Genomic DNA, 57,671 nt, shown 5'->3' on the forward strand with positions numbered 1-57,671 from the left:
AATAATGACACGTCAATCACTCCACATTCTCCTGCGCAGACTCAGCAGGAATTAGGTTAGATTATGTGGATCAGTTTTCAGTGCAAATCAGGGGGTGAAGTGGATCAGTTTTGGATGCAATTTAACAATGGTAGAGAATGGATTGTCTTCTGGTGTGGTTTTAGATGTATCAACTTCTGCATTCTTCCTGCTGTTTTTGGGTTGGTTCATAGAAACTCCTTTATTTCATTGAGCTATAAATAAGAAAGCCCCTACCGGACTAATCCAGTAAGGGCTCTTACAATTCAATAATATAAATTCGTTTTGCTGCTTGTTACGCCTAGGGATTTTTTCCTGTCTTTTCCGGTACCGTTCCTGTCTTTCCAACACAGTTTTCTACATTTCCTCGTCGGCGTCGTCGTACTAATCACACTCAATAATTCCCGTCGTCGGCGTCAGTAAAATCATGCGGGTAATCAGGTGATATGATTTTTCTGGTGGATTTAGGGCAGGGTTTCTATGTTGATGGTGCAGTGAGATTGCGTCAGACCTTCGCTCATAATCGATTGGTCCCCAGTTCAAGTCTGGGAGGGGCCACCATATTCTAGAAGGTTAGTAAGCGTAGTGTTTACTAACTTTTTTTGTACCTAACGATTTTGGGTCGGGTAATGGGTCAGGTAAGCCCCGATCACGCACTCTTCTCTGTCTTCTTTCAATACTAATCCGAATACTACGCTGTTGCCAAATATGCCATTCTGGCTGATAAATATCTCTCATAGAGAACAAAGAGAGGTATTGAACTCGCAAACCAACCATAAGTAACTTAAATTGCACTTATAGATGAGTTCTTATACAGTTACTACAAAAGTGAGTTATAGTGAACTTATATGTCAAGACGAACCCAATAGTGACAAAAGTACATTAAAAGGCACTTATGAAAAAAGGTAAGATGGTAAAGGCACAACCTATGCCTGATTTAAATACCGAGTTCAGTATGGAAACGCTGGGGAGCGCCATTCGCTCAAAGCGCACCGATAGAGGCTGGCGTATTGATGATCTCGCTTCAAAAGCCAATTTATCTCGTAGAACAGTCATGAAGGTAGAAAAAGGCGATACCAGTGTCACCTTTGCCAATGTACTCGTCCTCATGGATATCTTAGGGCTGTCGTTACGCCTTATCGACTTAAACCTATTTGTTCGTCCACATAGCCAAATAACCTCCAAAGCTGAAAACAGCGTGAGAAGCAGTGAGGACGGTTGGTATGAGTAAGTTACAACAGTTAGACGTGTTTATCGGTACGAATACCAAAATTGGTCGTTTGATTCTTCCTGTCGGAACAGAGACAGAATTCTCATTCATCTATGAAGATGAATGGAAACACACTGGTTTCCCAATTTCGCCACACATCCCTTTCGATGATCAGGCTTCGCCACGTAGTATTGAGAACTACCTCAGAAATCTCCTTCCTGAAGGAGAAGCCTTTGAGGAGATGATACAAAACACCACTATCTCCAAAAGCAACACGTTCGGGCTGATTCGTAAGCTTGGTGCGGAAACATCTGGCGCATTGTCTTTTCGAGTTCCAGACTCAGAACCTGGGGAAACCAGTTTTAGATCTGTACCTGATGATGAACTAATAGAACGACTAGAGCGAAATCTAGCGCCATTAGTGTATTGGGACGGTAAGGTTCGCCTTTCGGTTGCTGGTGTTCAAAACAAGTTAAACTTACTTAAGCGCGGTGATGAATGGGGGTTTGGTGAAGGCAAATTAAGTTCGAACTACATTCTGAAGTTTGAAAGCGGTAAAGCACCATGTATTGCTGTTAATGAGTTCTTTTGTATGACATTAGCCAAGTTAGTAGGTGTGGACGTCGCAAATGTTGAGTTAACTCGCATTGGGAAGACTAGGACACTGATAATAGAGCGGTTCGATCGTGCCTATATTGATGCTCGTGATGTCGTTCAACGAAAACATGTGATTGATGGCTGTCAGGCGACTGACTTACCCCCAGGTTACAAATACGAGCGTCAGAATGGGGATGAAGGCGATGGCGTATATATGCGTGATGGCGTTTCTTTCCCACGCCTACTGAGTGTCAAAACCATAGACACGGTAATCACCAACCTAAAGCTTACCCAATGGATGCTCTTTAATCTAGCAACGCTAAACTACGATGCCCACGGTAAAAATATTAGCTTCTTCGTCACCCCTAAAGGCCTGGAACTGACCCCTTTTTATGATTTAGTAAACATAGAAGCTATCGCTCAAGAGGGAGCAAAACGCAACTCACGAAGCGGTAAATTGTCTGCTGATGAGGGGCGTGCCGCCAGTATCCCTCAATATTTTGCGATGTCGATTGGAGATTGGGAAAGCGAAGACTTTCAAAATCCGCCGAAAGGTAACTTCAAACGCCCGATCACCAGCTATGATTTAGCTGAATTCGGCGCTCAGCTCGGCTATTCAGGCACCAAAATGGCTTCCATAATGATAGAAACCGTTGGTGCTATAAAAAATGCCCTGAAGGAAGCGATTGAACTTACCGAAGCTCAAGGAATCGACGATGGGGAACGTGAACACATAGAGCTATGTGTGTCACTCATCCAAACAGAATGTGAATACTTGCTAGCGCAAGCCGACAGTGTGCCAGAAATGAGCGAGCTTCTTTAATGGCAAATGCAGGGGCTATAGTAAACAATTTATAAATTATTTTTGGACATAAACGTTCCTTTTTCTCGATGTTTGCCCAAGAGTTTTGGCTAAAGTTGTTAGCAACTTTATCTTCATGCCTGTGGTAATTACCAGGAGGCTCAACGGAAGAAATTTCCAATATTAGCTCATTAAGCTCTTTCGCTGAGGAGTTTTCCTCCTCAATATACTTTAACTCTGAATCGTCCCAATAAAGATCCCAGTTAGACCTGATATGCTCTAATGGCTCAAGAACCAGCTCGCGTAATTGAGATATAGACTCAAAGCCATGCACTATTCATTGAGAAGGTTCAAAGCTGCATTTGGAATCAACCTGGCTTGAGCTAACATAGATGATGAAGATTGTTGAAGAATTTTAGCTCGAGTCATTTCAGTTGTTTCTTTTGCGAAATCTGTATCGATACGGCTTCCTTTTGACGCACTGATATTTTCATGCATGTTAGTTAAATTAGAGAGCATACGATCAAATCGATTTTGAAGTGCTCCCAAATCGGCTTGATGTCCATCCACATAACTCAATGCAGAATCAATGACAGCGACAGCTTCCTGGGCTCCTCCCATATTTGTCACATCAATGTTTTCAACAATCGCCTTACGGCCGTTGTCGAAATCAAATTCTCTAGCTAGGCACCCAGAAAAACAAACCTCGTCTTCTGCAACAGCAGAACCAACAAACATTTGTAGTTCACCACTACCGGATACCGATGCTGTAACAAACTCTTGCTGGCCGTTGATATAAGTTGCAAGTTCTTCAATATCATCTCCAATCTTAGCTTCGATATTGATGCTCACATCGTTCCCAGTGCTATCGATGAAATCAATACAGAGCTCGTGGCTATCTTCCTCGACAACCCAGTCAGCATCTTTGCCTTCTTGTGCAATAAATATCTTTCCACCCATAGATGAAGAGCAGGCACGCATATCCTTTAGTTCCAGCAGGATCGTTTCATTATTGGAACCAACTTGAAGTGCTTTCTTACCAAATGTGCCATCGAGCAAGTTAGTGCCCGCAAAGTTAGCTGAGCTAGCGATGCTATGAAGCTCATCCTTTAAAGCCTGGACATTTTTTTGAATAGCTTGCCTATCAGCTATTGAGTTTGCCCCATTAGCCGCTTGTAGTGAATGGTCTCTCATATCTTGTAGAATACAAGACATTTCTTTCATAGACCCCTCCGCAGTCTGAACTATGGCCACTCCGTCATTGACATTCTTAGCTGCGATATCTAACCCTCGAGTTTGTACATGTAATCGATTCGCTATTTGTAAACCAGCAGCATCATCTTTAGCACTATTTATCTTTTTTCCCGAAGAAAGTTTAAGTATTGAAGAATTAAAATCATCAGAAGCATTAGCAACGTGACGTCGTGTTGCTAAAGCAGCGGTGTTGTTGTGTAGGCTCAATGTCACACATGGCCCTCCTTTCCATTATTACTGCCAAAAATTATGGAACTAAAGTCTCATTTTGTATATCGACCAAAACCACCGCCACTTTAGGGACTTTATGCATAATTTATTGAATAAATTACCTTTATTATATTTACCAGTTGAATACCCCATCCTCTTTAAAAACTGAAACCCTGCAGGTAAAGGAGATGGGCGTTATCAGCAACAAAATCCAGAAGCTGAAATCTTACTGCCGAATACATTAGAAGATGACCGAGCGATCAAACATTGACGGCTTTTATATCTGTGTTAGATTAGCCATATAGACGTCTAAAATTATAAATGGAGTTATTATGGAAAGTTTTCGCCGAATTAAGCAGTTACCTTTTATTCTCATAGCAATATTCAGCTTAACGGCCTGTGGGCAAAAAGAAGACTCAGTTATTAAGGTCGGTGCAACCGTTGGCCCTCACGCACAAGTTGTAGAGGCGGTTGCCAAGGAGGCAGAAAAACAAGGACTTAAAGTCGAGGTGGTCGAGTTTTCCGATTACGTAACACCAAATGCAGCATTGAGTGATGGCAGTATCGACATCAACAGCTATCAGCACCAGCCGTTTCTAGATAACTTCAACAACAGTCATAACTCTCACTTAATCTCTATCGGCCAATCTATTCTGATGCGTATGGGAGTGTACTCGAACAAGTTCCGATCTCTTGAAGACCTACCGAAGAGTGCGCGCATCGCGATCCCTAATGATCCAACCAACGGTGGCCGCGGTCTGCTCCTGCTTGCTGACGCGGGTTTGATTACGTTAAGAGCTGGTGTCGGTCATAAAGCGGCATTGACAGACATTACAGAGAATCCAAAAGAATTTCAGTTTGTTGAAGTCGATGCAGCTCAACTGCCTAGAACATTACACGATGTCGATGCAGCAGCCATCACTATGAACTATGTGATGTCGTCAGGGCTTGATCCCAAAAAACAAGGGATCTACTTAGAATCAAAAGAAGCACCTCTGGCTGTTATGGTTATCGCAACGCGCGAAGCAGATAAAAATAAAGAGGAGTACAAGAAGTTCGTTTCAATCTACCAGTCTCAGGAGATTCGTGACTTTTTGGATAAAACCTTTAAGGGCACGATTGAGCCAGCGTTTTAAACTTTATAAGTAGCGCAGCTCTTTATAGTACTGTGCCATCATTTTCGCCTATTACTTTATGGCAATATTGAAAAAGGCTCGTGGAAACATCCATGAGCCTTTGTGCTTTTGAGATACTGATCTGAGGTCAATGGCAAAACAAGCTTAAAGATGATCAGCGTATTGACGACGCTCTGCTTCAAGCTTCATCGCCAAGTAACTTTGCCTAGCTACGACTAAATCTGGGCGATTGATACGTTTCCAGAGAAAATACGGCGGGATGAAGAAAATAACAAAATATAACGACTCATGGAAAAAAACATGAGCAATGGAATCTTGATGCTCAAAATACGCTGTTAGAGCAAAAAGCTCCAGCAGTACACCTAACACTCCGAAAACAACACAGACCACAATGGCTAAACCCAATATCTCTCGAAAAAAATATTTGTATATCATGGCACTACTTCCTTTTAGCAGTATGTCATACCAACATACTCCTCTAACCGAGCCGTTAGCTTGATTAGAGTCAATTTAGTCTTAATTTAGATCAGTAACTAATCACAAAAAAATTCATCTTAAATAATTAGAAGTGTCAGTAATAATGATAGAGGTGTGTTTCAGCACATTCCCTTCCACACTGATTAACAGACGGGAAGTTGAACTTTTTTAACGAAATTAAAAAACTCATTAGTCATAGCGCTTTGATCGTGGTGAATGGTTTTGCAATAATTATAAAGTGGTATTTTTGAGGTTTACTAGGTGACCTTTGGTCTAAATAAACCTCCATAGTATTATGAAATCAATATGCTTAAAATTAATAAACCAGACAAAGTTTATCGCCTACGATTGTTATTTATTCATTGCTAGTATCTTTCGGAATTGCCTGGGACTAAACCCATGGGCTTCTTTAAACTTTTTACAAAAATAAGAAGTGCTATTAAACCCAGATTCCTTAGAAACCTCATCCACACTCAAACTAGTATTAGTTATAAGCACCGTCGCATACTCTAATCGAGAATTTGAAATTATTTGCCCCATACTTGTTTGGCTGTTTTTAAGTTTTCTAGTGAGGGTTGATTTAGAGGTGTATGTGAGACTACAGATATCTTCTAGTGACCATTTCCTTTTAAGATCTTTGTTTATAATTTCATTAATCTTTTTTTCTAAAGGGTCATAGTTACATAAAACTTTATTATTCTTTATTTTCTCTAGCTCTAAATTTATCAATCCAATTAGTGTATCTTTATTATTTAAATCTAATATATTGATCTCAATATAGGCATTAATTAAATTAATTGTCTTTTCTTGCCTACAAGATAAATTCATACCAGCGACATGATAAGTAGTTAAAATTAGATCATTCTTAGATATAGACTTTAATGAAAATCTCACCAATACATTAGGTGGAATAAAAATGGCCACATTAGGCTGTACTTTTTTTATCCCTCCATTATAAAAGATTATCCCCTCACCATTGATGCTTATCATATGGCTATTGCGAGTAAATATAGAGCCTTCAATTTTAGGACTAAGATTTATAACTCTTTTCCTAATCATTTTCATTCCTGTATATCTTTAATTTATTCTTATAAAAATTATCTGCAGCTAAAGAATAGACAAAAAAATGTGATAAAAAGGGCTGTAATTCATTAGCATACAGTAAATTAGAGTTTACATACATTCGTGTGATTAAACAATACTAACACACGAATACTCTTAGTATGAGATCGGTTGCGTGAGGGTATTACCTAGATGTTAAGTGTCTAATCTATCCAGATTACACACGTTCTAAAATGTCAATGATAAGTATTTTCTTTTGATCCTGTATTTATTAACTCTGACTCTTGAAGATTATCTCTTTCTTTGGTCACCTTTCTTGGCCTCGCGTAGAAATAACCTTGAGCTAAAATATTATATTTTTTAAGGTATTCATTCTGGAAGTAGGTCTCGACCCCTTCAATTATCAAACCGTGTTTACAATAAGGCCTCAATACAAAAATAAGAGATTTTAAACAATCATCATTACCAGAGTTGTATAATAAAAATGACCTATCTATTTTAATATAATCCCACTCAATCAGCCCTAAAGATAAGTGAGCCGCTATATTTTCTTCATAGTAGTCATCAAGAATGATAAAAACACCTAACTTTTGAAGTCGTCTTATATTTTTTAGAACTTTACTATACTTAATAGAAGTGTTTATTTCATTTATTTCTATATGAAATTTATTATAAATGTTTTTATTTATAACCTTATCTACAAAGTCATCATCTTCTAATGAAGATAGAGTTAAGTTTAAAAAAATACCTTTAGATGTTCTTATATTACTAAAATATTCCATCTGTAGTAGAAAAACAGTCTTAATGAATTCATCATCAATATTATCGAAGAAAGATTCGCTATTTAATGTCTCCCCAGATTCATTAATTACTCTTGAGAGGCATTCGTAATAGATAGTTTCTCTAGATTTAGGGAGGCATATTGGCTGCAATAAAAACTCTAGGGTTACATAGCTAGTTTTGTTGCTTATTGTAACGCCACCACACGTTGAATATTCAACAGTAAACATACGCACTCCTAATTTTACACAGTCTGTAAATATAGTTGAGTTTTTGTTGCAATCCTATAGTTGCGTAATAAATTTAAAAAATATGAGTTTTTTCTTTTATTTAAATTTAATCCGTCAAAAAAATAACATTGTAATGGGAGGAGTCTAGCTGTCTAGCTATGGTGATTGAGCTCAGGCTAGTTAATAATGTTCAAAAAAAAAGAAAATTATAACTTAATATTTCAGAGAGAGGGAAGACTCAAGACCCAATATAAATCCTATAACTCGCCTTTGTAATGATATTGATAATTTACCCTCTTATCACCCTATGATGACATTCTTTCTCGTTTTTAAGACTAAACTTTACATTTATCAGCAATGTGAACGAAAGAGGAAATATGAAAAAATACACCTACCCTATCCTCGCGATTTCAGGTGGTCTTTTACTGACTGGCTGTAATGGCGGTGACTCTTCATCCGATACAGAAGCAGCAACTTTTTCTCTTGCGGTTTCCGATGCTCCTGTCGATGATGCCAATAAAGTCGTTTTAGCATTTGAAGATGTGGTTTTAATCCCGTTTGATCCTGAAACAGGTGTTAAAACTGGCGACGCTATTATTATGAACGTCAGTGAAGACGGTGCATTACGTCAAGTAGACCTAATGCAGTATCAAGGCAGTAACGCTGAAACCATCATCAGTGAGCAAACCATTGCACCGGGTGACTACGCAATGTGTGTGTACGCAAAAGATGGCAAACAGATGAACGACACGACGCTTTCTTACGTCGAAAAAACAGATGGCTCGGTGAAAGGCCTTGTAGTGAACAGCCGTGGTAGCTGTTATGGCGCTAAGCCAGACACCAGCGATCAGGGCCGCCTGAAGTTCTCGCAGAAAGGTCAATACGTAACAGTACATACAGGTCATAACAGCTACGTGGTTGAGTTTGATTTGCGTAAAGGTCTGGCAGACCCAACCGGTCAGGATCACATGAACATGAACTCGAATGCAGTGAGCTTAGTGAACGCATCTGAGGCTGGTCATATTGGTGGAACAGTCAGTTCTGTACAATACAACGCATGTGTGTCAGATAGCGTAGATTGGAACGCAATTAACGATGTTCCAGCTGTACACTCTGTTTATCTCTATGCTGGTGAGATGGATCGCAGCACAATGGGCGATCTAGGCGCACCTGCACCATTTAATACTCCAGTAGCCATTGCTGACGTCAACGAAACAGAAGATGAACTTGGTAATGTAACGTACGATTACGAGTTTGGTTTTATTGGCCCAGGAACTTACACGATTGGCTACACATGTACTGCGTACATTGACAGTCCGGATAGCCATGAAACTTCTGACGACGGTTTCTTAATGTACCAGCACTATACGCCTGTTGAAGTAGTAGAGGGTGAACATACAGAACAAGACATCAACCCGATTCTGTAAATCTCCTCAATAGAATAGAGAAAGCCGCTCACCCCAGTGTGAGCGGCTTTTATTTTTGCTCAGTCGAATATTAATTTGTTGAAAGATCTGCCAACCTCTTCGCCGCTCGGCTAAGGCAAGTCATCAAATCTTGTATATCCACACCAAGGCCGCCTCTTTCTTAATCTCACCTTGCCATTCAATAAACCGTCACCCTTTTGTCACTAAAGACTCACTGTTTTGCCGCTGAACTGTCATCTGCAATTCCTACTATCCAGTTAGCAACTTGCACGCTGAGGTAAATATGGATAGCACTACCCCTTTTCGTCTCCCTCGTAAAACGCCTTTTGGCATTGGTGAAAACGTCGCTGAATGGGCAACGGGATTAAGCCAACTCGATAAGTTCTATGCGCAAAGACCCGTTAATGCAGACATTCAAACCTTCTTACGCTTCACACTCTCGATTTTAGGTATCGATTACCGAATTGCTCATGGCTCACTCGATGCCGTTCCAAAACAAGGCCCCACCGTCATTGTTGCCAACCACCCTCTCGGCTGCGTCGAAGGCGTCATACTGGCTGAATTACTGCTGATGGTTCGAGATGACATCCAAATCCTCGCGAATCAATACCTTAAAACCGTCCCGGAACTCGACCAGTTGTTTATTGGTGTGGATGTGTTTGAAGGCAAAGACGCGGTCAAGTCCAACATGAAAGCACTACGCGCGGCGAACAGACACCTAGCTAACGGCGGATTGCTGTTAGTTTTCCCAGCGGGTGAGGTTTCCCAACTGGTTGATCCAAAGCAACAACGATTAGAAGATAAAGAGTGGAGCCGCAGTGTCAGTACCTTAATTCGTAAAAACAAAGCAACGACAGTCCCCGTATTTATTAACGGGCAAAACTCTAAACGCTTTTATATGGCCGGAAAAATCCATCCTTTGCTACGAACGTTAATGCTGGGTAGAGAGCTGCTTAATAAGAATGCTCAAACAATTGAGCTATCGTTTGGCCAGGCGATTAAATTTAAAGAGCTGAATAACCTTAGTGATGATAAGGTGGTCAATTATTTGAGGCTCAATACCTACCTGCTTAACCGTGCCCCCAGCACTCCTGGGCAAACCGCATCGACGAATGAATTACTGCCCATTGCGGCAGGGTTACCAATAAGCCAATTACTCGATGAGCTGCACAACTTACCTCCAGAAGCCAAACTTCTTGAAAGTGGAGAGTTTGAGGTCTACTGCACATCCGCTTATCAGATCCCATCTCTACTGCATGAAATCGGTCGTCTACGTGAATACAACTTTCGTCAGGTGGGCGAAGGCACAGGGCAAGCGATCGATATCGATCATTTCGATCATGATTACCTGCACCTATTTGTCTGGGATCGGGAAAATCAATGCATGGTAGGCGCTTATCGTCTGGGATTAGTGGATAGATTACTCGCCAAACATGGTGTTGAAGGATTGTACTCTCGCACCCTATTTAACTATGACCAGCGCTTTCTCGACAAGATGGGTAAATCGATTGAGATGGGACGCTCGGTAATTGCGGAACAATACCAAAAGAGCATGAGTGCCCTACTACTGCTTTGGAAAGGCATTGCGACATTCGTACATAGAAACCCAGAGTACACTCACCTGTTTGGCCCGGTCAGCATAAGTAACGACTACAGCCAGACCGCTCGTCAGTTATTGGCTCAGTCGATGACACTTCATCACTACGACAACACCTGTGCAGAGTATGTTACGCCGTCCAACCCGCTACCGGAAACTAACCTGAACTGGAACACCAGCATGCTGACCGCATTAGGCGATTTGCAGCTATTATCTCGTGTCATCGATCGCATTGACGAAGGAAAAGGGGTTCCTGTTTTACTGCGTCAGTACTTAAGCTTAAATGGCAAACTGGTGTGCTTTAATGTCGATCCTGCCTTTAACAACGCGCTAGACGGATTAATTATGGTGGACTTACGCGAAGTGCCGGAAAAGACACTGGCACGTTACATGGGACTGGAAAATACGCGAACGTATTTAGCACAACACCTCGATAAATAACTTACCAGAGAAATAGTGCATTGCTGATACAAGCAGTGCACTATCCTTTTAATTTGTAAGAAATATAACCGAAAGTTTCCGACATTTCTGACATCACACTCATTTACTCAGTCAATCAGTCGCTACGTGCTGGTATTGAGCAATATATCGCGTTACAAAATTTCAAAAAATCCACAACCAGACACAGATCACATTTATGCAAACAGTCAAACCAAGATAAAGTGTGACACTGATCGACACAAGCATTTAATTCGACCCCAGAAATAAATCATAGGTGACTTTGATCACATTATATTTTCAATTCAAATTTGTAATAAGATCGATTTGATCACTAATATTTTTATTGACAGATTTAAAACCTGCATTTTGTTATTAAGTTACATGTCAATAAATTGATCATCATCACTTAAAAAATGCTTTTTATCTGAAGAAGTGCGGGTGTAGATCACGAAAAGCCCGTTGTCAGTTCTAATTGGAAATTGTGTGATAAATTGATTGGGTACTAAACAATCAAACAAGCGGTTTTGGCGAACCGTTTACGACAACAATATTCATCAGAACATCGAACGGGGAATTGTTATGATATCACCAGATGCTAAGATCAAGATACAAAATTTTGGTCGCTTTCTGTCTAACATGGTAATGCCTAACATCGGCGCATTTATCGCGTGGGGCTTTATCACTGCACTATTCATCCCAACCGGATGGTTGCCAAATGAGACTTTGGCTTCAATGGTTGGTCCTATGATTACCTACTTGCTACCGCTGCTTATCGGCTACACTGGCGGTAAATTAGTCGGCGGCGATCGCGGTGCGGTAGTCGGCGCAATCACTACCATGGGCGTGATTGTCGGTACAGACATCCCTATGTTCATGGGAGCGATGATCGTCGGTCCAATGGGCGGCTTGGCGATTAAAAAATTCGACAACTACATCGATGGCAAAGTGAAAAGTGGCTTTGAGATGTTGGTAAACAACTTCTCTGCAGGCATCATCGGTATGCTGTGTGCCATTCTTGCTTTCTTCCTAATTGGTCCTTTTGTAAAAGTACTCTCTGGTGCTTTGGCGGCAGGCGTAAACTTCCTTGTCTCAGCGCACCTTCTACCACTGACTTCTATTTTTGTTGAGCCAGCGAAGATCCTGTTCCTGAATAACGCAATCAACCACGGCATCTTCTCACCACTAGGCATTCAACAGGCGTCAGAAACTGGTCAATCTATTTTCTTCCTGATTGAAGCAAACCCAGGTCCTGGTCTAGGTATTCTTCTGGCGTACATGGTGTTTGGTAAAGGTACCGCTCGTCAGACTGCCGGTGGTGCCTCTATCATCCACTTCTTTGGTGGTATCCATGAGATTTACTTCCCATACATTCTGATGAACCCTCGCCTCATCCTAGCGGCTATTGCAGGTGGTATGACAGGTGTATTCGTTCTCACTATGTTTAATGCAGGTATCGTTTCTCCAGCGTCTCCTGGTTCTATCTTCGCGGTACTATTGATGACGCAAAAAGGCTCAATCGTTGGTGTTCTAGCCTCTATCGCGGCGGCAGCGGGCGTATCCTTCACCGTAGCAGCTCTACTGATGAAGACCCAAACATCGACAGAAGAAGACGGTGATAAAGCAGCGCTAGAAAAAGCAACTTCACAAATGAAAGGCATGAAATCTGCGTCAAAAAACAATGCAGCGGTAAACAGTGAAAGCAAAGGCGACGTAGACCTTGCGACAGTTCAAAGCATTATTGTCGCTTGTGATGCCGGCATGGGCTCGAGCGCAATGGGTGCGAGCATGCTACGCAAGAAAGTTCAGGACTCAGGTTTGAACATTCACGTCACTAACCTTGCTATTAACAACTTGTCAGAGAGTGCAGATATCGTGATTACTCATAAAGATTTGACGGCTCGTGCACGTAAGCATGCTCCTAACGCACACCATATTTCTCTGACTAACTTCCTAGACAGCGAAATGTACAACCAACTCGTCACTAAACTGCTGGCGGCACAAACTTCATCTGCCAATGACGATCAAATGGCAAAAGTATCGGTTCTTGCAGCAAACGACGACAATTTTGAACAACAGCAACCATCTGTATTCCAGATTCAACGTGAAAACATCCACTTAGGTTTAAGCGCAGCTAACAAAGAAGAAGCAATTCGCTTTGCGGGCAACAAGCTGGTTGAACTGGGCTACGCTGAACCAGAATACGTAGATGCAATGTTTGATCGTGAAGCACTGGTTCCTACTTACCTTGGCGAATCTATCGCGGTGCCACACGGCACGATTGAAGCGAAAGATCGCGTTAAAAAGACCGGCATTGTTATCTGCCAATACCCATCGGGTATCCAATTTACTGAAGACGAAGACGATATAGCGAAACTGGTTATCGGCATTGCCGCTAAGAATGATGAACACATCCAAGTCATTACCACCATTACGAACGCGCTCGATGAGCCAGAAGCAATTGAGAAACTAACCAGCACTGCGGATGTAGAAGAGATCCTCAACATCCTTGGCCGCGAACAAGCCGCTTAATTACTTCACTTAATTTGCTCCTAAGCAAACCGAGGTCAGCTGTCACCCCCTATGCGGTTGGCCTCACTCTAGATTCGTTAGTCAATATTACAGACATTGGTAGGTAACAGTTATGAAAAATGCAGTTCATTTTGGCGCTGGTAACATTGGTCGTGGTTTCATCGGTAAACTATTAGCAGACGCAGACGTCGAGGTCACTTTCGCTGACGTCGATGCCCCGTTAGTAGACCAGCTCAGTCATAAGCAAGAATACAAAGTTAAAGTAGTTGGCACAGAATGCCAAATCGACACGGTCACGCATGTCACTGCAGTAAACTCAGCAAGTGAAGACGTGATTGACCGCATCGTAAAAACCGATTTGGTGACAACCGCCGTAGGTCCAAACGTGCTGGACATGATTGCGAAAACCATTGCAACTGGCATCACTAAACGTTTCGAAGCGGGCAATGAAGCACCACTGAACATCATCGCCTGTGAGAACATGGTTCGCGGCACGACCCATTTAAAGGGCGAAGTGTACAAGCATCTTGATCAATCACTGCACGCCAAAGCAGATGAGCTAGTCGGCTTCGTCGATTCCGCTGTGGATCGTATCGTGCCACCAGCAGAAGCGGCCAACGATGATCCATTGGAAGTGACGGTAGAAAGCTTCAGCGAGTGGATTGTTGACGAGCAGCAATTCAAAGGCGAAATCCCCGATATCGCAGGGATGGAAAAGACCGACAACCTGATGGCGTTTGTGGAACGTAAACTGTTCACCCTAAACACTGGTCACTGTATTACGGCTTACTTAGGCTGCTTGAAGGGACACCGCACTATTCGTGAAGCAATTGAAGACCCTGAGATTCAGGCGGAAGTAAAACAAGCAATGATCGAAAGTGGTGAAGTACTGATTCGTCGTTATGGTTTCGATCGAGACATGCACAATGCCTATATCGAGAAGATTCTGGGGCGCTTTGCCAATCCATACTTAGTTGATGAAGTTGACCGAGTTGGACGTCAACCAATTCGCAAATTAGGTGCAAATGATAGATTAGTGAAGCCATTACTCGGTACAATCGAATATGGCACTGAAAACCAAACACTTTTAAAAGGGATTGCGGCGGCGTTGAAGTATACTAACGACACCGACCCTCAAGCGGTTGAATTACAAACTTCATTAAAAGAAGTCGACGTGAAGCCAACGGTCGCGAAATACACAGGTCTTGCAGAAGACAGTGCTGAAGTGGCTCACATTGAGACACTCTACAACCAGCTGTGATTAACTCAAGGGGGGCGATGCTCCCCTTACAATAAAGATTTAACAACTACTCAGTATATGGCAGATAACATCAACGAAACCGAGATCATTGAACGACTTAACAGTGCCCCATCGGTACGAGGCTTCTTTATTGCCACAGTCGACGTCTTTAACGAGTCGATAGATGGGCTGATACAAAGAATCTTTCGTAAAGATAACTTCGCTGTCCAGTCCGTTGTCGGCCCGCTACTACAAGACTCAGGCCCACTGGGCGATCTATCTGTTCGTCTAAAATTATTGTTTGGCTTGGGCGTATTACCTGACGATATTTACCACGATATCGAAGATATCATTAAGCTCAAAAACCAGCTCAACAGCGACGCATCCGACTATGATTTCACTGACCCAATCATTCTAGACCCAATCAAAAAGCTTCATCTGGTAAAGAAAATGGGCATGGTGCAACTGGAAGTAAATGAACCGGATGATGACATCGATCTGGAGTTCTATCAGCTCCAACTTCAGCGCCAACAACAAATCATCAAATCAGGACTTTCCCTCGCCATTGTGGAAATCTGTAATGAACTGGGCAAGGAAAGTCCTTTTTAACTCTTAAACTCTACTTTCGCTTCGAGCACGCTTTATATCGCGCTTATTATTTTTAGTTATTGCTGGCAGAATTATCTCAAAACAAGTAAGACTGCTTTCCGAAGCGCACAAGCCGCAGGGTATGGTCACGCCACAACTGCTTCAAATGATTGCTTTCGACATCCTGTTTTTCAAACTCAATACTCCGATCGACTCTGTCAGCAAGAGTATTGCTTGGACTGCTAGAGCCGTCTCACTCACCGCATGATGGGTCGCTTGTACTAGTTTGTCAGTGAGCATAAAAGTAAAAGCCACCTATCACGTGCTGCGTAATAGGTGGCTTTTTTATTCACTTGGTAACGGGTAGTGTTATTCCACAGTTACCGCTTTTGCTAGGTTACGAGGCTGATCAACGTCAGTACCTTTGATCAAAGCAATGTAGTAAGACAGCAACTGCATTGGAATGGTGTAGTAAATCGCTGCAGTGATTTCGCTTACGTGTGGCATTGTGATGATCTTCATCGTGTCATCACCTTCAAAACCTGCATCTGCATCGGCAAATACGTACAGTAAACCACCGCGTGCACGAACTTCTTCAACGTTTGATTTTAGCTTCTCAAGCAGATCATTACTTGGGGCAACGACAACTACTGGCATATCAGCATCAATAAGCGCTAACGGACCGTGTTTCAGCTCACCCGCTGCGTACGCTTCCGCGTGAATGTAAGAGATCTCTTTTAGTTTTAGAGACGCTTCCATCGCGATTGGGTAAAATTCACCACGGCCAAGGAACAGAGTATGGTGCTTATCAGCAAAATCCGTTGCCAGCGCTTCGATCTCTTTCTCAAAAGACAACGCTTGGTTGATTTGCTCTGGTAGTGCATGCAGTGCTTCTACGATCTCTTGTTCTTTCTCTTTACTAACACGGTTTTGTTGCTTACCAAGAGCCGTAACCAGCATAAGCAGTGCAGATAACTGAGTCGTGAAGGCTTTGGTAGAAGCCACACCGATTTCAACACCAGCGCGAGTCATAAACGCAAAATCAGATTCACGAACAAGAGAAGAACCTGCCACGTTACAGATGGTCATTGCCGCCATGTAGCCTTTCTCTTTCGCAAGACGAAGCGCTGCTAGCGTATCGGCAGTTTCACCTGACTGAGATAGCGTGATAAGAAGGCTGTTTGGACGAGTCACAAATTTGCGGTAACGGAACTCAGATGCGATTTCTACGTCACAACTTACGCCGGCAATATCTTCAAACCAGTAGCGTGCCGTCATACCAGCATTGTAAGAGGTACCACACGCCACAATCTGAACGTGCTCTACACGGCTTAAGATATCTGAAGCGTTCACACCAATTGCGTCAGTGACAACAGAATCTGCAGTAATGCGGCCTTCCATGGTGTTGATTAGCGCTTTTGGCTGCTCGTAGATTTCTTTCTGCATGAAGTGGCGGTATTGGCCTTTATCGCCCGCATCGTGCTCGGCGTTAGACTCCGTGATTTCACGTTCTACACGCTCACCAGTGTTATCGTAAACAGTCACTTCACGGCGAGTAATTTCTGCTACATCACCCTCTTCTAGGTACATAAAACGGCGAGTAACGTTAAGCAATGCCAACTGGTCTGAAGCTAGGAAGTTTTCACCCACACCAAAGCCGATAACAATCGGGCTACCAGAGCGAGCAACAACAATGCGAGAAGGATCTTTACGATCCAGAGCGACAGTACCGTAAGCGCCTTCCAATTGCTTAGCTGTTTTTTGTACCGCTTCAAGCAGCGTTTCTGACGTGCGAAGTTCCCACTCAACGAGATGTGCAATTACTTCAGTGTCAGTTTGAGATTCAAATACGTAACCACGCTCACGAAGTATTTCACGCAGTTCTTCGTAGTTTTCGATGATACCGTTATGAACAACACTAATATCACCTGACATGTGTGGGTGCGCGTTGATTTCCGATGGCTCACCGTGTGTCGCCCAACGCGTGTGCGCAATACCAGTGCCACCAATGACTTTCTCTTGATCAACCGCATCAGACAGCTCTTGCACTTTGCCCAGACGACGAACGCGAGTCAGATTAGTTTCTGCATCGACGATCGCCACGCCCGCAGAATCATAGCCACGGTATTCCAAACGGCGTAGACCTTCGACCAAAATTTCTGCAACATCTCGTTGTGCCACTGCACCTACGATTCCACACATGTGTTTCTCTCCGATTTTAGTTTTGTTCTTCCCTAGCCATGATTTCATATAGAGGCAGCAAGCAAAGGCCCGTACATGAGGGAAGTAAATTTAAAAATGTTAGTTTGAATATGAGTTTGTTAGGCGCAAATGACTTTCACGCCATGCTGTTCAATCTGTGATTTATGCTCAGCTTGTATATCCGCATCGGTCACCAGCACATCAATCTGTTGCCAGGCGAGTTCAAGGTTCGGAATACGGCGGCCGATTTTTTCAGATTCAATCATTACGATGACTTCGCGGGAGACTTCCGCCATCACATTACTTAAGCCGACCAGCTCATTAAATGTGGTGGTTCCGCGATCTAGGTCGATACCGTCAGCACCGATAAAAAGCTGGTCAAAGTCATAAGCTCTTAAAACAGACTCAGCGACTTTGCCTTGAAAAGATTCAGAGTGCGTGTCCCAGGTTCCCCCGGTCATCAGCAGCGTAGGTTCACTTTCCAGCTCATTAAGCGCATTCGCCACATGCAATGAATTAGTCATCACAACTAAGCCACGCTTGTCGTTTAACTGCTGTATTAATGCTGCGGTCGTACTGCCACTGTCGATAACAATGCGATTGTGGTCTCGGATCAGTGATGCGGCAGCTTTGGCTAAGTTTAGCTTTCGAGTCGAAACATTTGGACTCAATTCTTCATGGATAACTTCCGTCGGGATCGCGATCGCGCCACCATAACGACGCAAAAGCTGTCCATTTTTCTCCAAAGAAGCTAAGTCCTTTCTAATCGTGACTTCAGAGGTCTCAAACTGATGAGCGAGTTCATCCACACTGACTTCGCCCAGCTCAGAAACTAGGTGAGAAATAGCGTGTCTTCTTAGTTGAGTGTTTCGTTTCGACATTTACGTTTTGATTTTAAGTTTCGTTTCGAAAGTTATTATAGTCAAAACGAAACTTTCAAGTCCATTTATTTCGATCCAAAAAATTAATATTTCTCGATAAAACCTTGTCCTAAGACAATTCTTAAACAGTGATATTGGATTCATTCGGTGGTAGAATTCGCCACCGAAAAGAAAATAAATTACAGAAATGAAGGCTATTTTTTTGCAACTTTCTGCATATAAAGTGGGATTGGTCACAAAAAGGTAACCAAAATCACCATTCTTTAAGTCATAAAATGACTAAACTTGGTGAAAGACTTTCAGAATCTGAAGTTCAATAATGTGGCGGAAAATCGGTGGGTGACAGGCACAAAATGTCATCAAATACGCCCTGACTTCAGAGTAAATAACCGACTTTCAAATTGTAACTATACTTACCGGAGAGTATCTTCCATGAAAAAGACCAAAATCGTTTGTACGATTGGCCCTAAAACTGAATCTGTAGAGAAGCTAACTGAGCTAGTAAACGCAGGCATGAATGTAATGCGTCTTAACTTCTCTCACGGAGACTATGAAGAGCACGGCACTCGTATTACGAACTTCCGCCAAGTAATGGAAGCAACTGGCAAACAACTGGCAATCCTTCTTGATACTAAAGGTCCAGAAATCCGTACTATCAAACTAGAAGGCGGTAACGACGTTGATCTAGTTGCTGGTCAAGAATTCACTTTCACAACTGACACTTCAGTTGTTGGTAACAAAGACACTGTAGCAGTGACTTACGCTGGTTTCGCAGCAGACCTAAGCGCTGGTAACACTATCCTTGTAGACGATGGTCTAATCGAGATGGAAGTTATCGCAACTACTGAAACTGAAGTTAAATGTAAAGTACTTAACAACGGTGCACTAGGCGAAAACAAAGGTGTTAACCTACCTGGCGTTTCTGTAAACCTACCAGCTCTATCTGAAAAAGATAAGAACGACCTTAAGTTTGGTTGTGAGCAAGGCGTAGACTTCGTTGCAGCTTCTTTCATCCGTAAAGCTTCTGACGTTCAAGAAATCCGTGAAGTACTTGCTGCAAACGGCGGCGAGAACATCCACATCATCTCTAAGATCGAAAACCAAGAAGGTGTTGATAACTTCGACGAGATCCTAGAGCTTTCTGACGGTATCATGGTTGCACGTGGTGACCTAGGTGTTGAAATCCCAGCAGAAGAAGTAATCTTCGCTCAGAAAATGATGATCGAGAAGTGTAACCGTGCACGTAAGATGGTTATCACTGCAACTCAAATGCTTGATTCTATGATCAACAACCCACGTCCTACTCGTGCGGAAGCAGGCGACGTTGCTAACGCAGTAATGGATGGTACTGACGCAGTAATGCTTTCTGGTGAAACAGCGAAAGGTAAATACCCTGTTGAAGCAGTAACTATCATGGCTCAAATCGCGAACCGCACTGATTCAGCGCTTAAAGCTGAGCTAGGTTCTCGTCTAGACAGCCCACGTCTACGCATTACTGAAGCAGTATGTAAAGGCGCAGTAGACACAGCTGAGAAACTGGCTGCTCCACTGATCGTTGTTGCAACTGAAGGTGGTAAGTCTGCACGTTCAGTACGTAAGTACTTCCCAACTGCAAACATCCTAGCACTAACAACTAACACTAAGACAGCTGCACAGCTTGTTCTAACTAAAGGTGTTACTCCAATCGTTGTTGACTCTATCGCAAACACTGACGCGTTCTACGTGACAGGTAAAGAGCTTGCTCTAGAGTCTGGCCTAGGTAACAAAGGCGACATCGTTGTGATGGTTTCTGGTGCTCTAGTTGCTTCAGGTACTACAAACACTGCATCTGTACACGTTCTTTAATCCGTAACGTTTACAAGATAATAAAAAAGAGGGCTTCGGCCCTCTTTTTGTTTTTGATTCTAACGAAATTGATTCACCTATTGATTGGCACCAAAATAAAAAAACCACCGATTTTACGGTGGCTTTTCTTGGTATAAGGGTATCCGTTAGCGTTAAGGCTTCAGTGCACGCTCGCCACGCGCAATGCCAACTACCCCACTGCGAGCGACTTCCACTACTTCAGTAACTTCCGAAATCGCCTTAATAAACGCATCCAGTTTCTCACTGGTTCCTGCCAACTGAACGGTATATTGAGAAGCAGTGACATCGACAATCTGTCCACGGAAGATGTCTGCTGTGCGTTTAACTTCAGCACGAGCAAAGCCACTCGCTTTGACTTTCACCATCATCAGCTCACGTTCAAGGTGCTCAAGCTCTGTCACTTCCTGAACTTTTAGCACATCAATTAACTTATGTAGCTGTTTTTGAATCTGCTCAAGTTGCATCTCGTTTGATGTCGTTGTGATATTCATACGAGAAAGGGTTTCGTCATCCGTAGGGGAAACCGTCAAAGATTCAATGTTGTAACCACGCTGAGAGAACAAGCCTACAACGCGAGACAAAGCACCTGGTTGGTTTTCCAATAGCAATGAAATAATGTGTCTCATATTAAGTTCTCTCCGTTTTGCTTAGCCACATTTTGTCCATACCCTCACCTTTAATCTGCATAGGGTAAACGTGCTCAGTTTCATCAACGTTAATGTCAACGAACACTAGGCGGTCTTTCATATCAAGTGCTTTTTGTAGACCAGCTTCGAGCTGATCTGGTGTTTCGATACGAATACCAACGTGACCATAAGCTTCTGCGATCGCTGCAAAATCAGGAACAGAACTCATGTATGAATTTGAGTGACGACCTTGGTAAATAATGTCTTGCCACTGCTTTACCATACCGAGGAATCGGTTATTCAGGTTGATGATCTTCACCGGGATGTCGTACTGCATTGCGGTAGACAGCTCTTGAATGTTCATTTGAATACTGCCGTCACCCGTGACAACGACCACTTCTTCTTCCGGCATCGCAAATTTAACACCCAAACCCGCAGGAAGACCAAAACCCATCGTGCCCAAACCACCAGAGTTGATCCAACGGCGCGGTTTATTAAATGGGTAGTAGAGCGCAGCAAACATCTGATGCTGACCTACGTCTGAAGCCACATAAGCATTACCATGTGTCAGTTTATGTAGAGTTTCAATAACTTGCTGAGGCTTAATAATCTCTGAAGAGGTTTCATAGGCTAAGCACTGGCGATCACGCCATACATTTATATCATCCCACCAAGTCTGAATAGCTTCTTCGTCGTTTGAAGCATCTTGCTCTGCCAACAAACCTAACATGGTTGTCAGAACTTTTTCTGCCGAACCAACGATTGGTAAATCCACTTTAACGTTTTTAGAGATCGACGAAGGGTCGATATCAATGTGCATAATTTTCGCGTTAGGACAGTATTTTTCTAAGTTGTTCGTAGTACGGTCATCAAAACGAACACCGATACCAAATATCAGGTCAGCTTCATGCATTGCCATATTGGCTTCATAGGTACCGTGCATACCTAACATGCCCAGCGAGTTTTTGTGCGTGCCAGGGAATGCCCCCAAGCCCATCAAGGTACTCACCACAGGAAGGTTAAGTTTGTCTGCTAATTCGAAGATGTGCTCGTGTGCACCAGAAATCACAGCACCACCACCAACATAAAGCACGGGTTTTTTCGCTTCAAGTAGAGACTTTAGTGCTTTCTTGATTTGGCCTTTGTGACCCGAAGTCGTTGGCTTGTACGAACGCATCGAAATGCTTTCAGGGTACTGGTAAGGCAGCTTGATTTGCGGGTTCATTACATCTTTTGGCAAATCAATCACAACCGGACCAGGGCGACCGGTTGTCGCAATGTAAAACGCTTTTTTGATGGTTTCAGGGATGTCTTCAGCTTTCTTTACTAAAAAGCTGTGTTTTACTACTGGGCGAGAAACACCAACAATGTCACATTCTTGGAATGCATCGTTACCAATCAGGTTGTTCGGTACGTTACCTGAGATAACGATCATTGGGATAGAGTCCATATAAGCGGTCGCAATACCAGTAATTGTATTGGTCGCACCAGGACCTGAACATACTAGTACGACACCCGGCTTACCGGTAGCACGAGCATAACCATCGGCCATATGCGTTGCGGCTTGTTCATGTCTTACTAGTACGTGTTTAATTTGGTCGGTTTTGGCGTGCAGCGCGTCATAGATATCTAGAACGGAACCACCAGGGTAACCAAAGATCTGCGATACATTCTCTTCGATCAGAGATTGCACAACCATCTCTGCACCTGACAACATTGCTGTCATAATTGCTCTCCTTACCCAGTTTCCACACCGTAAGGTCAACGGATAGGTCTGGTTTTACATAGTTTAGGGCTTATTCGTAGCCTAATCGAAATACTTCCACGTTTTCGGCTATGTCTTGCGTTCGTCATAACATCCCGCAAGGTTACCCAACAAATGTAACGTTTTATTATCAACGGGTCTAATGAGAGGTATCTCTCATTTTTTAATAAGATACTACGAATTGGATTGATAGAAGGAATAGCCGCCAGAGAAGAGAAAATAGACAGTATGATCAAAGAGCATATTGGATAAAAAAAGAATATTATTTCATATGCAACTCTATATTTGTCGAAAAATACCCCTCAATTTGGCGCAAATACAGTAGGAATGCTTGTAAACGAAAAAGTCCCCAGGCATGAACGAGGCATCTCTGGGGACTTTTTCATCAATTTGAAATCTAAGCGAGTTCAAGTTATCAGAACTAATGCTTTTCCTTGTACATTTCTTCGATTTCGTCTTGGTATTTGTCGTTGATAACTTTACGACGCAGTTTTTGTGTCGGTGTCAGCTCACCATCATCCATCGAGAAAGCCTTTGGCAACAATTTGAACTTTTTAACTTGTTCAAACTTAGCCAGCTCTTTTTGCAGTTCATTAACTCGCTTTTCGAGCATTTCTACAACTTGGTGATGTTTGATCAGCTCAACGCGATCGTGATAAGCAATGTTCAACTCTTTGGCATACTCTTCCAACGAATCAAAACACGGAACGATCAATGCTGAGACGAATTTACGTGTATCAGCGATAACCGCAATCTGCTCGATAAAGTGATCTTTACCGATAGCACCCTCAATCATTTGTGGCGCAATGTACTTACCACCCGAGGTTTTCATCAACTCTTTAATACGATCGGTGATAAAAAGATTGCCGTTTTCATCAATATGACCCGCATCGCCGGTTTTCAGGAAGCCATGCTCATCGAACGTTTTTTCAGTCTCTTCTGGCATTTTGTAGTAACCACGCATGACCATAGGACCACGAACTAAAATTTCGTTGTTTGCACCGATTTTCACTTGCGCGCCCGGCATCGATGTACCGATAGAGTCAGGGTCAAAGCAGTAATCATCCCAACATGAGACGGTCGCTGTGGTTTCCGTCATGCCGTAGCCTAACTTAACGTTAATGCCCATTGCATGGAAGAAACGGCCGATGGTCTCATCCAGCTTAGCACCACCACAAGGCATGAAGTTAATACGCCCGCCTAGTAACGCACGTAACTTGCTCAGTACCAATTTATCAGCCAGAGCATGAGCTTTACGCAGGACTATTGAAGGCTTACGCTTTTCCTGATGGCATAACGCCATTTTAGCGCCCATGTTCACCGCCCAAGTGAACATGATCTTGCGGTGAATCGGTGCACGAGACACCTTCTCGTGAATCGCAGAAAAAATCTTTTCGTAAAAGCGAGGCACTGCACACATCACGGTTGGACGAACCTGACTGAGCGCATCTCGCACTTGCATCGTATCTTCCAAATAGCAGTTAGTAGCGCCTTTATAAAGGACATAGAATGTCCACGCTCGCTCGAACACATGAGAAAGTGGTAGGAAACACAGCGAGACGTCATCCTGAGTCAGGCTCAAGCGTTTATCATGCCCTTCTAGCTGTGCGGCAATATTGGCGTAATCCAACATTACCCCTTTCGGTTGTCCTGTCGTGCCAGAGGTATAAATCAGGGTAAGCAAATCATCTTCACGAGCTTGGGCAAGACGAGAGTTTAACTCTTCTTGGTAACATGCATTGCCTTGCGCAATAAAGTCCTTCCAAGAAGCGACAAATGGATGGTCTCCAAGTTCGATATCGTCAGACATCGCTACAATCAGTTCTAGCTGACTACACTTCTCGAAAATACTGACGGCTGCATCAAACTGAGGCTGCTCACCTACAAAGAGAACTTTCACGTCTGCATTGTCGAGGATATACGCCGACTGCGCAGCCGTATTAGTCGGATAGATAGGAACCGTCACACTGCGTAGTTGCAGTGCGGCGAAATCAGCAATCGTCCATTGCGGCATGTTATTTGAGAAAATGCCGACCTTATCTTGAACTCTCAATCCCTGAGCCAAAAGTGCAAGCGATAGTTCATCCACTTGCTGACCAAATTGCTGCCAAGTAATACCTTGCCATTCATTGCCCACTTTATGTTTAAGAGCAATGCGAGTATCACCTTTCGCAATTTGTTCACGAATACGTTTAACAATATGAAAATCTAATTGGGCCATTTTTTACTTACCTTTGGCTTACAGGTGTAAGCTAATTTTGCGAGCAAGTGTACTCACAGGATGGCAAAACGCAACTGACGAACATCAAACTTCTCTTTATTAAGAGACTGGCTTCAATATGGATGGTGATCAACCCCATCGACACTCGGACAAAAAAGCACTTAACCCTCTGTTTATATTAACTATTGTAAAAAACAAAAGCCCCGAAAGAGCAAACCTTTCGGGGCTTTATAATTGTAAAATTTGATGAGTATTTGAAGAGTTTTACGTCATCAAACACTCAGCACTTCATGAGTTACCGGACTCAACCAGTAGCCCATATCATCATTTATTTTTGTGCAACAACTTCGCCACAGATCATCATTAATTGATCACGAAGCCAGATGTGGCCTTTGTCCTTCTCACTAGACTCGTGCCAGCTCAGATAACCACTGATTTCTTTGCTTGCAAATGGCAGTTCCAGAATTTGCAGCTGCTCGCTGTTTACCGCATTTTCTGCCATCCAACGTGGCGCAATCGTCACCAGCTCAGATTGGCTTACCACATAAAGCAGGTTGCTAAGGCTTGAACCTTCATACGCAGCCTGACAATCAAACTCGCGATACGCTTGCTCAGAGAAACTACGCTGACCATGCACTCTTGATAGTTTCGCGTGCTTTTCATTAATGAGCTGCTCTTCAGTGACCATGCCCTGAATACGTGAGTGCGTTTTAGAAGCAATCACAACCAGTTCATCTTTAAAGATTTCCGTGCTCGAGAAACCTTGCTCATCAAAGCGAGCGTAGTCGATCACAAAGTCGATCTCTTGGTAGCGCATGCGCTCAGACAAAAGACGATCGAATTCAGCGTCTAAATGAAGCTGAACGTTCGGTGCCTGTTGCTCCACTTTCGACATAATCTTTGGCGCAAAACGTAAGTCACATGGACTACAGATCGCCAGTTTAAACAAACGCGTTGAAGACTCCGGTTGGAATACAGAGCTTGGTAGCTCGTTGCGGATCAATTGTAGCGCCTGACGGATGGGACCAGATAACTGACGTGCACGTTGAGTTGGCTGAATACCTCGTCCCTGACGCATGAATAGTTCGTCATTAAACATAACTTTTAAACGTGCTACTGCGTTACTTACCGCTGGTTGAGACATACCTAAGTTATGTGCTGCGCGAGTGATATTTTGCTCCTGCATCACGGCATCAAAAACCGTTAACAGGTTTAAATCTACACCACGCAAAGTACTTTCCATACGGTAGCTAGCAATTGCGCTCATCGCGTCTTTTTTATCTAACATTGAGTGCGCCTCTTTTGTAATCGTCAATTTGGTTCAATGAATTCATAGCGAATAGAATCCCATCTCGCACAAAAGACGGCGGCTGGATTCAATTATGTCATGAATAGAAAACCTGATTTTTATTATATTTATCGGCCGCATAATTCCGGCTCGAACCGTACTATCAACGAATTGATTAGAGTTTCGCAACTAGATTGACAATTAATCAGTAAATTTTAGCCCTTAATTTATTTAATCCTTAAAATTCAATTAATTGATAAAAACATAAAAAAATATAAAATCGCTAAAATCACGCAAATTAAGCCCATGAATCATTTTTTAAAGAGTTAGGATAATGAGCCAACAACCCATTCACTGAGAATATGAATAGATTTTTTAAGAGAAACACAGTCAATAACCCTGAGTAATTGGGCGCAGAAAGTCGGAGCAGCCAGAACAGCAGTGCTGCATAAAATTAAACTTTAAATGACTTAACATGCAAATTAATTTCTACCATACTGCACTAAAACTTCTTGGTTCTGGCTTTTAGATATTGGATACGTAACTCGGAAAGTCCACTTGCTCCCACAACTGCTTGGACAACTCTTCCTGAGAATCCCATGCGCCTTGCAACACCCAATGAACAATTGCCTGAGCCACATCCGGGTACTTAACGCTCTCCGCTTGTTGCTCTTTCAGCCAATGACGCACCGCTGAAATGTCTAAGCTGTCCATCGAAGAAGCGAGCCCTAAATCTTCGAGCGTTGCGACATTGCTTTGCTGTTCAAATTGACCAGCCAATGGTTTCAATAATAACTTTTTGCCGAGAGAAAGCGCCTCCGACGGCAGCTCAAAACCACCATTGGCGATGACTCCACTACAACGATTCAGGTGATGTTGAAAATTGGTATGGCATAATGGATGCAGCTCAATATTTTCGATAACTTCGCTTTCTATCACATCAGGGTGATAACAGATGAACGACTGCTGATTAAAGTGGAACAATAGATCAGCAATATCCTCGATAGATTCAAAAGGCAGGTAAACTAGAACAAAGTTATCGCAGTGTTCCTGACTGTCCAATGTATGAATGATAGGAGGCAGTATGGGTTGGTCGAAATGATACCAATGCAACCCCAGATGATGTTGTGAGGGAGCAAAGTGTTCAATCACTGACTTATCCAGCCAGCTTGCACCTTTGAGTGGAACAGGATAACGGAATGCATTCTGATGACTGATACCAATACATGGCTTATTCTGCTTTCGGGCTGCCCATGCCGTTACAGGTTCAAAATCATTAATCACCAGATCATAAGCAGAGAGATCTAACTGATTCACTTCTTTAAAAAACTGAATCAAATTGTTGTTAAGTGCTGTTTTTGTGTAGTTCACCGATCCCTTTTCGGTCACGAAAGTGAAGCCTCGACGCGTTTGATAATCTCCAAACGCTTCCATCGAAAAGTATTTCTTTGGATCACGACCAGAAAACAGAAAGTCGACTTGTACATCACGAATTCTAAATGCTTTGCTCATCGCTCTGGCACGAGCAATATGACCATTCCCGGTGCCTTGCACACCGTATAGGATTTTCATCAATTACACTCCGATCATTGAAATAGCGAGCCCACCACACAAACTTCCTAGCAGCGCACCGATGATGATGTCTGTAAAAAAGTGCACCCCGAGAAAGATACGCGCAGCGCCGATCAAGCTCGCCCAGAAATAAGCGGCAACCCCCAGTTGTGGGTAAAAGTGATCAATCAGCGTTGCCATGACAAAAGCGGCAGCAGTATGTCCAGACGGTAAACTGTAGCGATCAGAAGGGGTAATAAAAGCAGGTAACAAAGCGCTCAGTTCTTCAGGACGGCGACGCTTAAAACTGTTTTTCAGCGTCCAATAGATTGGCAGTTCTACGACAAATGCCAGCAGCCCAGCAAGCAGAAACCATAGCCCCTGCTCCTTATCCAGATACCACGCCAGTACTCCGAGAACTAAGTAAAGATGGCCATCGCCACTGTGTGAAATCCCTTTACTAATATTCGCCACTTGCTGATTAAAGCGGTGTTGCAAACAAACGCTAGAAAGTGCTAAGTCGAACTTAGCGATGGCCGTTATTGGCTGAGTAATTGTCTCTATCGTTCTCATATGACTTTCCCTCACTTTGACAACGCCTTGTACGCAAATTAGGTGTTTTTAGTGACAGCCACATGACGGGAAGTTGGACAATTAATGACAGGAGTAACGTCGATGTGATTTACCCGGCCTCAAGACAGCCGAACAAATCAATATTTCTACATGCCATATATGGACGTATTGGGAAATGATGGGGGTTTAGGCTTGCGGTGCGTCGATATACCAGACCTTTCTCTTTTTACGACACGCCCGTAACGCACCAGTGGTAAACTCGCCATTTTTACTCAACTCATAGCTGAGTACCCGGCAAGTGTAGCTTCCCTGAAGCTCATAACGATATTCAAAATTATCATCAGCAACCTTCGGTGACGCTAGCAAAGGGTTGGGCGGCGTAGAAAGAAGGTCACGCTCTCCGACATTACTCCGCGCATAATCTTGATGGACATAGCCTTTGATCACCCCTCGCTGCTCGACCAGGTACCAAGGCAGATCTGAGACTTTAGCGACAACATTAAAGACTTCACCTTTACTGACCAGACTCAGTTCTTCCCCATCTGGATCTGGCTTGGAGCGCAAGTGTAATGTCGACTTTGAGCGATATGGTACATCCACAAACTCTAAGCTATCGTAGACCTCAATGCCCTCTTCCATCGGTCTGACGACTTCAGCCATTTGCAATTCGTTAGGCTGGACATGAATCTTCCACCACGCATAGGTCTCGGGGTCTTTACCCTTAAACCTGTCGCGATTGTCGGACTCCAGAGCAACCAACATCTGATTTAAGAAATACTCTTGGCCTTCATAGCTCAAGTACATATCCATTTGATCACGAACTACCGCGACAACCTGAGCCTGATCATTCGCAACTGCAGGTGGAACGATCAGAGTGGTTTGTGATTGAAACAGCTGACAACCTGATAAGCTGATCAATGTTAGTGCTAGTGCTGAACATCCAAATTGTTTTGCTTTAGCCATTAATCCTCTACCTTTTGTACCTTTCACCTAGTTCAAGAACTACCTCAAAAACCGAACACTAAGACGCCTCATTGTCTTGTCGAACCAATCTAAGCAATAGGCTGTGTGATCATTATTTCGAGATAGACTATAAACTCTATCTATCGATTCTCAGCCAACAATTCAATGCTTATCTGGATAGCTTGTAAGCCTGATCCCTCTATTTAATGATCAACCTAATGAACGCGTGATCTTTATCGAGAGTTTGGATCAATAATTAAAACCGCTATCTGCTCTCTTTTTACAGGATGAAATACCCCACTTTGCAATCGACTCATCCGATATGAATAAAAAATCGACTTTAGGGTTGACGTAATTGATGGAGTGCGGTACTAATTTGTTAACTTAATTTTGTGGAAAGCTTAACAATTATGTCAGCTCATTTTTCTATCCTGCTTAGCCTCCTCCTGATCGTGACCAGTTCGCGCGGGTAGGCTGTGGAAGAAAAATAACCACACCAAGTTCTAAGAACCCGCATGCAAGTGCGGGTTTTTTTATACCTAAATACTGGAAGTAAACGATTAACTCACACGAAAGTGCAGAAATCATTAAGGAAGCAAACATGAACGATCAAGTCATTATATTCGACACCACCTTGCGTGATGGCGAGCAAGCGTTATCTGCAAGCTTGACGGTTAAAGAAAAACTGCAAATTGCCTATGCGCTAGAAAGGCTGGGCGTTGATGTCATCGAAGCAGGTTTCCCGATCTCTTCTCCTGGTGATTTCGAGTCAGTACAAACCATTGCTAAAAACGTTAAAAATAGCCGAATTTGTGCTCTTTCGCGTGCCGTTGCGAAAGACATCGATGCCGCTGCAGAAGCATTGAAAGTCGCTGACCAGTTCCGTATTCACACATTTTTGGCTACGTCTACGATTCACGTCGAAGATAAGCTACGTCGCAGCTATGACGATGTACTAGAAATGGCTGTGAATGCAGTGAAACATGCACGTAACTACACAGACGATGTTGAGTTTTCTTGTGAAGATGCCGGTCGTACACCAATCGACAACCTATGCCGTATGGTTGAAGCTGCAATTAATGCAGGTGCGACGACAGTCAACATTCCTGATACTGTGGGCTACACGGTACCAAGTGAGTTTGGCGGTATCATTGAAACGCTATTTAACCGTGTACCAAACATCGATAAAGCGATTATTTCGGTTCACTGCCATGATGATTTAGGTATGTCCGTTGCTAACTCCATCGCCGCTGTTCAGGCAGGTGCTCGCCAGATAGAAGGTACGATTAATGGTATCGGCGAACGTGCGGGTAACTGCTCCCTAGAAGAAATCGCGATGATCATCAAAACGCGCGAAGAATTAATGGGCGTTCGCACTGGTATCAAACACGATGAAATCCACCGTACCAGTAAGTTAGTCAGCCAACTATGTAATATGCCTATCCAGAGTAACAAAGCTATCGTCGGTGCAAACGCGTTCAGCCACTCTTCAGGCATTCACCAAGATGGCATGATTAAGAACAAGAATACCTACGAGATCATGACTCCTGAGTCTATTGGTCTTAAGAACCAAGCGCTGAACTTAACAAGCCGCAGCGGTCGTGCAGCAGTGAAGAGCCACATGGAGACCATGGGTTATAAACAAGAGGAGTACAACCTAGATGCACTGTACGCTGACTTCTTGAAGCTAGCAGACCGTAAGGGACAAGTTTTCGATTATGACTTGGAAGCGCTAATGCACTTCTCTAACCTGCGTGAAGAAGACGACTTCTACAAGTTGAATTACTTGAGCGTGCAATCAGGCAGCGTGATGGCAACCACCAGCATTAAAATGCAATGTGGCGATGAAGAAATGTGTGAAGCGGCAGTCGGTAATGGTCCAGTAGATGCGCTATACCAGTGTATTTACCGTGTAACAGGCTACGAAATCGTGCTAGACAAGTTCGACCTGACTGCAAAAGGTGAAGGTGAAGATGGCTTAGGCCAAGCCGATATCATCGCTAACTACAAAGGTCGTAAGTACCATGGTACTGGTGTTTCAACGGATATTGTGGAAGCTTCAGGTCAGGCTCTACTGCACGTAATCAATAGCATTCACCGTGCCGACAAGATTGCCGAAATCAAACAAAAGAAAATTGCGACTGTTTAATAGCTAACGTGACTCCCGAGCGCACAACAGAATAACTTCGATATAAAATTTAGCTAAAAATTAAAGGATTAAAGGATTAACATGACAGACAAATCATACAAAATCGCCGTTCTACCTGGTGACGGTATTGGCCCTGAAGTGATGGCACAAGCACACAAAGTGCTTGATGCAATCGAGAAAAAGCATGGCCTGTCTTTTGAGCGTGATGAACACGATGTCGGCGGTATTGCTATTGATAATCATGGCTGCCCACTTCCTGAAACGACGGTAAAAGCGTGTGAAGAGTCTGATGCGGTTCTATTTGGCTCAGTAGGTGGCCCTAAGTGGGAACACCTACCACCAAACGACCAACCAGAGCGCGGCGCTTTGCTTCCACTGCGCAAACACTTCCAACTGTTCTGTAACCTGCGTCCAGCTCAGATTCACAGCGGCTTGGAGGCATTTTCTCCACTTCGAGCTGACATCTCTGAGCGTGGTTTTGACATTGTAGTTGTTCGCGAACTGACTGGCGGTATTTACTTCGGCCAACCAAAAGGTCGTGAAGGCGAAGGCGCAACAGAGAAAGCGTTTGATACAGAGGTTTACCACCGCTTTGAAATTGAACGTATCGCTAAAATTGCCTTTGAATCTGCACGCCTACGTCGTAAGAAAGTCTGCTCAATCGATAAAGCGAACGTTCTACAGAGCTCTATCCTATGGCGTGAAGTCGTGGAAGAGATTGCTAAAGACTACCCGGATGTCGAGCTTTCTCACATGTACATCGACAACGCAACCATGCAGTTAATCAAAGATCCAGCGCAGTTCGACGTCATGCTATGCTCAAACATCTTCGGTGACATCATCTCGGATGAATGTGCAATGATTACTGGCTCTATGGGCATGCTACCTTCTGCAAGCCTTAACGAAAGCAAGTTTGGTCTTTACGAACCAGCTGGCGGCAGTGCACCAGATATCGCTGGCAAAAACATCGCTAACCCAGTGGCGCAAATTCTTTCGGCTGCGCTAATGCTACGTTACAGCCTGGGTGAAGAAACAGCGGCACAAGATATTGAATCCGCAGTATCTAAAGCACTTTCTGCTGGCGAGCTTACCGCTGATTTAGCAAGCGACAAGCCAGCACTGACCACGTCAGAAATGGGTGACAAGATCGCCGAGTACATCTTGAACTCATAACTTAAACTAGATTGATAATAATTATTCGCCCCTGATAAGCCGTTATTAGGGGCAGCACACAGGATTAGTGATAATGGGCAAAACACTTTACGAGAAGGTCTACGACGCACACGTTGCTGTCGCAGCTGAAGGGGAAAACCCGATTCTTTATATTGATCGTCACTTGGTACACGAAGTTACCTCTCCACAGGCTTTTGATGGCTTGCGTGAAAAGGGCCGTCAAGTGCGTCAGGTAAGCAAAACCTTCGCAACGATGGACCACAACGTTTCAACCACAACCAAAGACATCAACGCTTCTGGTGAGATGGCACGTATCCAGATGGAAACGCTATCGAAAAACTGCGAAGAATTCGGTGTAACCCTTTACGACCTAAACCACAAATACCAAGGCATTGTCCACGTAATGGGCCCTGAGCTAGGCATTACTCTGCCGGGCATGACCATTGTTTGTGGCGACTCTCATACCGCAACACACGGTGCGTTTGGCTCACTGGCTTTCGGTATTGGTACTTCTGAAGTTGAACACGTACTAGCGACTCAAACGCTAAAACAAGCACGTGCGAAAACGATGAAAATCGAAGTGAAAGGTAAAGTCGCTCCGGGTATTACGGCAAAAGATACCGTACTGGCGATCATCGGTAAAACCACAGCAGCTGGCGGTACTGGCTACGTGGTTGAGTTCTGCGGTGAAGCGATTACGGACCTTTCAATGGAAGGCCGTATGACGGTATGTAACATGGCCATCGAATTAGGCGCGAAAGCGGGCCTGATTGCACCGGATGAAACCACGTTCGAATACATCAAAGGCCGTAAATTCTCACCACAAGGCGCCGATTATGACGCGGCGGTAGAGTACTGGAAAACACTAAAAACTGACGTTGATGCCGAATTTGATGCCGTAGTAACGCTAAACGCGGCGGATATCAAACCGCAAGTAACTTGGGGTACAAACCCAGGTCAGGTTATCGCTGTTGACCAACCAATTCCTTCACCAGAAAGTTTTTCAGACCCAGTTGAAAAAGCATCAGCAGCAAAAGCGCTGGCTTACATGGGACTAGAAGCAGGTAAATCACTGTCAGACTACCCAGTTGATAAAGTGTTTGTTGGTTCTTGTACTAACTCACGTATTGAAGACATGCGCGCAGCAGCAGAAGTGGCTAAAGGTCGCAAAGTCGCGTCACACGTTCAGGCATTGATTGTTCCTGGTTCTGAGCAAGTGAAGGCACAGGCAGAAGCAGAAGGCTTGGATGTCATCTTTAAAGAAGCGGGCTTTGAATGGCGTCTACCGGGCTGTTCAATGTGTCTGGCGATGAACAATGACCGCTTAGGTCCTCAGGAGCGTTGTGCATCGACTTCAAACCGTAACTTTGAAGGTCGTCAAGGCCGCGATGGTCGTACCCACTTGGTTAGTCCTGCAATGGCTGCGGCGGCGGCTATTGCTGGTCACTTTGTTGATATTCGTGAACTAGATTAAGGAAAGAACAGATGTCAGGTTTTAAACAACACAAAGGCTTAGTTGTTCCTCTAGATGCAGCGAACGTTGATACTGATGCCATCATACCAAAGCAGTTCCTACAAAAGGTTTCTCGCCTAGGTTTCGGTAAGCACCTATTCCATGACTGGCGCTTCCTTGATGATGCTGGTGAACAGCCAAACCCTGAGTTTGTGATGAACGCACCACGTTACCAAGGTGCTTCCATCCTACTTGCGCGTGAAAACTTCGGTTGTGGCTCTTCACGTGAGCACGCACCGTGGGCTTTGGCAGATTACGGCATTAAAGCAATGATCGCCCCAAGCTTCGCAGACATTTTCTATGGCAACTCAATCAACAACCAAATGGTACCAGTCCGTCTGACCGAGCAAGAGGTTGATGAGCTGTTCCAATACGTTGAAGCGAATGAAGGTGCACAGATTGAAGTGGACCTGGAAGCCAACAAAGTACGTGCAAATGGCAAAGAGTACGATTTCGAAATCGATGAATTCCGTCGCCACTGTCTTCTTAATGGTTTAGACAACATCGGCTTGACACTACAGCACGAAGATAAAATTTCGGAATATGAAGCGAATATTCCAAGCTTCCTGCGCTAAGATTCTCTAGTCAAGAGACAAGCAAAAGGCTGACAATCGTCAGCCTTTTTTATTTTATGCGTCGATAAAAGCAAGAAAACAAACACTAATCCGGTCTAAACTAACAACAAACTTTAACCGATGGTATCGCTATGATGCGTTTCTTATTGCTATTTTTCGCCCTATTTTCTTTTTCCGTTTTCTCCGCTCCCAAAGCCGATCTATGGCCATATTGGAACCACTCAAATGAGGCTAGCCAAACACAAATATCTCATCAAGAATGGCAACAGTTACTCGACCGCTATCTTGTCACCGAAGGGGAACATACGCTATTTCGCTATAGCTCTGTATCCGCAGCAGATAAAACGAAACTCAAACAATACATTCAGCGCTTAGCCAAACTCGACCCTTTGCAATACCGCAAAGCTGAGCAATATGCTTACTGGGTGAATCTTTACAACGCTGTCACGGTCGATCTGATATTGGATAATTACCCGATAAAATCGATCACTAAATTAGGAGGGCTGTTTAGTTTTGGGCCCTGGGATGAGGACGTCATCACCATTAATAACCAAAACTTAACTCTGAATGATATTGAGCATCGAATCCTGCGCCCCATCTGGCAAGATCCAAGAACGCATTATGCCGTTAACTGTGCAAGCTTAGGTTGCCCGAACTTGCAAGCTCAGGTGTTTACCGCTGACAACACACAGACCTTGTTAGACAGCGCAGCGAAAGCCTTTATTAACAGTAAAAAAGGCGTTTCTATCGAAGGAGACACGGCGCAAATTTCTTCAATTTATGATTGGTTTGCGGTGGACTTTGGTGGAGAGAAAAACGTGTTTAACCACATCAGGCAATACGCGCCGCAGTACAATCGCTTTTCCGGTCGAGTGAAATACGACTACGATTGGAATTTGAATCAAGCCAACTGATTTTACTGAGTGGATAGTTTGAAGAGCTTTGGGTCACCAGTAACCCAAAAGCCCAAAAAGGGCACCAAGTGCCCTTTTGATTTTCATCTCTGATAGAAACAACAAGATTACTTAAAACCTTTTACCTTCTTAATCAGGTCGTAAGCATTTTGAATTTCTTGCGATTTTTCTTTAGCCACATTCATCATTTCTGGTGGCAGACCTTTCGCCATTAGCTTATCTGGATGGTGCTCGTTCATCAGCTTACGGTAAGCACGCTTAACCGTTTTACTGTCGGCATCCGCCGAAACATCGAGGATTTTATACGCATCCGCTAACTGATCGGCTTGAGACGCTTGCTGCCACCCTGCTCCAGACGATTGATACTGGCCTTGATGCTGACCGTGAAAACCACCCTGATGCTGGAAGCGAAATGCCGCTTCTTGCATGTGTAGACGACGCTCTAGCTGCTCAGAAGAAAACCCTAAAGCGCGAGCGATTTTGTGCAGTACATTTCGTTCACTAGGGTGAATTTCACCATCGGCAAAGGCGGCTGAAATTTGCAACTCCAAGAAAAATTGCAGCAAGTCGAAACGACCTGCAGTAGAGATCTTAACTCTAACCAACACCTCTTCAAGCGGGAAATCACTTTCCTTACCGTCACGAAATGCGTCTTGTGCTGCACGCCGCTGTTCACCATGCAGGTTCATGCGGTCCATCATGGCTGAAGCAAGCTGGATCTCTTCTTTAGTGACCTGACCTTTCGATTTTGCCACATGCCCCATCACAGCAAAGGCCGCTTTGAAAAACTCTTCCTGACGTTGTGCCTGACTAGGTCCTTTACCGAACCCACCGGTAGAGAACCCCGCCTGCCTCAAACGACGTGCTTTATCAAACTGATGGCCAACAAATAAGCCAAATAGCAAGCCGAGCGGCCCGCCAAGTAACAAGCCAAAAAAGGCACCTAATATTTTGCCAAAAATATGCATTATGTGTTCTCTATCAATGAATTTTTATCGACGAAAGCGGTCTTATAGTGCCGTATGCAACGATTTCCTTTATGATAATGGAATTAGTTTTATTTCGGCTAGGCCATTCGCCTGCTTATCTTTGCAGCTACTTTATCTCGATTATGCCACAGCGAGCCAATGAGCTGGGACATTTACGACGATAGTAGTTGATTCATTTGGCTATTACGCTAGGGTACAACAAGCCCTATAGCCATCGAGTAATATCAATTACCGTAAGTAAGTGATCAGTTATTTACTACGATTGGTATAACAGTGACACAGGAAAGTTCGATTCAATGCAACATTTTTCCCGCACATTTTTAGCGGCCTCTATCTGCACCGCCTTGTTTGTACCTACCACTCAAGCTGACGCGAATATCCATGATAGTGTGCAGGAAATGCCCACCACAGATCAATGTTTGGTCGATACTAGTGGTGATCAGGACGATTTAAATGCACCCGTGGTGGTCGAAGCTGACAGACTGCAAGCCATTAGTGGCGATAAAGCACAGTACTCTGGTAACGTCCAAGTTACGCAAGGTCAAAAGAAAATAACTGCAGATAGCGTAACGCTGCACCAACAAGACAACGTCGTGGTTGCTGAAGGTAACGTCACCTTTAATGACGGTCAGGTCGAAGCCCGATCGGAGCGCGTGACCAGCGATATTGATCAAGATACCTTCTCACTCGAGAACACAGACTACCACTTTATTTGCCAACAAGGCCGAGGCACGGCGGCCTATATTGCGCGTACTGGTCAGTCAGTTTATGAATTGGAAGACGGCTCCATCACATCTTGTCCTCAGGGCGATAACTCGTGGCGTCTGGTCGCATCTGGTATCGATGTCGATCAAGATGAAGAGACTGCGACACTGCATCACCCTCGTTTTGAAGTATTAGATGTTCCTATCTTCTATGTACCTTACCTGACCATGCCTATTGGCAACACACGTAAGTCGGGTCTGCTTTTCCCTTCCCTATCATATGGCTCTAGCGATGGTATGGAAGTAGAAGTGCCGTTTTACTGGAACATTGCCCCTCAATACGATATGACCCTGACCACGCTCTACATGCAGCAACGTGGGACCAAATTCGACACAGACTTCCGCTATCTAACCGATGGTTGGGGAGAAGGTGAAATCAAGGGCGAATACCTAAATTCAGACAGAAAGTATGCCGATGAAACACGCTGGGGCTACCAGTTTAAGCATGAAGGCATTATCGACAAGCACTGGGTCGTGGATGTCGATTACTCAGAAGTAAGTGATATTGATTACTTCCTGGATCTCGACTCTGATATCGGTAACCGAGAAGATGGTCAACTGATGCAAGAAGGAGAAGTCCAATACCGCTCAGATTTCTGGGACGCCTCGTTAACTGTTCGTGATTTCCAGGTTCTGTTACAAGAAGAAAACAAACCTTACCGTTTGATGCCTCAGTTGGCGTTAAACTACTACACGCCAGTGTGGGGAAATTACCTTAACTTTGATGTTAAAAGCCAACTTAGCCGTTTTGACACTAGTGATAACGCAAAACCCGATGCAACTCGCTTTCATATCGAGCCAGGCTTTACTGTCCCACTATCTAACTCTTGGTCAGCTTGGACCACGGAAGCTCGTGTACTTGCCACTTACTACTCGCAAGACTTAAATGGTCTTACCGACTCAGATCTAGAGCTTCAGCTGGATGAAAAAGTATCTCGTGTGATTCCAGAGTTCCGCACTAACGCGCAAATTTATCTTGAGCGTGATACCAGCTGGGTAGAAGGTTATACCCAAACTCTGGAACCACAGGTTCAGTACTTGTACGTACCTAAAGAAGACCAAACCAATATCTATAACTACGATACAACGTTGCTGCAAACCGATTACTACGGTCTATTCCGCAGCCGTAAATACAGTAGTATCGATAAGATCGCATCCGCTAACCAACTAAGCTACGGTGCAAGCACACGTTTCTTTGATGACGACTATAAAGAACGTCTTAATATTTCATTTGGCCAAATCTACTACTTTGATAAAAAGACCAAGCTTAGCAACAACCCAACCGATCCAGATGAAACAACAAACTATTCGTCTTGGGCGATTGAAGCAGATTTCAACTACAACGATTCCTTGTTCTATCATGGCGGTATTCAGTACGACATCGACCTAGGATCAATGCAACTTGCGAACAGCACGTTAGAGTACCAGTTCGACGGTGGCTTTATTCAAAGTAACTACCGTTATGTCACTCGTGAATACATTGAAGATACGATCATTCTCGAAAACCTGGACACCATTACTCGTAAAGGTATTTCTCAAGCAGGTATTGTTGCCGCTTACGAATTCAACCAGAACTGGTCCGCCAGTGGTCAGTACTACTATGACCTAAATGAAAATAACGACTTAGAATGGCTAGCAGGCTTACGTTATCAATCTGATTGTTGGTATATCGGTTTGACCTATTCTAACCAACTGTTAGGCTGGGAAGACCAAATTATCGGCGGCTCAGGGGCATCAGCAGAATACGAGAACAACTTCAGTGTTAGCGTAGGTATCCAAGGGTTTGCTACCAACCAAACTACTGGCACTGCTGCCAAAGAATTGGAAGGCTCAGATAACACAATCAAGTATGGTCGCCCATTCTATCTGAACAATTAATCGAATTAAGCGTCTTAGAGTAAACAAGACACTAATTAAAAAATACTGACGGAATTTTAAATGAAAATTTGGAAATCAATCTTATTTACGACCCTACTCTCTTGCGGAGCCGTTGCAGCACCAGTAGAGCTTGATAAGGTTGCAGTTATCGTTAATGACGGTGTCATTCTACAAAGTGATATCGACACAGCGCTAAAAACGCTACAAGCCAATGCACGCCAAAGTGGTAAAAGCCTACCTTCTGCCCAGGTTTTGCATGATCAAGTAGTAGAAAAACTGATCCTTGATACGCTTCAAGGCCAAGAGGCTGATCGTATCGGCGTTCGCATCGACGACAGTCGTCTCAATCAGGCCATTGCGGAGATTGCACGCAACAACAATCAAAGTATGGAACAACTGACTGCATCGATTGAAAGTGAAGGGCTAAGTTACACTGAATTCCGCGAGCAAATCCGCAAGGAAATTGCAGCATCAGAAGCACGTAATGCGCTTGTACGTCGCCGAATTAACATTCTGCCAGCGGAAGTAGACAGCCTTTCAGAACAGTTGTCACAAGAAACTAACGCAACGGTCCAATACAAAATTAGCCATATTCAGCTGCGCTTCTCCGATGATCAAGACAAGTCGGAAGTAGAAGCCGAAGCGAAAGCGCTAGCCAAAAAACTTAACGACGGCGCTGACTTCACTGAAATGGCTTACACCTACTCTAAAGGCCCGAAAGCCCTACAAGGTGGTGACTGGGGCTGGATGCGTAAAGAAGAAATGCCAACTATCTTTGCCGACCAAATCAATATGCAGAACAAAGGCAGCATTATCGGTCCATTCCGTAGTGGTGTTGGGTTCCATATCCTAAAAATTGACGATGTAAAAGGTCTGGAAACTGTTGCTGTAACTGAAGTTAACGCTCGTCATATTCTGATCAAACCAACGGTCATCCTGAGTGATGATGGTGCTAAAAAGCAGTTGAATGAATACACTCGCCGTATTAAAGCTGGCGAAGCAACGTTTGCTCAGCTAGCTTCTCAATACAGCCAAGACCCTGGCTCTGCTGCTCAGAACGGTGAACTTGGTTACCAAACTCCGGACCTTTACGTACCCGAATTTAAACATCAGGTAGAAACACTACCTGTGGGTTCGATCAGTGAGCCATTCAAAACTGTTCACGGCTGGCATATTGTAGAAGTACTGGATCGCCGTCAGGTTGACCGTACAGACTCTGCATTGAAGAATAAAGCTTACCGCATTCTCTTTAACCGTAAGTTTAATGAAGAAGCAGGCGCATGGATGCAAGAACTACGTGCAAGTGCGTTTGTTGAAATCGTGGATGACAGCAATGACAACTAATCTAGTCCGCAGAATTGTCGTAACCGCGGGGGAACCTGCGGGTATCGGCCCTGACCTGGTGCTTGCTCTCTCAAAAGAAGACTGGGCACACCAAATTGTCGTCTGCGCAGATAAAAACATGTTAATGGAACGAGCCAAATTACTTGGTATCGATGTCCAACTCTCTGATTATAATCCAGAAGAAGCGCCACAAGCACAAAAAGCCGGCACGCTTATCGTTGATCATATCGAAATGCCAGAAAGTACGGTTGCCGGTCAGCTCAATGAAGCGAATGGCCACTATGTGCTAAAAACGCTAGAAAGAGCCGCTTTAGGCTGTATGAATGACGAATTTGATGCTATTGTCACCGGCCCTGTTCATAAGGGGGTGATCAATCGCTCTGGCGTTGCGTTCAGTGGTCATACTGAATTCTTTGCCGAGAAGTCTAATACTCCGTTAGTTGTGATGATGCTGGCGACAGAAGGACTGCGTGTTGCGCTGGTAACCACACATATTCCTCTGGCGTATGTGTCGAAAGCCGTCACTGGAGAGCGATTAGAGAAAATCATCGATATTCTTCATCAAGACCTAGTAGAAAAATTTGCCATCAAGCAACCAAACATCTATGTTTGCGGGCTTAACCCACACGCGGGAGAAGATGGCTGTTTAGGTCATGAAGAGATCGAAACCATCACTCCGACACTGGAAAAAATTCGACAAGAAAAAGGGTTTAATCTGATCGGCCCACTACCGGCAGATACCATTTTCAATGACAAATATTTAAACGATGCTGATGCTGTTTTAGGCATGTACCACGATCAAGTATTGCCAGTATTAAAATACAAAGGCTTTGGTCGTTCAGTAAACATTACTCTTGGTCTACCCTTTATTAGAACATCGGTGGATCATGGTACTGCATTAGATCTGGCAGGGACAGGTCAGGCGGATACAGGAAGTTTCCGAACAGCGCTCACGCATGCGATAGAATTGGTAGAGAAGAAACAATGAGAAATGATGTCCATTTAGGACACAAAGCGCGTAAACGTTTTGGTCAAAACTTCCTGAACGATCCATACATTATTGATGGTATCGTATCAGCGATTAACCCAAGACCAGGTCAGAATCTGGTTGAAATTGGTCCAGGTCTGGGCGCTATTACTGAACCAGTAGGCCGTGAAGTCGACAAGTTCACCGTTATCGAGCTAGACCGAGACCTAGCTGAGCGTTTACGTAACCACCCGGAGCTGGCTGATAAGTTAACGATTCATGAAGGCGATGCGATGCGTTTCGACTTCACGCAGCTCGTAAAGCCGAACAACAAGCTACGTATCTTCGGTAACTTGCCGTACAACATCTCTACCCCATTGATGTTTCATCTTTTTGAATTCCATAAAGACATTCAAGACATGCACTTTATGCTTCAAAAAGAAGTGGTAAATCGTTTGGCAGCTGGCCCTGGCAGCAAAGCTTATGGCCGTCTGACGGTTATGGCTCAGTACTACTGCAAAGTGGTGCCTGTACTAGAAGTGCCACCAACAGCATTCGTACCGCCACCAAAAGTAGACTCAGCTGTCGTTCGTCTGGTTCCTTACGAAGAACTACCGTGCCCGGCTAAAGACTTGCGCTTACTCGATCGCGTCTGCCGTGAAGGCTTTAACCAGCGTCGTAAGACCGTACGCAACTGCTACAAATCACTGTTGAGTACAGAAGTGTTGGAAGAGCTGGGGGTCAACCCAAGTATGCGTCCAGAGAACCTGACGCTAGAGCAATTCGTCGCGATGGCGAACTGGCTGGCGGATAACCCACAGCACTAAGTAAACCAAACAATAAGCCAAACCCTGTAGGTTTGGCTTATTGCTAATTTTTCAAGGAGTGTACATGGACGTCATTCAACCCTGCATTAAAATTCAAGTTCACACCAAATACATCAAAGAACAGTCTAATCCCGAGCTACAACGCTACGTTTTTGCCTACACCATCACGATTAAAAACCTGAGTCAGCAAACTGTGCAATTGATAAGCCGTCGTTGGTTGATCACCGACTCTAATGGCAAACAGATGACGGTTGAAGGAGATGGTGTGGTTGGACAGCAGCCGTTTATCCCAAGTAACGATGAATACACATACAGCAGTGGGACTGCGTTAGAGACACCAGTCGGTGTTATGCAAGGACACTATAAGATGCTAGATGAACAGGGTCAGGAGTTCATCGCTGAGATAGAACCGTTCCGCCTTGCGGTTCCGAATGTTTTGAATTAATGAGATTGGAGAGTCAGTGGCTACCTATATTGTTGGCGATATCCAAGGCTGCTTTGAAGAACTGCAGCGCCTATTAGAACAAGTATCTTTCTCTCCCAAGAATGATCAACTCTGGCTGGCTGGTGATCTTGTAGCCAGAGGGCCTAAGTCCTTAGAAACCTTACGCTTCGTTAAATCTTTAGGTGACAGTGCCAAAGTGATACTTGGTAATCACGATCTGCATTTACTTGCCGTCGCTCACGGCGCTAAGAAATTGAAAGATAAAGATAGAACCGCTCCAATTTTCGCAGCTCCCGACAGTAAAAAGTTATTGCGATGGCTATCCAGGCAACCGCTTCTTGCAGAGCATGATGACTTCGTAATGTGTCATGCCGGAATTTCACCACAGTGGAATTTGGCAACAGCGCGCCGATGTGCTCGAGAAGTGGAAAATATCCTCCAAAGCGATCACTTATCGTGGCTGCTACACAATATGTACAGCAACAAACCAGATTACTGGGATGATTCTCTGACAGGGTTAGATCGCTATCGCTACACCATCAATGCATTTACTCGTATGCGCTTTTGTTTTCCGGATGGACGCCTGGATATGGATTGTAAACTGCCTCCACAACAAGTAACAGGAGAGGAGTTAATTCCTTGGTTTGACCTTCCACAGAGAGTCAAACTAGGCAAGACCGTCCTATTCGGACACTGGGCTGCACTCCAGGGGCATATCGGTGAGCAGGTGATAGGCCTAGATACTGGCTGTGTTTGGGGAGGAGAATTGACGATGATCCGCTGGGAAGATAAACAAATATTTACCCAACAGGCATTAAGTTAAGCCATTCATTCTCTGAACATAAACATACCCGATAAACAAAAAGCACCGCATTCGCGGTGCTTTTTTATAACCATTATTTTTCCAGAATCGTAAAACGCATGTTGTAAGCGTTTTTCTCATCCGCTTGATACGCTTCTGAATAAGTTTCTTTAAACTCACTCCCCCAATCAGGGAACTGCGTATCACCTTCGATAGCCGCCTCTATATGTGTCACATACAACTTAGTCGCAAGTGGTAGGCAGGCTGAGTAAATGGCCCCACCACCAATAATCATCACTTCTTCCACATCACCCGCAACTTCTAAGGCTTGCTCAATAGACGTTACTGTCGTTACACCTTCAATATTCAATGAGTCATCACGACTGATCACAATGTTAAGACGGCCAGGTAATGGACGTCCGATAGACTCATAGGTTTTGCGTCCCATAACTACGGGTTTGCCCATCGTACAACGCTTAAACCATACGAAGTCGGCCGGTAAGTGCCATGGCATTTGATTATCTTTACCAATGATACGATTGTCTGCCATCGCGGCAATCATACTAATGATCATGTCGGGTCCTTATACTATCGGTCTACGGCGGTAGAATAACAGCCCCGGAACAGCAAGGCCAATGGCTAAACCTGCAATAATAAACATGGCTTTAAGAAAATTTTCCATACACGTCGCAAGCAGTTCTGGCGAGTAACCTAAATGGTTTATCTCTACCATTGCAATCATGGCTTTATAGGCAAACACGCCGGGAACCATAGGAATCAGGGCGGCAACGGTGAAAACTTTCGGGTGAGCCAAAAAGCGGCGAGACCAATACACACCAATCATCCCAACTAATGTCGCGGCGAAGAACGTTGCCCACTCAATAGGAATACCAAACTGCATCATTAAATAACGACTACCATGACCAATAGCGCCGCCTACTGCACAGTAGATTAATGCCTTATGCGGCACATTGAAGACCAATGCAAACCCCACTGCGGGAATAGCGGCAAAAAACATATCGTTTAATAAGCCAACCAGTAAATCGACAATACTCATCTGATGCTCCATCCCCAAATACCGGTCACACTCATCGCTGCCACAATGCCTAGACACGTCGCAAGCGTTAATAAACTCGCCATCACAAAGCGGGCAATCCCCATATTGATATGACCTTTGAGCATGTCGGCTACCGAGTTAATCAGTGGGAAGCCCGGAACTAGCATCAACACTGACGATGCCATCGCGACCGTAGGTAGGTTACCAATCTGATAGATTTCCGCCTGCGCAGAAATTAGGGTAGTCACAAATGCCGTAGCGGCAAAATTGAGTAAAGGATTGAAATGACGGTGGCCAATTTCCTGACGAACAATCATGCCGACTGCAGAGGCTAAGAAAGTCATGAAAAATATGCTTACATCCCCCCCAGCTAAATGGCTGAACGCTGCACATGACAATCCAATCATAAAGACCACCAACCAGCGGTTATAGCGCTCAGGACTGATATGATCGAGCTTTTTCTGCGCCATGGCACAATCGAGTAACCCACGCTCCATCATGATACAAATACGCTGAATTTGTGTAATTACACGCATATTAATGCCACGATCGGCACAACTTCGTGTCGTTGTAATACAATGGCTATCCATAAGAGTGGTAACAACAAGTGCATTCGCAGAGAGTGCTACTGCGACTTCATGTACACCACAAGCCAAGCCAATACGGCGCATAATATCGCTAACTAAGGTACTTTCAGCGCCATGAGCGAGTAACATCTGTCCAGCTTGAGCAACAAGGCGAGAGATCGCCCTCTGATTTGATACCGATACCTCTGCGGTAGGTATAGTTTCCAATGCCATAGATACGTCTAAGTCCTTTTAGGGTCTACATAATTGATGATACAAAGCCCAGCAAATTTCTAATCATTCATGCTGGCATTAATATTATTGTGCCGTAAATCACATCATCTAAATATGATTAGATACAAAAAAAGCCGCAATAGGCATTGCGGCTTAATTTAATTTTCTTGGTAAATATTACCGGATGATAAAATTAGTCACGAACGTAGACAACGTGGCCGTCATCTTCTTCATCATCCCAGTCGTCGTCGTCGTCATCATCTTCAGTAACAACGTCTTTACCAGCCATTGCATCTTTATGGTAGTCATCCCACATGAAGTTAACTTTATCTTCTTCAGCCACTTCTTCCTCTTCACGAGGTAGGTTTTCCATAAAGTCAGCCAGCTTGTAACAAAGTTCTTTCGTTCCAGAACGGTTGATTGCCGAGATCTTAAAGTACTCGTCTTCCCAACCTAGCGCGTCCAAGATCTCTTGGATTTTTTCATTCGCTTCTTCTTCCGGCATCAGATCAACTTTGTTGAACACCAACCAACGAGGTTTATCCGCTAGCTTTTCACTGTACTGCTCTAACTCATCAATGATCGTTAGCGCGTTTTGCACTGGATCAGACTGATCAACCGGCATGATATCGATCATGTGCAGTAAAACGCGGCAACGTTCTAGGTGTTTTAGGAATCGAATACCTAAACCTGCACCATCCGCAGCGCCTTCAATCAGACCAGGGATATCCGCAACGACAAAGCTTTTCTCAGGTACAACACTGACCACACCTAAGCTTGGGATAAGCGTTGTAAATGGGTAATCCGCCACTTTTGGTTTTGCAGCAGATACAGCACGAATAAAGGTTGATTTACCCGCGTTTGGCAAGCCAAGCATACCAACGTCAGCAAGCAGTAATAGCTCTAGACGAATTTCACGAACTTCACCTTTGGTACCCAACGTTCTCTGACGAGGAGCGCGGTTTACAGAAGACTTAAAACGCGTGTTGCCCAGACCGTGCCAACCACCTTTAGCTACCATTACTTTTTTGCCGTGTTCAGCAACTTCCGCAACGATTTCGTTGGTGTGGATATCGACTGCACGAGTACCAACCGGCACACGCATCACAATATCTTTACCACGCTTACCAGTACAGTTACCACCGCGGCCATTTTCTCCACGCTCTGCTTCGTAAAAACGTTGGAAACGGTAATCGATTAGGGTGTTTAGGTTTTCGTCAGCTTGGATATAAACATCACCGCCGTCACCACCATCACCGCCATCAGGACCACCTTTAGTGATGAATTTTTCACGCCAGAAACTAACAACGCCGCTACCGCCGTCACCAGCCTGAACTTTTACTACAGCTTCATCTACGAACTTCATCTTTTACTCCGACTACTTCGTGCGTGGATTATATCTACTTTGTCATCTGACAATTTTAGCAGATGACAGATCTAAACTCCCAGATTCAAATCGCTTTGGATCAACCGAGAAGTTTCGATATGTCGACTGCTACAAATAAAAAACCCCGCCGATCCGGCAGGGCTTTTGAATTCAGCTTAAAGCTATTAAGTAATTGAGTTAAAAACTAATTACTCAGCTTCGATGCTAACAAACTTACGGTTCTTAGGACCTTTCACTTCGAACTTCACTTTACCTTCAGTAAGAGCGAATAGAGTGTGGTCTTTACCGATACCTACGTTGTTACCAGCGTGGAACTTAGTACCACGTTGACGCACAATGATGTTACCTGCAAGTACAGATTCACCACCGAAACGCTTAACACCTAGACGTTTGCTTTCTGAATCGCGGCCGTTACGAGTAGAACCACCAGCTTTTTTGTGTGCCATTGTTAAACTCTCCTAATAGATTAAGCGTTGATACCAGTGATCTTCACTTCAGTGAACCACTGACGGTGACCCTGTTGCTTACGAGAGTGCTTACGACGACGGAACTTAACGATTTTAACTTTATCGCCACGACCGTGTTGTACAACTTCAGCAACAATTTTGCCGCCCTCTACAAGAGGAGCACCAACTTTGATGTCTTCGCCGTTAGCAACAAGAAGAACTTTATCAAATTCTACAGTTGCACCAGTTTCAACGTCTAATTTCTCTAAACGAAGAGTTTGACCTTCGCTTACACGGTGTTGTTTACCACCAGATTGGAAAACAGCGTACATATTTTACTCCGCTTTTTCCGCACAGCCTTTCGTGAGGGTGTGCGCTAAACTAATCATCAATAGGGCGCAGATTCTACAGAAGAGAAGTCCCTATGACAAGCCATATTTTGAAAAAATTGGCGAAAAGCTAATCGCCAAAGAAAAGTGCGGCAATCATGCCCTTTAGTAATGTATTAATCAACGTTTTTTAGTGTATTATTCGACAATTATATAAATCGAATAAGCCTTGCAGGGTCTAACTTCAGCCGGATATACAATGGATTTTAAAACTATCCAAGCGCTTACTGCCAATGACATGGCAAAAGTGAATGAAACAATTCAAGCCCAATTAAATTCTGATGTCTCTTTAATCAATCAGCTCGGTTTCTATATCGTCAGTGGTGGAGGCAAACGCCTCAGACCGTTATTGGCGATCTTGTCAGCCCGTGCTCTTGGATATCAAGGCAGCGGTCATACCATGGCAGCTGCGTTTATTGAGTTCATCCATACAGCAACTCTGTTGCATGATGATGTGGTAGACGAGTCAGATATGCGCCGTGGTAAAGCGACCGCAAATGCTGCCTTTGGCAATGCAGCAAGCGTGCTAGTTGGGGATTTTATCTACACTCGCTCATTCCAAATGATGACTGAGCTAGGATCCATGAAGATCCTTCAGTTAATGAGTAACGCCGTAAACGTGATCGCCGAAGGTGAAGTTCAGCAGTTAATGAACTGCAACGATCCTGATACGACAGAAGAAAGCTACATGCAGGTCATCTATTCTAAGACAGCACGCTTGTTTGAGTCCGCGACGCAAATTGGTGCCATCCTGAATAATGCTCCTGAACACGTTGAAATCGCATTGCAGAATTACGGTAAGTACTTAGGTACCGCATTCCAACTCATTGACGACGTCATGGATTACACATCTGATGGCGAAGACATGGGTAAAAATGTTGGCGATGATTTGGCAGAAGGTAAACCAACCCTTCCTCTACTTCATGCGATGCGAAACACTACCCCTGAAAATGCTCAAATGATCCGTGAAGCGATTGAGAAAGCAAACGGAATGGATCGTCTTGACGATATCCTTGCAGTTATGAAAGAAGTTGGTTCTCTTGAGTACACAACTCAAAAGGCACTCGAAGAAGCCGACAAGGCGATAGCGGAGCTGTCTGTGCTGCCTGAGTCTGAGTATAAAGAAGCACTCATTACACTGGCTCATGTGGCGGTGAAACGCACTCGATAAGCACTGCTAGCTGGACCAGCAAGGCGATAAATCATGACCACCGACCGAAATTGGTGGTTTAAGGCTGAAAAGAAAAAGGAAGAGCAAGCTCTTCCTTTTTTCGTTCCAGTGATCGTTTTCTCCGCTAATAGTAGCGGTCGCTTCCTCCGTGAAGCTGCGGGTCATCTTCTATCTCGTCAAACGTGACGGCGATTTGCTGGTCAGTTCCCTGTTTAGCCAGTAAAACCGTTTCAGCTTCACGATCAACAACAAGAATGGTACCTACGCCTTGTTGGCACTCTACAACCATGCCCTTACGGATTCGACTTGCTTCCATACCCTACTCCTGATTGACATTGTTGGTGTCACACTCTTGTACGTCAGACAGAAAAAAGGGATCAAAAAAGCCGATCCTAAGATCGGCTCTGTTATAAACGGTATAAACGCTTAAGATTATTTAGCGAACTCAACACCGATGTTGATATCACCATTTAGCGTTTCTAGCATATTGTCTAGAGCAGACTTTTCGAAGTCGCTTAGTGCGCCGTAGCTTAGCACTTCCTCAACACCTTCTTTACCTAGCTTCACTGGCTGAGCAAAGTATGGTGCGTGCTCACCGTCACCTTCAACGTAAGCACACTCAACAACGCCTTCTTCACCCTGAAGAGCACGTACTAGAGACAGACCAAAGCGACACGCCGCTTGCCCCATAGACAGAGTTGCACTACCGCCACCCGCTTTCGCTTCAACGACTTCAGTACCCGCGTTCTGGATACGCTTAGTCAGTGCTTCAACTTCTTCAGCAGTAAACTCAACACCTTCTACCTGAGAAAGCAGAGGAAGAATAGTCACACCTGAGTGGCCGCCGATAACTGGTACACGAACATCACTTGGATCTTTGTCTTTTAGCTCAGCAACAAAGGTTTCTGAACGGATAACGTCAAGTGTTGTTACACCGAATAGTCTGCGCTTGTCATAAACGCCTGCTTTCTTAAGTACTTCTGCAGCGATTGGCACCGTCGTATTCACAGGGTTAGTAATAATACCAACGCATGCTTTAGGGCAAACTACAGCAATTTTCTCAGCCAGTGCCTTTACGATACCAGCATTAACATTAAATAGATCCGCACGATCCATACCTGGCTTACGTGCAACGCCAGCAGAAATTAGAACCACATCTGCGCCTTCCAGTGCAGGGGTTGGATCCTCACCTGCGTATCCTTTGATCGATACTGGAGTTGGGATGTGGCTGAGATCAGCGGCAACACCTGGAGTAACAGGTGCAATATCATATAGGGCTAAATCAGAACCTGCAGGAAGACGGTTCTTAAGTAAAAGGGCAAGGGCTTGACCGATACCGCCAGCGGCACCAATAACGGCTACTTTCATGTAGTTCTCCTTGAGAGTATTCTCTTATAAACGTATTCATAGGGTATTTTGTAACCAACCCGGTAAAACTATCGGAATCACAACTTGATTACAATCAATTAACGCCAGCTTTGCGACCTCGCGCAACTCAGCATTTCCGTGCTACACAAGAGATTGGATTATTCTTGTATTCATTTGAAATGACAATAGATTACAGGAAATAAAACAGATGTATGACCACCCACCTAACGAGATATCATTCTGTTTATAATTTACAGTGATGTAACTAGCATTATCTTGGGACTTTTTGGAACTGTCTGAATATATATGCGAGAATATGCAGAATTGCTGATCCGTAATTAAGAGAATCATAATGACTATGCGCAATACTGAAAAACAAGATAACCTAGTCCGAGCTTTTAAAGCCCTGTTAAAGGAAGAGAGTTTTGGCTCACAGGGCGAGATTGTTGATGCTCTAAAACTGCAAGGTTTTGAAAGTATTAACCAATCTAAAGTTTCTCGCATGCTGACTAAGTTTGGTGCTGTTCGTACACGTAATGCAAAAATGGAAATGGTTTACTGTCTTCCTGCAGAACTGGGTGTACCAACGACAAGCAGTTCTTTGCGTGAACTAGTATTGGATATCGACCACAATGCAGCGTTAGTTGTTATCCATACAGGTCCAGGCGCTGCGCAACTTATCGCTCGTATGCTGGACTCTCTCGGCAAGTCTGAAGGCATCTTGGGTGTGGTCGCTGGTGATGACACTATATTTATCACTCCAACGTTGCCAGTATCTACAGAACAGCTGTTCAAATCCGTGTGTGAACTGTTCGAATACACCGGCTAACAGCAATAAGTCGAAGTCACCTAACTGATTGTGAGCTATAAGATAAATCCTATTTTGTAGCTCACTATTTCCTTCCTTCAGTGCGTTTTAAGGTTATATTTCAACCAAAATGTTTGTGATCTGAATCACGCATTCAATTTTTCCTTCCTTCCCCCACATTCAATCGTAAACTACTGTTATAAAAGGAATAAAATAACAGTTTAATCACTAGCTATTAACGCAATCTTCAGATTTATTCGCTATAACTTTTAACAGTCGAATAATTTTCTACCAATTTTTTGTTATGATTTGTTCGCTTTTTCAAACAATTGGATTGGAAAAGATGCCGTTTCCAAACAGGAAACTCCAGAAGTGATTGATGGTTATTTCCGGGTAAATAATGAAATATAAGGAAGGGAATTTCATGGCATTTAACAAACTACTCAAAGTAGGCGCTATCGCTGCAGCCGTTATGGGTGCAGGCGCAGTAAACGCTCAAGAGTTTATTACTATCGGTACTGGCTCGGTTACAGGTGTTTACTACCCTACTGGCGGTGCTATCTGTAAATTGGTCAACAAAGGTCGCAAAGATCACAACATTCGTTGTTCCGTTGAGTCGACTGGTGGTTCTATTTACAACGTTAACACTATCCGTGCGAGCGAATTAGACTTCGGTATCGTTCAGTCGGATTGGCAATACCATGGCTACAACGGTACGAGTAAGTTTGCGGAACAAGGCCCGTACAAAAAGCTACGTGCAATGTTCTCTCTACATACTGAACCTTTCAACATTATCGCTCGAGCAGACTCTGGCATCGAAAACGTTAAAGACCTGAAAGGTAAACGTGTCAATATCGGTAACCCAGGTTCTGGTGACCGTGCCACAATGGGCGTAGTGATGGAGGCAATGGGTTGGACTCTAGACAGCTTCCAGTTGGCTTCAGAGCTAAAAGGTTCTGAACGTTCTCAAGCGCTTTGTGACAACAAAATCGACGCATTCATTTACATGGTTGGTCACCCAAACGGCTCAATCAAAGAAGCAACCACCTCATGTGATGCGAAGCTAGTTCCTGCTACTGGCCCTGAAATCGACAAAATTGTTTCAGCAAACCCATACTACGCATACAGCAATGTGCCTGCAGGCATGTATCGTGGTACTGAACATGATGTGAAGAGCTTTGGTGTAGCTGCAACAATGGTTACTTCAACGGACGTATCTGATGAAGTGGCATACAATGTTGCAAAAGCTGTATTCGAAAACTTCGACACATTCAAACGTCTGCATCCAGCTTTTGCGAGCCTGAAAAAAGAAGACATGGTGAAAGCAGGCATTTCAATTCCTCTTCATCCAGGCGCGGTTAAATACTACAAGGAAGTGGGACTGCTAAAGTAAGTTTTACGGACTCTAAACCAAGGCAGGAGCACGTGGTTTCTGCCTGATTAAGTATGCTGGTTGTTGTATTTACACCAGCATACTTTGTTTATTACCTAAGGCGCTTCTAGATGCCAGACTTAATGTGACTGACTTGTTGTGTTTTTTTGAGAGCCAGCAGCACTCCAAAGTCATGATAAGTCACTCGACATTTGTCAGTTTTACCGCTGATTCATTTCTCCATGAAGAAAGCGATAAGTCCCGCATCTGGAAATCATCTGGGTATATTAGTCGGTTTTTCTAAAACCTCACACTCATGCCAAGAAAACACTTTAACGCCGCCAATTAAGAGCTTCTTACAAACCTCATTTAAATTTCAGGCAGCGGAATGCTCGACAGCAAACTTCGCTTAATTCACTACACTGATATAGGCGAAGTGAGTTTTAGACATATAAAACAGGCAGAACCATCAATAATAAGGAAAACGTACATGGCGACGAACAAAGCCCCGTCACAAGATGTGCAAGATATGGTGGCTCAGGCAGACACAGGGGCACGTAGCCCATCTGGCATACAAGGACGAATCCTCTGGTTTGTTCCTCTGTGTTGGTCACTATTTCAGTTATGGTATGCATCACCATTACCATTTATTTTTAATTTTGGCGTACTTAACGACACTGAAGCTCGTGCAATTCACTTAACATTTGCGATCTTTCTGGCTTTCACTGCTTATCCAGCAATGAAACACTCTCCACGCGATCATATTCCAGTTGTCGACTGGATTCTTGCGCTTGCTGGTAGCTTTTCAGCTGCTTATATCTATCTCTTTTACACGGAACTCGCCGGACGTTCAGGCGCGCCAACCACTCCCGATATTGTTGTTGCGGTAATTGGTATGGTGCTTCTTCTGGAAGCCACAAGACGTGCACTTGGTCCACCATTGATGTTTGTCGCCGCCGTATTCCTTATCTACACCTTCGCCGGTCCATACATGCCAGATGTCATTGCCCATAAAGGCGCGAGCTTGAATAAAGCGATGTCTCACTTATGGCTAACGACTGAAGGTGTATTTGGTGTGGCTTTGGGCGTTTCGACTTCCTTCGTATTCTTGTTTGTGCTATTTGGTGCGATGTTAGAACGTGCTGGCGCCGGTGCCTACTTCATTAAGGTGGCTTTCTCTCTGTTAGGTCACATGAGAGGTGGTCCAGCAAAAGCGGCCGTTGTGGCTTCAGGTCTTTCAGGCCTTGTATCTGGCTCTTCGATTGCTAACGTAGTAACTACCGGTACATTTACGATACCGTTGATGAAGCGCGTTGGTTTCCCGGGAACCAAAGCAGGTGCAGTCGAAGTAGCAGCATCCACCAACGGTCAGTTGACGCCACCTATCATGGGTGCCGCTGCATTTTTGATGGTGGAATACGTTGGGATCTCGTACGTTGAAGTAATCAAAGCGGCAATACTACCAGCGCTTATCTCGTATATTGCATTGATTTACATCGTTCACCTTGAAGCTTGTAAAGCGGGCATGACTGGTTTACCTCGTCGTCATAACCCAACCATGTTGCACAGCATGCTGTCGTTCACCGGAACTATTTTAGGGCTTTGTGTCATCAGTGCGCTGGTCTACTACGGTGTCGGCTGGACGAAAGATGCCTTTGGTGAGGCAGCGACACCTATCGTGATGGTTGCACTTCTCATTACTTATATTGCTTTGGTTAAAGTATCGGCGAATCACACTAAAGATGGTGCGATCAATATAGAAGAAGAGCTGACTGAAGTGCCTGAACCTGGACCAACAGTAAAGTCGGGGCTGCACTTCCTACTGCCAATTGTGGTGCTGGTTTGGTGTTTAACCGTTGAGCGATTCTCTCCGGGGTTATCGGCATTCTGGGCCACCGTGTTCATGATTTTCATCCTGTTAACGCAACGCCCTTTAATTGCCTTGCTATCTAAACAAGGGGATATTGGAGAGCAGACGAAGGAAGGTCTTATTGATCTTCTGGAAAGTTTAGTCTCTGGCGCACGTAACATGATTGGTATCGGTGTAGCGACGGCGGCTGCTGGTACGGTGGTAGGCGTGGTGACACTGACTGGTATTGGTCTGGTTATGACTGACTTTGTCGAGTTCATTTCTGGCGGTAGTGTGTTCCTGATGCTGCTGTTCACCGCGGTAATCAGTTTGATTCTGGGGATGGGTCTGCCAACAACAGCAAACTACATCGTCGTATCAACGCTAATGGCACCAGTCATTGTTACGCTTGGCGCGGCACATGGACTTATCATCCCACTGATAGCCGTTCACCTGTTCGTATTCTATTTCGGTATTTTGGCCGACGATACGCCGCCAGTGGGTTTAGCCGCCTTTGCTGCAGCAGCCATCGCTAAATCAGATCCGATCCGTACCGGTATTCAGGGCTTCACCTATGATATCCGTACCGCCATTTTGCCATTCATGTTCGTCTTCAATACCCAACTGCTGTTGATGGGTATCGACACATGGTGGCATTTAGCACTGACCATCATATCCTCCATTATTGCGATGCTAATATTTTCCGCAGCCACTCAAGGTTGGTGGTTTACTCGCAACAAGTGGTGGGAAACCGTCCTATTATTGGTACTGACATTTTCCTTCTTCCGCCCGGGATTCTGGTGGGACATGCTGTTCCCTGCCAAAGTACTTTCTCCAGGGGTTGAAGTCGCTCAAATTGTCGAGGGACTGAGTGTGGGAGAATCGATCGAACTGCGCGTCGCCGGACAGAACCTAGAAGGTGATAACGTTGAAAAAACTGTGCTGCTGCCGTTTGACGACAATGCCACAACAGCAGAAGAACGCATCTCATCTATGGGTCTGATGCTAGTTGAAAACGACGGCAAAATGATCGTTGATATGGTGGAATTTGGTAGCCCAGCCGAATCCTCAGGTATCGATTTTGACTGGGAGATCAAATCAGTCGTTCAAAACGCTGATCGCCCAATGAAAGAGTGGGTGTTTGTGCCTTGCTTATTGATTCTGCTGGCACTAGCTATGAACCAGAAACGTCGTGCGCGCAAAGAACAACTGAGCGCCTAAACGATTCCCCCCGGGGAGACCGGGGGCTGAGTGAGAGAAATTGAATGTATAAACAAATTCTTGTACCAGTAGATCTTAATGATCAAGGTTTCTCAGACCAAGCGGTTAAACTCGCTGTTTGGCATGCGAAGCAAGCGAATGCGGTCATCCATCTGCTAACGGTTGTACCTGGAATCCATATGTCGATGGTCGCCACTTACTTTCCGAAAGATGCAGCCCTTAAAATGAAGCAAGATGTCGAACAGCAATTGACAACATTTGCTAAAGACAACATCAAGGAAGACGTCACCTATAGTATCCACGTGGCAGAAGGTAAACCGTACACAACCATTATTGAACACGCTAAGCGTTTAGGGATTGACCTGATCATCATGCCAAGCCACAAGCGTTCGAAAATCAATAAAGTCATGTTAGGCTCAGTGGCCAGCAAAGTGGTGGAGTACTCTCCCGTCAACGTGATGGTAGTGAAGCCACAAAGCTAAAGTCACTAAACAATCGTGACAAAAAAGGTTGATGTTCACATCAACCTTTTGTTTTTAATAGAGCTTATCCTGCAGCCCGAACAAATGCCTGTAGAGCTTCACTGGAGTGCGTCAATTTAAGCTCGCAAATCTCACCGGCAGCGTCAATTTTTCCACCCGCAACAAACGCAAAGTGGCTTGCTATGGCTTTTGCGTCATTCAAATGATGGGTCACCATGAGTACGGTAATTCCGCGTTCTGCTGCCAACCTTTTCACTAAGCTCAGCATCTCTTCACGCAGCACGGGGTCGAGCGCAGAGAAAGGTTCATCCAACAACCACACCGGATGAGGCTGAACAAAACAGCGCGCTAACGCCACACGTTGGCGTTGACCACCAGAGAGATGCTCTGGCAATCGATCGAGGTACTCTGCAACACCAACCTGCTTTGCGGCTTGTTCAACCTGATGCTTTTGGTCTATTGTGAGCTTTAAGCCCGGATGCAATCCTAAACTGATGTTGTCACGTACCGATAGATGAGCAAACAGATTATGCTCCTGAAATAACATTGAGAATGGACGCAAATAAGGCTCTTTACGAACAATGGATTTGCCATCAACCCGGATGTCCCCTTGGTCAGGGAGGATGAAGCCAGCGACCAGTGCCAACAATGTCGATTTACCAGCTCCACTCGGCCCCATCAACGAGACAATCTGACCTCGCTCGATGGTTAAATCAAAACGAAACAGTTCACTTTGATAGGTGTATTGCACATCATCCAACACTAACATTGTGCGCTCTCCTTCGTTTTTAGTACTTTCTCAATCAGAGTAAAACAGCCAACACTGAGTAACAGTAAGGTTACTGAAACCACAGCAGCCGCTTCCATCTGATAACTGCCGAGCAGTTGAAATAAATACAGCGGTAACGTTCTAAATTCTTGACCGCCAAATAATGCAATCGCACTTAAGTCCCCTATCGCAAACATAAAGCTGATTGCAAAAGCGTGAGCAAAAGGTTTACGTAGCGCCCGCCACTCCACGATTTTAAATCGCTGCCAGCCTCGCATCCCTAAGCTGGCACAAACATATTGATATTGCTGTTCAATGTGCAACATCGGCTGCGCTAACGTCTTAATCACATATGGCAAAGCCATCAAACTGTTGACCAGTATGACAACAAAAAATGCCAGACTGAAAACATCGGTAAAGGAACGGAGCAACAAAAATAAACCCGTACTGATCACCAGACCCGGCGTTACCAAGATAATGGTGCCAACCAACTCAATCTGATCCGCACGTGCGTTTTTATACTCCAGTCGCCAGCGTCGACTGGTGAGCAAAATGGAAACGCCTGCAGCCACTGCAAGGGTGCTCGCCATTCCTGCAACTTTTAGAGAATTGAATAGTGCAGACCAAAAACGTTCGTCATTTAATACCGAGCCAACCTGTTGATTTATTCCGCTTAGA

General features: G+C 44.3%; 50 protein-coding genes (1 of these 50 running past the window's edge). 25 read left to right on the top strand and 25 right to left on the bottom strand.

From position 1 onward, the window contains the following. Window positions 1-87 precede the first annotated feature (87 nt). Window positions 88-210, bottom strand: a complete 123-nt coding sequence (locus tag L3V31_RS22025) for a hypothetical protein (protein WP_267135935.1) — start codon at window positions 208-210, stop codon at window positions 88-90. Window positions 211-913: 703 nt separating this feature from the next. Here L3V31_RS22025 and L3V31_RS09290 point away from each other — a divergent pair. Together L3V31_RS09290 and L3V31_RS09295 are read left to right on the top strand one after the other, a co-directional pair. Next, window positions 914-1,249 (top strand): helix-turn-helix domain-containing protein, encoded by a 336-nt coding sequence (locus L3V31_RS09290; RefSeq protein WP_237315801.1) that lies wholly within the window; start codon window positions 914-916, stop codon window positions 1,247-1,249. After that, on the top strand, window positions 1,242-2,648 hold the full coding sequence (locus tag L3V31_RS09295) for a HipA domain-containing protein (protein WP_237315802.1): 1,407 nt from the start codon (window positions 1,242-1,244) through the stop codon (window positions 2,646-2,648). The genes L3V31_RS09290 and L3V31_RS09295 overlap by 8 nt, the downstream gene beginning before the upstream one ends. Before the next feature lie 312 nt (window positions 2,649-2,960). On the opposite strand, the gene L3V31_RS09300 is transcribed toward L3V31_RS09295, so the two are convergent. Beyond that, window positions 2,961-4,094, bottom strand: coding sequence for a flagellin (locus L3V31_RS09300; RefSeq protein WP_237315803.1), 1,134 nt, complete (start codon window positions 4,092-4,094; stop codon window positions 2,961-2,963). A 329-nt stretch (window positions 4,095-4,423) separates the two neighbouring features. Between L3V31_RS09300 and L3V31_RS09305 the strand changes: the two genes are divergently transcribed. Next, entirely contained in the window at window positions 4,424-5,227 is an 804-nt protein-coding gene (locus tag L3V31_RS09305) for a MetQ/NlpA family ABC transporter substrate-binding protein (protein ID WP_237315804.1), read from the top strand. A 144-nt stretch (window positions 5,228-5,371) separates the two neighbouring features. On the opposite strand, the gene L3V31_RS09310 is transcribed toward L3V31_RS09305, so the two are convergent. The 3 genes from L3V31_RS09310 to L3V31_RS09320 form a co-directional block, all read right to left on the bottom strand. After that, complete coding sequence (locus tag L3V31_RS09310) at window positions 5,372-5,662, bottom strand: D-fructose-6-phosphate amidotransferase (protein WP_237315805.1); 291 nt, start codon at window positions 5,660-5,662, stop codon at window positions 5,372-5,374. 393 nt (window positions 5,663-6,055) lie between these two features. After that, complete coding sequence (locus L3V31_RS09315) at window positions 6,056-6,763, bottom strand: helix-turn-helix transcriptional regulator (RefSeq protein WP_237315806.1); 708 nt, start codon at window positions 6,761-6,763, stop codon at window positions 6,056-6,058. A gap of 239 nt (window positions 6,764-7,002) precedes the next feature. Continuing rightward, window positions 7,003-7,776 carry an EAL domain-containing protein gene (locus L3V31_RS09320; protein WP_237315807.1) on the bottom strand — a complete coding sequence of 258 codons (774 nt, stop codon included), beginning with the start codon at window positions 7,774-7,776 and terminating at the stop codon, window positions 7,003-7,005. A 377-nt stretch (window positions 7,777-8,153) separates the two neighbouring features. Between L3V31_RS09320 and L3V31_RS09325 the strand changes: the two genes are divergently transcribed. From L3V31_RS09325 to L3V31_RS09345, 5 genes are all read left to right on the top strand, one after another. Next, window positions 8,154-9,203 (top strand): DUF4382 domain-containing protein, encoded by a 1,050-nt coding sequence (locus tag L3V31_RS09325; protein WP_237315808.1) that lies wholly within the window; start codon window positions 8,154-8,156, stop codon window positions 9,201-9,203. 283 nt (window positions 9,204-9,486) lie between these two features. Further along, window positions 9,487-11,241 (top strand): lysophospholipid acyltransferase family protein, encoded by a 1,755-nt coding sequence (locus L3V31_RS09330; RefSeq protein WP_237315809.1) that lies wholly within the window; start codon window positions 9,487-9,489, stop codon window positions 11,239-11,241. 579 nt (window positions 11,242-11,820) lie between these two features. Then, entirely contained in the window at window positions 11,821-13,770 is a 1,950-nt protein-coding gene (locus L3V31_RS09335; protein ID WP_237315810.1) for a PTS mannitol transporter subunit IICBA, read from the top strand. Window positions 13,771-13,882: 112 nt separating this feature from the next. Beyond that, window positions 13,883-15,031, top strand: coding sequence for a mannitol-1-phosphate 5-dehydrogenase (locus L3V31_RS09340; RefSeq protein WP_237315811.1), 1,149 nt, complete (start codon window positions 13,883-13,885; stop codon window positions 15,029-15,031). A 57-nt stretch (window positions 15,032-15,088) separates the two neighbouring features. Next, window positions 15,089-15,619 carry an MltR family transcriptional regulator gene (locus L3V31_RS09345; protein ID WP_237315812.1) on the top strand — a complete coding sequence of 177 codons (531 nt, stop codon included), beginning with the start codon at window positions 15,089-15,091 and terminating at the stop codon, window positions 15,617-15,619. Between the two features lie 348 nt (window positions 15,620-15,967). Here L3V31_RS09345 and glmS read toward each other — a convergent pair whose 3' ends face one another. Beyond that, a complete protein-coding gene (glmS, locus tag L3V31_RS09350; protein WP_237315813.1) occupies window positions 15,968-17,800 on the bottom strand; it encodes a glutamine--fructose-6-phosphate transaminase (isomerizing) in 1,833 nt (610 codons plus the stop codon). A 119-nt stretch (window positions 17,801-17,919) separates the two neighbouring features. Continuing rightward, window positions 17,920-18,681: a DeoR family transcriptional regulator gene (locus L3V31_RS09355; RefSeq protein WP_237315814.1), complete on the bottom strand. Its 762-nt coding sequence runs from the start codon at window positions 18,679-18,681 to the stop codon at window positions 17,920-17,922. Window positions 18,682-19,113: 432 nt separating this feature from the next. Between L3V31_RS09355 and pykF the strand changes: the two genes are divergently transcribed. Then, a complete protein-coding gene (gene pykF / locus L3V31_RS09360) occupies window positions 19,114-20,526 on the top strand; it encodes a pyruvate kinase PykF (protein WP_237315815.1) in 1,413 nt (470 codons plus the stop codon). Window positions 20,527-20,678: 152 nt separating this feature from the next. Here the strand turns inward: pykF and ilvN are convergent, their stop codons facing one another. The 7 genes from ilvN to L3V31_RS09395 all read right to left on the bottom strand — a co-directional run bounded on the left by ilvN (window position 20,679) and on the right by L3V31_RS09395 (window position 29,534). Continuing rightward, window positions 20,679-21,173, bottom strand: a complete 495-nt coding sequence (gene ilvN, locus L3V31_RS09365) for an acetolactate synthase small subunit (RefSeq protein ID WP_014230733.1) — start codon at window positions 21,171-21,173, stop codon at window positions 20,679-20,681. A 1-nt stretch (window position 21,174) separates the two neighbouring features. Continuing rightward, complete coding sequence (locus L3V31_RS09370; RefSeq protein WP_237315816.1) at window positions 21,175-22,899, bottom strand: acetolactate synthase 3 large subunit; 1,725 nt, start codon at window positions 22,897-22,899, stop codon at window positions 21,175-21,177. A gap of 460 nt (window positions 22,900-23,359) precedes the next feature. Then, window positions 23,360-25,159, bottom strand: coding sequence for a long-chain fatty acid--CoA ligase (locus tag L3V31_RS09375; protein WP_237315817.1), 1,800 nt, complete (start codon window positions 25,157-25,159; stop codon window positions 23,360-23,362). A gap of 328 nt (window positions 25,160-25,487) precedes the next feature. Next, entirely contained in the window at window positions 25,488-26,447 is a 960-nt protein-coding gene (gene leuO, locus L3V31_RS09380; RefSeq protein WP_237315818.1) for a transcriptional regulator LeuO, read from the bottom strand. A 525-nt stretch (window positions 26,448-26,972) separates the two neighbouring features. After that, window positions 26,973-28,019, bottom strand: coding sequence for an MJ1255/VC2487 family glycosyltransferase (locus tag L3V31_RS09385; RefSeq protein WP_237315819.1), 1,047 nt, complete (start codon window positions 28,017-28,019; stop codon window positions 26,973-26,975). Window positions 28,020-28,022: 3 nt separating this feature from the next. After that, complete coding sequence (locus L3V31_RS09390) at window positions 28,023-28,571, bottom strand: phosphatase PAP2 family protein (protein ID WP_237315820.1); 549 nt, start codon at window positions 28,569-28,571, stop codon at window positions 28,023-28,025. A 186-nt stretch (window positions 28,572-28,757) separates the two neighbouring features. Continuing rightward, a complete protein-coding gene (locus tag L3V31_RS09395) occupies window positions 28,758-29,534 on the bottom strand; it encodes an SH3 domain-containing protein (RefSeq protein WP_237315821.1) in 777 nt (258 codons plus the stop codon). 601 nt (window positions 29,535-30,135) lie between these two features. On the opposite strand from L3V31_RS09395, the gene leuA reads away from it, so the two are divergent. The 5 genes from leuA (at window position 30,136) to L3V31_RS09420 (ending at window position 35,858) form a co-directional block, all read left to right on the top strand. Further along, window positions 30,136-31,683, top strand: coding sequence for a 2-isopropylmalate synthase (gene leuA, locus L3V31_RS09400; protein ID WP_237315822.1), 1,548 nt, complete (start codon window positions 30,136-30,138; stop codon window positions 31,681-31,683). Window positions 31,684-31,764: 81 nt separating this feature from the next. Then, on the top strand, window positions 31,765-32,856 hold the full coding sequence (leuB, locus tag L3V31_RS09405; protein WP_237315823.1) for a 3-isopropylmalate dehydrogenase: 1,092 nt from the start codon (window positions 31,765-31,767) through the stop codon (window positions 32,854-32,856). A gap of 73 nt (window positions 32,857-32,929) precedes the next feature. Continuing rightward, window positions 32,930-34,330, top strand: coding sequence for a 3-isopropylmalate dehydratase large subunit (gene leuC, locus L3V31_RS09410; protein WP_237315824.1), 1,401 nt, complete (start codon window positions 32,930-32,932; stop codon window positions 34,328-34,330). A gap of 11 nt (window positions 34,331-34,341) precedes the next feature. Further along, complete coding sequence (gene leuD, locus L3V31_RS09415) at window positions 34,342-34,944, top strand: 3-isopropylmalate dehydratase small subunit (RefSeq protein WP_237315825.1); 603 nt, start codon at window positions 34,342-34,344, stop codon at window positions 34,942-34,944. 131 nt (window positions 34,945-35,075) lie between these two features. Continuing rightward, window positions 35,076-35,858 carry a DUF547 domain-containing protein gene (locus tag L3V31_RS09420; RefSeq protein ID WP_237315826.1) on the top strand — a complete coding sequence of 261 codons (783 nt, stop codon included), beginning with the start codon at window positions 35,076-35,078 and terminating at the stop codon, window positions 35,856-35,858. Between the two features lie 107 nt (window positions 35,859-35,965). On the opposite strand, the gene djlA is transcribed toward L3V31_RS09420, so the two are convergent. After that, entirely contained in the window at window positions 35,966-36,826 is an 861-nt protein-coding gene (gene djlA, locus L3V31_RS09425) for a co-chaperone DjlA (RefSeq protein WP_237315827.1), read from the bottom strand. 317 nt (window positions 36,827-37,143) lie between these two features. Between djlA and lptD the strand changes: the two genes are divergently transcribed. The 6 genes from lptD (at window position 37,144) to apaH (ending at window position 43,895) form a co-directional block, all read left to right on the top strand. Next, the gene (lptD, locus tag L3V31_RS09430) at window positions 37,144-39,489 is read left to right on the top strand and encodes an LPS assembly protein LptD (protein WP_237315828.1); all 2,346 of its coding nucleotides are present in this window, start codon (window positions 37,144-37,146) and stop codon (window positions 39,487-39,489) included. A gap of 60 nt (window positions 39,490-39,549) precedes the next feature. Then, window positions 39,550-40,833, top strand: a complete 1,284-nt coding sequence (gene surA / locus L3V31_RS09435) for a peptidylprolyl isomerase SurA (protein ID WP_237315829.1) — start codon at window positions 39,550-39,552, stop codon at window positions 40,831-40,833. Next, entirely contained in the window at window positions 40,823-41,821 is a 999-nt protein-coding gene (gene pdxA, locus L3V31_RS09440) for a 4-hydroxythreonine-4-phosphate dehydrogenase PdxA (protein ID WP_237315830.1), read from the top strand. The genes surA and pdxA overlap by 11 nt, the downstream gene beginning before the upstream one ends. Next, window positions 41,818-42,627, top strand: a complete 810-nt coding sequence (gene rsmA, locus L3V31_RS09445) for a 16S rRNA (adenine(1518)-N(6)/adenine(1519)-N(6))-dimethyltransferase RsmA (RefSeq protein WP_237315831.1) — start codon at window positions 41,818-41,820, stop codon at window positions 42,625-42,627. Before pdxA ends, rsmA begins: the two co-directional genes overlap by 4 nt. A 64-nt stretch (window positions 42,628-42,691) precedes the next feature. Then, entirely contained in the window at window positions 42,692-43,072 is a 381-nt protein-coding gene (apaG, locus tag L3V31_RS09450) for a Co2+/Mg2+ efflux protein ApaG (protein WP_237315832.1), read from the top strand. Between the two features lie 16 nt (window positions 43,073-43,088). Beyond that, the gene (apaH, locus tag L3V31_RS09455; RefSeq protein ID WP_237315833.1) at window positions 43,089-43,895 is read left to right on the top strand and encodes a bis(5'-nucleosyl)-tetraphosphatase (symmetrical) ApaH; all 807 of its coding nucleotides are present in this window, start codon (window positions 43,089-43,091) and stop codon (window positions 43,893-43,895) included. A gap of 73 nt (window positions 43,896-43,968) precedes the next feature. Here apaH and folA read toward each other — a convergent pair whose 3' ends face one another. The 6 genes from folA to rplU form a co-directional block, all read right to left on the bottom strand. Beyond that, the gene (gene folA / locus L3V31_RS09460) at window positions 43,969-44,448 is read right to left on the bottom strand and encodes a type 3 dihydrofolate reductase (protein ID WP_237315834.1); all 480 of its coding nucleotides are present in this window, start codon (window positions 44,446-44,448) and stop codon (window positions 43,969-43,971) included. Between the two features lie 9 nt (window positions 44,449-44,457). Then, complete coding sequence (locus tag L3V31_RS09465) at window positions 44,458-44,931, bottom strand: threonine/serine exporter family protein (protein ID WP_237315835.1); 474 nt, start codon at window positions 44,929-44,931, stop codon at window positions 44,458-44,460. Next, window positions 44,928-45,731, bottom strand: coding sequence for a threonine/serine exporter family protein (locus tag L3V31_RS09470; protein ID WP_237315836.1), 804 nt, complete (start codon window positions 45,729-45,731; stop codon window positions 44,928-44,930). Before L3V31_RS09470 ends, L3V31_RS09465 begins: the two co-directional genes overlap by 4 nt. Before the next feature lie 193 nt (window positions 45,732-45,924). Continuing rightward, entirely contained in the window at window positions 45,925-47,097 is a 1,173-nt protein-coding gene (gene cgtA, locus L3V31_RS09475) for an Obg family GTPase CgtA (protein WP_237315837.1), read from the bottom strand. A 209-nt stretch (window positions 47,098-47,306) separates the two neighbouring features. Then, window positions 47,307-47,564, bottom strand: coding sequence for a 50S ribosomal protein L27 (rpmA, locus tag L3V31_RS09480; RefSeq protein WP_005383095.1), 258 nt, complete (start codon window positions 47,562-47,564; stop codon window positions 47,307-47,309). A 20-nt stretch (window positions 47,565-47,584) separates the two neighbouring features. Next, window positions 47,585-47,896, bottom strand: a complete 312-nt coding sequence (gene rplU, locus L3V31_RS09485; protein ID WP_005383096.1) for a 50S ribosomal protein L21 — start codon at window positions 47,894-47,896, stop codon at window positions 47,585-47,587. A gap of 256 nt (window positions 47,897-48,152) precedes the next feature. Between rplU and ispB the strand changes: the two genes are divergently transcribed. Next, complete coding sequence (ispB, locus tag L3V31_RS09490; protein ID WP_237315838.1) at window positions 48,153-49,124, top strand: octaprenyl diphosphate synthase; 972 nt, start codon at window positions 48,153-48,155, stop codon at window positions 49,122-49,124. Window positions 49,125-49,248: 124 nt separating this feature from the next. Here ispB and L3V31_RS09495 read toward each other — a convergent pair whose 3' ends face one another. Beyond that, window positions 49,249-49,440 carry a hypothetical protein gene (locus L3V31_RS09495; RefSeq protein WP_014230709.1) on the bottom strand — a complete coding sequence of 64 codons (192 nt, stop codon included), beginning with the start codon at window positions 49,438-49,440 and terminating at the stop codon, window positions 49,249-49,251. Between the two features lie 116 nt (window positions 49,441-49,556). Further along, the gene (gene mdh, locus L3V31_RS09500; RefSeq protein ID WP_237315839.1) at window positions 49,557-50,492 is read right to left on the bottom strand and encodes a malate dehydrogenase; all 936 of its coding nucleotides are present in this window, start codon (window positions 50,490-50,492) and stop codon (window positions 49,557-49,559) included. A 358-nt stretch (window positions 50,493-50,850) separates the two neighbouring features. On the opposite strand from mdh, the gene argR reads away from it, so the two are divergent. The 4 genes from argR (at window position 50,851) to L3V31_RS09520 (ending at window position 56,224) form a co-directional block, all read left to right on the top strand. After that, the gene (gene argR / locus L3V31_RS09505; protein ID WP_014230707.1) at window positions 50,851-51,321 is read left to right on the top strand and encodes a transcriptional regulator ArgR; all 471 of its coding nucleotides are present in this window, start codon (window positions 50,851-50,853) and stop codon (window positions 51,319-51,321) included. 403 nt (window positions 51,322-51,724) lie between these two features. Continuing rightward, entirely contained in the window at window positions 51,725-52,693 is a 969-nt protein-coding gene (locus L3V31_RS09510) for a TAXI family TRAP transporter solute-binding subunit (RefSeq protein ID WP_237315840.1), read from the top strand. 469 nt (window positions 52,694-53,162) lie between these two features. Beyond that, window positions 53,163-55,742, top strand: coding sequence for a TRAP transporter permease (locus L3V31_RS09515; RefSeq protein ID WP_237315841.1), 2,580 nt, complete (start codon window positions 53,163-53,165; stop codon window positions 55,740-55,742). A 44-nt stretch (window positions 55,743-55,786) separates the two neighbouring features. Next, on the top strand, window positions 55,787-56,224 hold the full coding sequence (locus L3V31_RS09520; protein WP_237315842.1) for a universal stress protein: 438 nt from the start codon (window positions 55,787-55,789) through the stop codon (window positions 56,222-56,224). 64 nt (window positions 56,225-56,288) lie between these two features. Here L3V31_RS09520 and thiQ read toward each other — a convergent pair whose 3' ends face one another. Continuing rightward, window positions 56,289-56,993: a thiamine ABC transporter ATP-binding protein gene (thiQ, locus tag L3V31_RS09525; protein WP_237315843.1), complete on the bottom strand. Its 705-nt coding sequence runs from the start codon at window positions 56,991-56,993 to the stop codon at window positions 56,289-56,291. After that, window positions 56,987-57,671: the 3' portion of a thiamine/thiamine pyrophosphate ABC transporter permease ThiP gene (gene thiP / locus L3V31_RS09530; RefSeq protein ID WP_237315844.1), read on the bottom strand. 908 nt of this gene lie beyond the right edge of the window; only the last 685 of its 1,593 coding nucleotides appear in the window; its start codon lies off the right edge, out of view; the stop codon is at window positions 56,987-56,989. The genes thiQ and thiP overlap by 7 nt, the downstream gene beginning before the upstream one ends.

The organism is Vibrio sp. J1-1 (assembly GCF_021728395.1).
Taxonomy (GTDB): Bacteria; Pseudomonadota; Gammaproteobacteria; order Enterobacterales; family Vibrionaceae; genus Vibrio.

Excerpts from the sequence above, each read along its gene's own strand:
- L3V31_RS22025 (WP_267135935.1), bottom strand. The coding sequence starts at position 210 with ATGAACCAACCCAAAAACAGCAGGAAGAATGCAGAAGTTGATACATCT.
- L3V31_RS09290 (WP_237315801.1), top strand. The coding sequence starts at position 914 with ATGAAAAAAGGTAAGATGGTAAAGGCACAACCTATGCCTGATTTAAAT.
- L3V31_RS09295 (WP_237315802.1), top strand. The coding sequence starts at position 1,242 with ATGAGTAAGTTACAACAGTTAGACGTGTTTATCGGTACGAATACCAAA.
- L3V31_RS09305 (WP_237315804.1), top strand. The coding sequence starts at position 4,424 with ATGGAAAGTTTTCGCCGAATTAAGCAGTTACCTTTTATTCTCATAGCA.
- L3V31_RS09310 (WP_237315805.1), bottom strand. The coding sequence starts at position 5,662 with ATGATATACAAATATTTTTTTCGAGAGATATTGGGTTTAGCCATTGTG.
- L3V31_RS09315 (WP_237315806.1), bottom strand. The coding sequence starts at position 6,763 with ATGATTAGGAAAAGAGTTATAAATCTTAGTCCTAAAATTGAAGGCTCT.
- L3V31_RS09320 (WP_237315807.1), bottom strand. The coding sequence starts at position 7,776 with ATGTTTACTGTTGAATATTCAACGTGTGGTGGCGTTACAATAAGCAAC.
- L3V31_RS09325 (WP_237315808.1), top strand. The coding sequence starts at position 8,154 with ATGAAAAAATACACCTACCCTATCCTCGCGATTTCAGGTGGTCTTTTA.
- L3V31_RS09330 (WP_237315809.1), top strand. The coding sequence starts at position 9,487 with ATGGATAGCACTACCCCTTTTCGTCTCCCTCGTAAAACGCCTTTTGGC.
- L3V31_RS09335 (WP_237315810.1), top strand. The coding sequence starts at position 11,821 with ATGATATCACCAGATGCTAAGATCAAGATACAAAATTTTGGTCGCTTT.
- L3V31_RS09340 (WP_237315811.1), top strand. The coding sequence starts at position 13,883 with ATGAAAAATGCAGTTCATTTTGGCGCTGGTAACATTGGTCGTGGTTTC.
- L3V31_RS09345 (WP_237315812.1), top strand. The coding sequence starts at position 15,089 with ATGGCAGATAACATCAACGAAACCGAGATCATTGAACGACTTAACAGT.
- glmS (WP_237315813.1), bottom strand. The coding sequence starts at position 17,800 with ATGTGTGGAATCGTAGGTGCAGTGGCACAACGAGATGTTGCAGAAATT.
- L3V31_RS09355 (WP_237315814.1), bottom strand. The coding sequence starts at position 18,681 with ATGTCGAAACGAAACACTCAACTAAGAAGACACGCTATTTCTCACCTA.
- pykF (WP_237315815.1), top strand. The coding sequence starts at position 19,114 with ATGAAAAAGACCAAAATCGTTTGTACGATTGGCCCTAAAACTGAATCT.
- ilvN (WP_014230733.1), bottom strand. The coding sequence starts at position 21,173 with ATGAGACACATTATTTCATTGCTATTGGAAAACCAACCAGGTGCTTTG.
- L3V31_RS09370 (WP_237315816.1), bottom strand. The coding sequence starts at position 22,899 with ATGACAGCAATGTTGTCAGGTGCAGAGATGGTTGTGCAATCTCTGATC.
- L3V31_RS09375 (WP_237315817.1), bottom strand. The coding sequence starts at position 25,159 with ATGGCCCAATTAGATTTTCATATTGTTAAACGTATTCGTGAACAAATT.
- leuO (WP_237315818.1), bottom strand. The coding sequence starts at position 26,447 with ATGTTAGATAAAAAAGACGCGATGAGCGCAATTGCTAGCTACCGTATG.
- L3V31_RS09385 (WP_237315819.1), bottom strand. The coding sequence starts at position 28,019 with ATGAAAATCCTATACGGTGTGCAAGGCACCGGGAATGGTCATATTGCT.
- L3V31_RS09390 (WP_237315820.1), bottom strand. The coding sequence starts at position 28,571 with ATGAGAACGATAGAGACAATTACTCAGCCAATAACGGCCATCGCTAAG.
- L3V31_RS09395 (WP_237315821.1), bottom strand. The coding sequence starts at position 29,534 with ATGGCTAAAGCAAAACAATTTGGATGTTCAGCACTAGCACTAACATTG.
- leuA (WP_237315822.1), top strand. The coding sequence starts at position 30,136 with ATGAACGATCAAGTCATTATATTCGACACCACCTTGCGTGATGGCGAG.
- leuB (WP_237315823.1), top strand. The coding sequence starts at position 31,765 with ATGACAGACAAATCATACAAAATCGCCGTTCTACCTGGTGACGGTATT.
- leuC (WP_237315824.1), top strand. The coding sequence starts at position 32,930 with ATGGGCAAAACACTTTACGAGAAGGTCTACGACGCACACGTTGCTGTC.
- leuD (WP_237315825.1), top strand. The coding sequence starts at position 34,342 with ATGTCAGGTTTTAAACAACACAAAGGCTTAGTTGTTCCTCTAGATGCA.
- L3V31_RS09420 (WP_237315826.1), top strand. The coding sequence starts at position 35,076 with ATGATGCGTTTCTTATTGCTATTTTTCGCCCTATTTTCTTTTTCCGTT.
- djlA (WP_237315827.1), bottom strand. The coding sequence starts at position 36,826 with ATGCATATTTTTGGCAAAATATTAGGTGCCTTTTTTGGCTTGTTACTT.
- lptD (WP_237315828.1), top strand. The coding sequence starts at position 37,144 with ATGCAACATTTTTCCCGCACATTTTTAGCGGCCTCTATCTGCACCGCC.
- surA (WP_237315829.1), top strand. The coding sequence starts at position 39,550 with ATGAAAATTTGGAAATCAATCTTATTTACGACCCTACTCTCTTGCGGA.
- pdxA (WP_237315830.1), top strand. The coding sequence starts at position 40,823 with ATGACAACTAATCTAGTCCGCAGAATTGTCGTAACCGCGGGGGAACCT.
- rsmA (WP_237315831.1), top strand. The coding sequence starts at position 41,818 with ATGAGAAATGATGTCCATTTAGGACACAAAGCGCGTAAACGTTTTGGT.
- apaG (WP_237315832.1), top strand. The coding sequence starts at position 42,692 with ATGGACGTCATTCAACCCTGCATTAAAATTCAAGTTCACACCAAATAC.
- folA (WP_237315834.1), bottom strand. The coding sequence starts at position 44,448 with ATGATCATTAGTATGATTGCCGCGATGGCAGACAATCGTATCATTGGT.
- L3V31_RS09465 (WP_237315835.1), bottom strand. The coding sequence starts at position 44,931 with ATGAGTATTGTCGATTTACTGGTTGGCTTATTAAACGATATGTTTTTT.
- L3V31_RS09470 (WP_237315836.1), bottom strand. The coding sequence starts at position 45,731 with ATGGCATTGGAAACTATACCTACCGCAGAGGTATCGGTATCAAATCAG.
- cgtA (WP_237315837.1), bottom strand. The coding sequence starts at position 47,097 with ATGAAGTTCGTAGATGAAGCTGTAGTAAAAGTTCAGGCTGGTGACGGC.
- rpmA (WP_005383095.1), bottom strand. The coding sequence starts at position 47,564 with ATGGCACACAAAAAAGCTGGTGGTTCTACTCGTAACGGCCGCGATTCA.
- rplU (WP_005383096.1), bottom strand. The coding sequence starts at position 47,896 with ATGTACGCTGTTTTCCAATCTGGTGGTAAACAACACCGTGTAAGCGAA.
- ispB (WP_237315838.1), top strand. The coding sequence starts at position 48,153 with ATGGATTTTAAAACTATCCAAGCGCTTACTGCCAATGACATGGCAAAA.
- L3V31_RS09495 (WP_014230709.1), bottom strand. The coding sequence starts at position 49,440 with ATGGAAGCAAGTCGAATCCGTAAGGGCATGGTTGTAGAGTGCCAACAA.
- mdh (WP_237315839.1), bottom strand. The coding sequence starts at position 50,492 with ATGAAAGTAGCCGTTATTGGTGCCGCTGGCGGTATCGGTCAAGCCCTT.
- argR (WP_014230707.1), top strand. The coding sequence starts at position 50,851 with ATGCGCAATACTGAAAAACAAGATAACCTAGTCCGAGCTTTTAAAGCC.
- L3V31_RS09510 (WP_237315840.1), top strand. The coding sequence starts at position 51,725 with ATGGCATTTAACAAACTACTCAAAGTAGGCGCTATCGCTGCAGCCGTT.
- L3V31_RS09515 (WP_237315841.1), top strand. The coding sequence starts at position 53,163 with ATGGCGACGAACAAAGCCCCGTCACAAGATGTGCAAGATATGGTGGCT.
- L3V31_RS09520 (WP_237315842.1), top strand. The coding sequence starts at position 55,787 with ATGTATAAACAAATTCTTGTACCAGTAGATCTTAATGATCAAGGTTTC.
- thiQ (WP_237315843.1), bottom strand. The coding sequence starts at position 56,993 with ATGTTAGTGTTGGATGATGTGCAATACACCTATCAAAGTGAACTGTTT.